Source organism: Flavobacterium sp. (assembly GCF_027484205.1).
Taxonomy (GTDB): Bacteria; Bacteroidota; Bacteroidia; order Flavobacteriales; family Flavobacteriaceae; genus Flavobacterium.
Genome location: NZ_JAIXUB010000013.1, coordinates 115,344 through 173,014 on the forward strand (window position 1 = coordinate 115,344; position 57,671 = coordinate 173,014).

A 57,671-nucleotide genomic window follows, 5' to 3' on the forward strand; every position below is an offset into this window, starting at 1 on the left:
CGCAGGTCATAGGCTTTCTACAGCCGAAATGGAAGAAATTGTATCTTCACATCATTCGGTTGCTGAATGTGCTGTTATTGGAATTAATGACGAATTAAAAGGTCAAGTTCCACTGGCTTTAGTTGTCAATAAATCAGGTGAGGATATTGAGCACTTCCAATTGCAACATGAAGTAGTTCAGTTGGTTCGTGAACAAATTGGAGCAGTTGCTTCATTACGAGATGTTGTTATTGTCCAACGATTACCAAAAACACGTTCGGGTAAAATCTTACGAAAATTACTGAGAAGTATTGCCGATGGAGAAAACTTCCAAATTCCATCAACCATTGATGATGAAGCTATTATTGATGAAGTTAGAGAGGATTTTGCAAAAGCGAAAATAGGTTCGTTTAGGTAAAAACAAGTTAAAAAAGCCAATAAGTATTTTTATTGGCTTTTTTAATGTAAATTTATTAGAGTATGTACTCATTAACTAATTTAGATTATTGTTTATACCACTTCTAAAAAGACATCAATAAAATTGCTTATAAAATGAAAAAAACACTTGCCATAATAATCGGTTTATCCCTTTTTTCGTGTGGAAAAAGTGAGGAAATACAACCTACAAGTCAAGATATTAAAGAATTGGTTTTTGCTTCAGGTCAATTGGAATGGGACGATTCTTATAATCTTACAGCACAAACTGATGGTATTTTGCAAAATGCCTCTTTTGAGGTAGGAAACACAATTGCAAAAGGAAAAACAATTGCTACATTAGACAATGAAATCAATAAAATTAATGCAGAAACTTCGCAAGAACAATTAAAAATTTCTAATGAAAATGTGACTTCAAATGCTCCAGCTTTGGCGCAATTAGAACAAAATATTCAGTTTGCCGAAAGCAAATATTTACAAGATAAAAAGCAAGCCGAACGATACGAACGATTGAATCAGCAAAATATTGGTTCAAAAGTAGAATATGAAAACGCTCAATTAGCGGCTAAAAATTCACTATCCAATTTAAATTCTTTAAAAAAACAATATCGAGTTATTTTGCAACAAGCGAAACAACAACAAATTACAACCAAAGGTCAATTAAAAAGTAATCAAGTTGTTAAAAATTACAATTCGATTATCGTGACAGAAAGCGGAACGGTTATCAAAAAACTAAAAAACAACGGTGATTACGTCAAAAAAGGCGAAGTCATTGCGACTATTGCTAATCAAACGAAAGTGGAAGCTGTTTTAAACGTTGACGAAAATAGCATCGGAAAAGTAAAATTGGGACAAATCGTTTTTATAAAACTTAATACCAATAAAAATAGTGTTTTAAACGGAAAAATTTCTGAAATTCTTTCGGCATTTGACCAACAAACACAATCCTTCATTTGTAAAGTAACCTTCGATAAACCTATAAAAAACTCGCTTTTCGGAACACAACTGGAAGCTAATATTTTGGTTGGAGAAAAGAAAAATGCGTTACTAATTCCAAGAAATTACGTTGGATATGGAAACAAAGTAAACGTAAAAGGCAAAGACGAAAACGTAATCATAAAACCAGGGATCATCTCCACAGAATACGTTGAAGTAGTTGAAGGCTTGACCAAAGACGACATTCTTTTACCTTTAAAACCTAATTAGTTATAAGTTGTAAGTGTTGAGTTTTTGGTTGCAACTAAAACAAATAACACTAAAAATTTAAAACGTAACACAAAAAACTAAAAAAGTGAACATCAATACAGCCATAGCGAAAACTTATGTAGTTTCAAATAAAAAACTCACGGCTGTTGCAGTTATGGGAGTTGTTTTAGGTATGTCGATTTATATTTTTATGAATTGTATGTTAGTAGGTTTTGACAAAAGTGCTAATTCTTCTATCTTTAAATCAACTTCTCATATTCGAGTTTATAAAGACGACGAAATTAGTAAACCATTGATTGAAGATAATAATGCTAAACCCATTATAATCAATCCGAAAACCGTTCCAGTAAACAATACGATTATCAATCCAAATTTGGTTATCGAAACCATTTTAAAACAGAAAGAAGTAATTGTTGTTACACCTCAAGTAAATTCTAGCGTATTTTATAACAATGGAAAATCACAAATTTCGGGATTATCAGTAGGTATTAAACCTGATGAAGCCAACTTGATGTTTGATATAAAATCGTTTATGGTAGAAGGAAATTTTGATTTACTAAAATCCAATCAAAATGGAATTATTATTGGTAGTGGAATTGCCGAAAAAATGAATTTAGCTGTCAATGACAATCTCAATCTGACTTCTTCCAAAGGAATCAATCGCAGTTTTAAGGTTATTGGTGTTTTTAAAACAAATAATTCTAGTGTTGACAAAACAAAATCGTACATCAATATTGCAACAGCACAACAAATTTTAAAAGAAGGAAGCAACTACGTAACTGATATAAATGTTAATGTAATCGATCCAGAAAATGCGGAAACTGTTGCCAGTAAAATAGAGGCGATAACTGGCTATAAAGCTGAAGGTTGGAAAGAAGCGAATGCAACTTATGTTGCTGGAAATAGGATGCGTAAAATAGTCATCACTTTTGTTTCTTTTACAATTCTATTAGTGGCAGGTTTCGGAATTTACAACATCTTAAATATGACGGTTTCTCAAAAAATAAATGATATTGCTATTCTAAAAGCTATGGGATTTAAAGGAAAAGACGTCATTAGAATATTTGTAACTCAAGCGGTTTCAATTGGAATTATGGGTGTTATTGGTGGAATCATTATGGCAATCATATTAATAACAATTTTGAAAAATATATACGTTGGTGGAGATATAGGTTATTTTCCAATTGATTACGAATTCAAAAAATTTGTACAAGGTGTTGCCATTGGTTTAGTAATTACCTTTTTTGCAGGTTATATTCCTGCTAAGAAAGCAGCAAATGTTGATCCTGTTGAAATATTAAGAAAATAGAGATGAACATACTTCAAACCAAAAATATAAATAAGTCTTTCCACGAACCAACTGAATTTCAAGTTCTAAAAGAAATTTCATTTGATGTAAAAAAAGGTGAATTTCTTTCTATAGTAGGAAAATCGGGTAGTGGTAAATCGACACTTTTATATATACTTTCCACCATGGATACCGATTATAAAGGCGAATTATATATAGATAACAATTTGATGACAGGTTTATCAACCGATCAATTGGCCGAAATCAGAAACGAAAAAATCGGATTTGTGTTCCAATTTCATTATCTACTTCCTGAATTTTCATGTTTGAGAAACGTCATGATTCCAGCTTTGAAACTTGGCAAATTACCCGAAAAAGAAATCGAAGCACGAGCGTATCAAAAATTGGAAATATTAGGTTTGCAAGATCAAGCGTTGAAACCAGCTAGCAAACTTTCGGGCGGACAACAACAACGTGTAGCCATCGCCAGAGCTTTGATTAATGATCCGTTAATAATTATGGGTGACGAACCAACAGGAAATTTGGACAGTAAAAACACCAACATTGTTTTTGATATTTTTCAAGAATTGACTCGGAATTTTGGACAAACAATCATTGCCGTAACACATGATGAGGATTTTGCTCACAAAAGCGATAGAATTATTGAAATGAAAGACGGTAGAATTATCAGTTAATGCTTCCGATTTTTACATTATGTATACTAATTTAGCAAGAAAATTCTTTTCTACATTTATTTTATAGTTACATTTACATTAACAAACGAATAAAAAATAGAATAATAATGAGTTACTATACAATTGACAATTTAGAGCATTACTTTAAAATGTATAAAAAATCAGTGCGTGAACCAAGAAAATTTTGGGACCGAATAGCTGATGAAAACTTTACTTGGTACCAAAAATGGGAAAAAGTAATGGAATTTGATATGCAAGAAGCCCATTTCAAATGGTTTGTAGATGCTAAAGTGAACATCACTAAAAACTGTATCGACCGTCATTTGGCAAAACGAGGCGAAAAAACGGCTATCATTTTCGAACCAAATGATCCAAGCGAAGAAGCACAACATATTTCCTATAACGAATTGTACGCAAGAGTTTCAAGAATGGCGAATGTACTTCGGGAACAAGGCGTTAAAAAAGGCGACCGCGTTTGTATTTATCTTCCAATGATTCCTGAATTAGCAGTTTCTATTTTGGCTTGCGCCCGAATTGGAGCCATACATTCGGTAGTTTTTGCAGGATTTTCTTCTTCAGCAGTTTCGGCTCGTATCAATGATTCTGAATGTAAAATGGTCATCACTTCAGACGGAAGTTACCGCGGAAACAAAGCCATCGACCTAAAAGGAATTGTAGATGAAGCTCTAGAAAAATCACCTTGTGTTGAAAAAGTTTTGGTAGTAAAAAGAACCAATACAGAAGTAAACATGAAAGAAGGTCGTGACCAATGGTTGCAACCTTTAATGGACGCAGCGATTCCAAATTGCGTAGCCGAAATTATGGATTCAGAAGATCCATTATTCATTCTTTATACTTCTGGTTCTACTGGAAAACCTAAAGGAATGGTTCATACAACTGCAGGTTACATGGTTTACACTGCTTATACTTTTAAAAATATATTCAAATACGAAGAAAACGACGTTTATTGGTGTACTGCTGATATCGGTTGGATTACAGGACATTCTTATATTCTTTACGGACCACTTTTAAATGGCGCAACAACTGTGATTTTTGAAGGCGTTCCATCATATCCAGATTTCAGTCGTTTTTGGGAAGTTATCGAAAAACATCAAGTAAATCAATTCTATACAGCGCCAACTGCCATTCGTGCTTTGGCAAAAGAAAGTTTAGATTACGTACAACGTTTTCCGCTGAGTTCATTGAAAGTTATTGGTTCTGTTGGTGAACCAATTAACGAAGAAGCTTGGCATTGGTATAACGATCACGTAGGAGGAAAGCGTTGTCCACTAGTAGATACTTGGTGGCAAACCGAAACCGGAGGAATTATGATTTCGCCAGTTCCATTTGTAACGCCAACAAAACCAACGTACGCTTCGTTACCATTACCTGGAATTCAACCGGTTTTAATGGACGAATTGCGAAATGAAATTGAAGGCAATCAAGTAACAGGAAGTTTGTGTATCAAATTTCCATGGCCATCAATGGCGAGAACAATTTGGGGTGACCATCAACGTTTTAAAGAAACCTATTTCACTGCTTTTCCTGGAAAATATTTTACAGGTGACGGTGCTTTGCGTGATGAAGTAGGTTACTACAGAATTACGGGTAGAGTAGATGATGTTATTATTGTTTCTGGACATAATTTAGGTACAGCTCCAATTGAAGATGCCATCAACGAACATCCAGCTGTGGCAGAAAGTGCTATCGTTGGTTTCCCACATAATATTAAAGGAAATGCACTTTACGGATTTGTAATTTTGAAAGAAAGAGGCGAAGGTCGTGATAGAGATAATCTTTCTAAAGAAATTAACCAATTGATTTCTGACCAAATTGGACCAATTGCTAAGTTAGATAAAATTCAGTTTGTGAGTGGTTTACCAAAAACACGTTCCGGAAAAATCATGCGTAGAATTTTAAGAAAAATAGCAGAAGGTGACTTCTCAAACTTTGGAGATATTTCAACTTTATTGAATCCTGAAATTGTGGATGAAATCAAAGAAGGAAAATTATAGTTTATTTTAGTTTATTTAGTTAAAAGACTGCTTTGGAAACAGAGCAGTTTTTTTTGTTTATTATACTTATTTTACTTAAGTTTGAATTCAATAGTAACCTTAATTGAAATGAAAAAAATCAGCTTATTTTCTTTATTGTTTTTGTCTTTGTTCTTTGTTCAATGTAGTAGTGATGACAGTAGTTCGTCGTCATCAGGAACTTTATTTGTAAATGATGTTCTCTTCAAAATAGGTACAAATGCATTACCTAATACTATTTACAATCTTACAATGTTTTATGGCGATGATGATCCTGAATTTTTTAATACTCGAACTTTTAATATTCTTGATCCTGATTCTTCTACAGAAACAAATTATAAAAATATAACAATAGTCGTTGCTTATCCCGGATTAACATCTATTAACGGAACATATTCTTTATTACAAGAAGACAATCTTGATGGAATTCCTTTTGCTTCGGTAACATTTGAAACGGCATCAGATAGTTATGGTGGCGATGTTGATACTTCAACAGGAAGTTTAAAAGTTACTGATATGGGTTCGAATAAATTTAAATTAGAATTTATCGATGTAACTGTTGAAAATGAATCAGGTGATGTTAAAACAATTACTGGTTATTGCACTCCAACGTTTACTAGCTTAAATTAAGTAACCCAATAATTAATAATAAACTGCTCTAGAAATGGAGCAGTTTTTTTTGGAATACATTTTGATATTAGTATTTAAACTTTCGTTTATGAAACATTTTCTCTTAATTTTTGTTGTTGCAATCTGCTTATTCTCTTGTAAAAATAACGACTCTGAAATGAAAGTCTTACAAGATAAATTAGATAGTATTGACAAAAAATTAGAAGAATTAAAAAAAGAATCAAAGGAAAAAGATACTACTATTATTCCTAAAGATTCCCTTTCAAAGAAGCCTCAAATAAAAAAATTGGAGGAAAAAGCTAAAGAGGAAAAACCAATACAAAGTAATACCAAAACTTCAAAACCAAATACTTCAAAGGAAAAGATTCCAACAGTTATTAAACCTTCAAATGACACTACGTATTATTATTTTTCAGATGGAAAACTTTCAGTAAAAGTTGCACCAAGATCAGATAGGCAAAAAATTTGGATTTATTTCCCAAATGGTAAAGTTAGCTATGAACTTGAAAATATCAGAATGAGCTATACTTGCTTTAATGATTTATTTTTTAGAAAAAATGGTGCTGTTGAAAAAATAGAATCAAGTTTAAATCCTGGAGCAAGTATGTATATGTACAGTTCTGTAATTTATTTTGATGAAAATAATTTGCCGAGCTATAAGATTGATGAAAAAACGCCATCTACTTTAGAAGATCACATGAATAATAAATCCGTTTGGGACAGCAAAAACAAACGATGGATTAAACAAGAGGACCGAACACCGAAAATAAAAGAGTAACCACTTCAAAAACGGAACAGTTTTTTATTATTCTTCAACTTTTACCATAATACTTCCGCAAATAATATCGTGTAAAGTTCTACTTTTTGGGTTTACAAAAACGGTAATAAAAGAAAACCAACCCAATAGTAATTTGAAAAAATATCTAATTAGAGCTTGAAAAATAGTAATTCTTTCGTTTTCATTTGAAACTTTTCGGACTCTAATGTTCATTTTATGATTTCCTAAAGTAGTTCCAAATGCGGTACAAATTGGCTCATATAGTAGTAATGAAGCAAATAATGTTGCTCTAACCCAATTAGGAACGTTTTGATATGAGTTGAGAATATCAGAGAAAAAATACATACAAACAATGAGTATTAAAGTATCAATGGTTGTTGATTTTATTCTATCTAATACGGAAGGATAATTTTCTTTCATAATGATTTGGCAGCTTAAATGTAAACCACTATTTCTTTGATTTATTGATAAAATGTTTTGCCAAAATAAAAACCGAAGCTGCAAATGTTACAAAGTAAATAGCCGAAAGTGCCTTTTTCTCCACTGTAAAGTTTTGGAAATCTATTTGTTTGTACAAAGCCGAACCAACAATAATGGCTACAATGCTTAAGAAAAATACTGGTGCGTTATTTTTTTCCATGGTTATTGTTTTTTGAGTTTTTTTCCAAAACTATATAAAAAATAAATTATTCCTATAAAAATTGAATATCCTATTAAAGTACCCATCAAATAACCAAATGCATAACTATTATCTTCTTTAGAAAATACTATAAAAATATCTTTCAATGATTGTAACAAAACAGTAAGCATTAAAAATGCCAAAACATAAGAAATCCAAACTAAAATAGATCCAATGATTGGTTTATATTTCATAGTTGTTTATTATAATAAAATACAAAACTAACTTTAAAAAATAATAAAAACCATTTTTGTGTATAGCTTTTATTTTAAGTTTAGAATTCTTTTTCCATTGATTATTAAAACACTTATTAATGAACTTATTAGAATAACTTTAAGGTCTTTAAATCCTGAAAAAAGCATTTCTAATTTTGTTGGAATTTCATCATTTCCAATAGATGCTATTTGTGTGTAATCCATTTGATTAAAATAGGAGGAATAAAATACTTCATAAACGCTATAAACTCCAACAAATAAAATAAAAATGAAAGTTAAAATTATGAATGAAATTATTTTACGCTTTGACATTTTTGTTTTTTAAACCGCTATTTGTAGTTGTACTTTATTCTTCAGTTATACTTTTCAAAAGCCATTCTGCAAGTTTCCAATCTATATCATCATCTATTCTGTATTCAAATTGAAACGGATAATTTTCTTCTTCAACGATTTTATTTAGAAACTCATTAGTTAGTTCGGGTTCAAAAACTCTCCAAATTAATTCTCTAGTTTTATTCCAAGTAATTCTTCCCAAAAATAATGCATTTGGTTTTTCTTTATTTTTACCTTTTATATTTTCATCTAAATAATCTTCAAACTTTTCTGCTTTTAAAACATCTTCATTTGACGGCATTCCATTTTCAATAAAGTTTTCAAAGTCAATCATTATTGAGCAATGCCAGGAGAAAACATCTTTCGGTTCAAATTTTACCAAACTTAAATTTATAACACCAATTCCAGGAAAATCTTCTTGTTTAAATTCTATAATTTGATATTCTTCTTTTGGAATAATTACTCTAAATTCTCTTTCTTCGCTCATTTTTCTGAGTATTACTACTAACGTTTCGAAGCTGCAAGAAGTTGCGAACTTCATTCACTGACAATTACAAATATAGACAAAGCTTTGATTCAACAATAACCATTACGGATAAATAATAAGCCTAGCAATTTCGTTAAACGGTTCTTGATAGCAGTTTTAATTTAGATATTTCCTTATCTCAAACTTAAATAATTCTGATTGATTTTCTAAATAGTTATTAAACTCTTTTTTTGCATTAAGGTTACCATTTTTGTCAAGATAAAGATTTTTCATTTCTCCATCTTCATTTATTTGTTTTATTAAGTTTATGCTTAAACCAAACCTAACTAAATCTATTAATTTTTTTTCAGTGGTTCCATAAATATATAATAAATAATATTCCTCAGATATTATATCAAAATCATATAAGAAAATGATTAACTTATTTAATTTAAAACTCACAAAATCTTCTTCTATTTTTAATTTTACAATTGCTAAATTTATTAATTCTTTATCTTTTTTATTTGAAAGGTTTATATAAACTTCTCTATTATATTTGTTGTTTTTATATTTTTCAGAAATTCTAATCTCGTCACCATAAGTTTCTCCAATAAATAAAAAGGGATCATTAGAATTCGCTTTTTCTTTAAAATATTTGAAAGTTGAATTTATGCGTTCATTCAAAGCTTGCTTTTGTGTTATTTCTAAAAAATAGTTATAATAATTTGTTGCTTTATCGTTTTTTAGACGTTCAACTTCAAAATCTCTAATATTCTCTACATTGTTCTTGATGAGTATATTATTTATAATATCTACTACTTTAATTGAAAATTCAAACTTAAAAACATCAATATTTTTAATAATATTTTCACAGGCAACTTCTAAATCATAGAAAAAGTCATCTATTGAGTTTTCAATAAAGTACTTTTTTAAAAAGTCTTTCCTATTTGATGGTTTAATTAAAATAAATTCAGAAGATGAAATAATAATTGTATCTTCTTTTTCATGTTTTTCTTTTCTCGCTTCACTTAATTTTAGTTTTTCAATTTCATAATTTTCAATTAATGGGTTTTCAATTTTATCTTCAAAGCTTTGATTTCTTAATAATTCAATTGTTTTTCTAATATCTCTAGCTCCTTGAAATGGTTCACTATTTAAGAAATGAATTTTTGAAATTAGTTGATTTAAATTATTGCTGTTAAAAACATAATTCAATCTGTTAACTCTACCAATGAGATTTATCAATTCTTTTCCTTTCATTTCATTTGCCCTTGAAGATGTAATGAAAATGGTTTCAATAGGTAAGTTAATGCCTTCAAGTATTACTTGATTTGCAATAATATATTTAATTTCAGCAATTGTTTTAAATTGAAATTCTAAATACTCTTTTATAATATTTGGAATTTTAGCATGAATATAAACTATTCCTTTTTCTAACAATTCAACTGCATAAAATGAATTATGAACTTCTTTTCTTAGTGTATTAATTACATTTAATATCTTTTCATTTTTTATTGGTTTTTCATTCTTGAATAAACCCAAAGATAATTCTTGAATTTTTTTTGGTTTATGATGATAAATGAAATTCTTGCTCTTTGAATTTTTGATTATATAGTCATAAAAATTAGTTTTAATATTTAAGTCAATATATTTATGTGTAAATTTATCATAAAGAAAGCTTTTAAATTTATGATATAAGTAAACTTCAGAAGCCTTTAAATCATAATTTATTTTTCTTGTATAGACAGTTGTTTCATCAATAGTTTTAATCTTTAAATTATCAGTTTCATCTATTAATGGAGATAAATAAATAATTTTTTGTTTTTGATTTTTGAAAAAATTTAATTGAATTAATCTGGAGAGTATATAACTTCTTGAATCTCTTTCAAGTATTTTATGTGCTTCATCAATAAATATAATATCAAAGAAAGCTTTTTCATTATTATTTAAGATTCTTGTAGCTCTTTCCTGAGTTAATATACCAATAAATTTTGTTTCACCTTGATACATCTCATCATGAAGAATTAATTTATATGATAAATTTAATTTTTTTATATCATTATAAGTTTGAAGTAACAGTGATTTTGTTGGAACAATTATTCCGATTCTTGAATACTCAAATTTTTTGATGTAATCTTTAATTAGTGAACTTTTACCATAAGATGTAGGAGCAATATATGCAATGTTTTTTGAGTAATTATTCTGTAATATTGATTTTACTGATTTGTTTTGTTCAAGGGATTCAATGTAGTTTTCGGATGATTTATAATTATTATCTATTATTTTATTTAAATATAAGTCTGCAAAATTGTTTTCTTCAAATTCAATTAATTTATTTTTTAAAATGTAACTTGATATTGGGTAAAATCCAATTTGCAAACAAATATCATATAATGGTTTATAATCATTAAATAAAATTGAATATTTTAAAATTATATAATAACCAAGCTTAAAATAAGTTTTATATCGTTTGTCATTTTCATAAAATTTAAAAAGTATAATTGCACAAGAAAGTAAGTACTCTTTTTCGGAATCATCAAAATCCTTGTTTTCAAGATTTAGTTTTTGAAATGTCGCTTGAAAAAATTTATCTTTTTTTAGATTTGATAACTGGAGTTTTTCTCGATTTTGATCTTTTCTATTCATTTATAAATTTTAAAAAATCTTCAATACTTTTTTTATTAATACAAATGACATTAATTTTTCTTGCATTGTATTTCTTGACTAATAATTCAATTTTTTTTTTTAAATCATCTACATCAATTAATTCCCATTTATCATACATATATATTGTAGAACTTGGAATAATATTAAAATTCGAAATATTGTGATATACTTTATTTACATAATCTTTAGAATATGATTTTATGTTCTCAACTAAACTCTTGTTGCGATTAATAGAATAATTATTTGCATGAATAATTGCATTTTTCCATGGATTGTTCGTAGTGTTTTCTCCTTCAATTTTTTTCTTTACATCATTGTAAGATAAACTAATATTTTCATTGTGATTTGACAAAGTATTTGGCAAAGTTGATTTACTCTCATAAATCCAAAATTCATTTTCATTTAGATAAAGTCCATCAAAACCTTTTTTTGGACCTTTTTCTTCTAAATTCCTAAATAAAAAATGTTGTTCATGATTTTTATTTCTTAAGTAAAGATGACAAATAAATTCTGAAACAAATCCGTAAATCAATCTATCATCTTTTTTATTTTTAAACCAATCTTGTAATTCAATTTTAACAGTTGGAAAATCATCTTCTTCATTATCTCCATTCCAAATTTTACAAATATCTTTTTTGATTACTTTCAAAACATCCTCTGAATAATACTCAATATTGATAAAATTTAATGTCGTTTTTTTATCCAATTCTATTACTGTCTCATTAAACATTCAAATGTAGTTTATTAGATTATTATTGAGAATCTTGAATTTTAGCACGGTTTTCAAAAAATTGCTACAAACGTTCCGGCGCTTGGCGAGGTTGCGAACTTTGGAACCGATTATTTTCTATCAAAGATAAAATTTCTCGCGAGAAATAAACTTGTATTTACTACAAAATTCAAAATCTTGCAAAACGACTGTTAATTTAATTTAACAATTTTTCAAGAAATCCATTAGAAAAACTGACATACATCTCAATTTTTTTAATTCAACATCTGAAATTTTATCAGGATGAAAATGCATAACTCCATTTCTTATTTTTCTAATTTCTTCTAATTCATTTACGAAATCTGATTTTACAAAAGGTAAGCCTAATAAAGTCCACATTTCGTTATTTTCAATAACACGTAAATATTCGCCAAATGTCATATCACTAATTGAATCAATTTTTCTTGTCGAATCTTGAACAGTTAATAGTTTCAAAATATCATCGTGAATAATTTTGTCGTTTAGTATTAAACGAATAAAATTTTCAATCTGTTCTAATAATATGTATGGTTCAATTTGTTCAAGAAACTCTTCGTTTAAATCAAATGGTGTAACAGGACCAAGTATTTTTTTGTCTTTACTTAAAACAAAAATCATTTCGGTTTTAATGACTTCTTTTATTGCATCAAATAATGGAGTGTCTTCTGGTAAAACTTTATAATCATTTGTCATAAAGTCTTTTACTAAATTAGATTTTTTTTTAGCAATTAAACCTTTTGCTATGGATTGCCAACTAATTATTCCTAAAATTGCTCTTTCATCATTCATAACTGGTAATTGTGAATAATCATTTTTCCACATTAAATGATATGCCTTTTCTAAATTACTTTCTTTTGTAATAGATAATGGAGTTTGAGCAGCTGCTTTTAGAACAGATAGTCGATTAATTGGATCAAATTTTTCTTCTTCATTTTCGTCAGCTACCTTTCCATTTTTAATTTTGGCTTTATCCATTTCTTTTAATTCAATCATTTCATCTATCCAACCATTTTGATAATTAGGAACTACCATCATTTTCTCATTATGAAGAAAATTATTTATGCGCCAAACATTTCCACTTGTTCTTTTTTCGTAACAATCAAATAACCAAATAAAATTTCTTATAGTCATAGTTTCTGACTTTCCTTGTTTTTTTATTTGATTTATTAATTCTATAAATTGTGGTCTAGGCATTTTTCAAGTTTTTTTTAGGTAAAATTACTGGTAACAATTGTATATCTACGATTCATCATACAGAGTCACCAAAAAACAAAACTTCATGTAAAATAAATCTTTCCAAATGTAACCAATTCCTACAAACAAAAACTACGTAGAAATACTGATTTTTTTCTTCGCTTTCACAAAATAAATGACCGCTAAAACCAAAAACGGTAAAGTAGAAAAAATGATTTTAAAATTTGAACTAAGAATGCCAACGATAGCAAAGAACAATACTAAAAACCCTAAAAGCAGTACAGCTAAAGTATTGAGTTTTCTGTTTATTTTTGGTAGAAGAGCTCCAAAAAGTAATATCATTTGGGTTGCTAATCCTAATAAAATAATAGGATGTGTGAAGTTGCTTATCCAATTTTCGGTTTTGGTAAAAATTTCTTTTTCTGCTTCAAAAACATACATCGAATGGTTAGGCCATTCTAAGTAACAAAATTGGAATGCGATTAACAATCCTAAATTGAGTAAGCGTTTCATTTTTAATCTTTCAAAAAGGGTAGAAGTAGTGCTTCCATTTTTTTATAACCTGCTACATTAGGATGTACGCCATCTTCGCCATATTTTTTTTGCAAACCTTTGTTGTCGTCCACCATGGAAGCATAATAATCAACGTAGGCAATGTTGTGTTTTTTGGCATACGTTTCAATCATTTCGTTCAGTTCAATGACTTTGTACGCAGGTTGTAATTTTGGATTCCAATAAAAAGCATTCGCAGGAAGTACAGAGCAAAGAATGACCTTAATTTTATGAGTTTGTGCTAATTCGGTCATGGAAATAATATTGTCCATAATTTGCTGAATCGTAATTGGTCCAGTGTTTTCGGCAATGTCATTAATTCCGGCTAAAATAACCACTTTTGAAGGTTTCAAATCAATGACATCTTGACGAAATCGCAACAACATTTGAGGCGTTGTTTGTCCGCTAATTCCTCTGTTTATAAATTCGTTAGCACTAAAAAAAGTACTGTCGTTTGATTTCCAAAATTCCGTAATGGAATCACCCATAAAAACAACTCTTTTTGAAGAAGGAGTAAGGCTTTGGTTTTCTTTTTCATACTTTTTTAAGTTGGCCCAATCTGTATTCATAGCATTTTGCGAAAAAGAAGTTGTTGAAATAGTTACTATTAATAATTTCAGTAATTTTAATTTTAAACGCATAGATACATAGTTTTTTTTTTAATTAATTTAGAACATAATAGAAATTTATTTTTTCACATAGACTACGAAACCTATATAAAGCAAATCACTTTTAATGTTGTATTTTTTCTATGTTTCCATATGTTTAAATAGTATTTAAACAGAATTTTCAATTTTATATAAATTATTATTTTATACCTAAACGACTTTTTAGTTTTAGAAACAACAAGGCAATGGTAAAAGCATCGTCAGTAGTGGAAATACGCTCGGTTTTTGTAATTTTAAAAAGCGAACTCAACTCATCAAGTGAAAAGTTTTTATCGTTAATATCGTGCAATTTTTTATACATAACTTCGACATCAAGCGCTTCGTTTTTTAATCGTCCGCAAGATAACTTATCCAAAACTTCATTAATCATTTCTACATCAAAATGAATGCGATGTCCAACCAAAGTTGCGTTTCCAATATAATTGATAAAACTTTCAATAGCAGCAGGTTCGGCAAGTTTTGGCATACTACTTTCCAACAAAAAGTCATTAGTAATTCCGTTATCGTGCAAATATTTATATTGCGGAATGGCTACTTCAAAAGTATCACCAATAATGATATTATCGTTTACAACAGCAATTGCACCAAAAGATAAAATAACATCTTTACTTGGATTCAATCCAGAAGTTTCTACACTTAAAGCCACGAATCTATTGGATTTTTTATCAAATTTTGCTTGATAATTCTTCCAAAATTCAGGCGATTCTTTAGTTATGTTTTTCAGCCAATCGAGCATAATTATGAAAATTGTGTAAGTTGAAAACGATCTTTTATTAATTCTTCAAGTTCACGCATAGGCGCAAAGGCATTTTTTAGTTTTTCCTTATCGACTTTGTTGATTTCATCAAGATTTATAAATTGTCCAGAATTATCGTTTTTTAAACCTTCTAATGTTCTGAACTTAGAAAGCGTTAAAAAAGCTTCTGCACAATTCAAATACACTTCAGAAAACTTAGGATCAATCATTGCTAATTGTTTGTATCTTAAATAAGTACTGTTTATTCCTTTAATTCCATTACTTAAAATCAGCAATCGTGCGCCATCAATTAAAGGCATTAAAGCACGGGTTTTTATATCAAACTTTCCTTTGTTTTCGCCTTCTTCCTCAAGATTGAATTTTTTGAAAAAGTTGAGTGGAGTAGGTTTCTTCAAAGCATCATTACCTAAATAATCGTAAAATAATACGTTGTTTTTAGCATTTTTAAAAATGACTTCCGTAATAGCATCTTCTATTTTTTGGTCACCAAAAGCCATTTCATAATCGAAAAACACACTACTAATTTCACTAGTATTTTCACCTGGAGTATTCATCCAACTGCTGTATTGTTTTGACCAATCAGTCAATGACTTACACCAAAGCATATTACTTGAAACGTGACCTTGTGGACATAAAGGATAACCTACTTTTTCTAAAGTCGCCGTAGTCTTTTTAGACAACTTAATAAAGTAATCTTTTACATCACGATATTTCTCGGCTGCAACATCTTCAAAAACTAAAATACTATCTTGATCAGAGTATAAAAGTTGTTCTTTTCTACCTTGACTTCCAATGCACAAATAAGCAAATCGGGCTGGAGGTGAACCTAAATCTAATATTGATAATTCGACAGCACGTTTTATTATTGAAAGTGTGATTTCACCAGCAATACTATTTACATGCGTTAACGGAATGTTCTTATTTAGAGACGATTGAATAATATCGGTCAATTTATCTCTAACGGTTTTTAATTCTTTAGAAGTTTGAGAACGTTTGATTTCTTTTAATAAAACTCCAGGATTATTGGCTTGAGCCACAACCAAATCGTGTTCAGAAATAATTCCTTTAACTTCCGATTTGTCTGTTCCGTCATGAGTAACACAAAGGTGCGTGACACCATATTTCAACATCACCAATTGTGCTTCTGCAACCGAAATATTTTCAGTAACCGAAATCACAGGCGAAGCCATAATTTTATCAATAGTATGCGACATTGGAACGCGACCAGAAGCTACTTTTGAGCGAAAATCTTTGTCGGTTACAATACCAATAGGGTAATTTTGATCGGTAATGATAGCGCTATCAACATAGTTTTCTGTCACTAAATTAGCAGCATCTTTGATAATGGTTTCTACAGCAATTTTTAAAGGAAATTTATTGTAATTCAGTGATTGGAAATACAACATATCTGATTGATTATCAGTAAATCCAACATTATCTGAAACCAAGCCATGGTTTTGATTTTCGGAAGAATTTTTTGTATTTGCAGCAAAACTTTCCAATAAAAAATTTAAAACTTCTTGATTTTGGGCTACAAACGGTTTGAAAGTTTCAATAGGAATGGCGTAAACAATACTTTCTTCACGAGCTTTTGCAGTCATTTGGTAGTTATTTTTGGCAAAAAACGGACGTAAACCAAAAATATCACCAGCATAACATTTATTTAATAACGTTTCTTCAGCATCAGAAATTACGGTTAAATGAATAATTCCCGAAGCAACTAGATAAAAACTATCGTGTAGCTTGTCATTGATTTGAAACAACGATTTATGTTTTTCTAAATTAATAACACGAATGGTATTAGCAATAGTAATCAAATCTTCATAAGGAAGAAAACTAAATGGTTCGTATTCTTTTAAAAAATCTGCGACACGTTGTGAAATGGCATTACTCATAGAAAGTTATTTTTATAAAAATAGAAAAAAGAATTCAGATACAAATGTAATAAAGATATAGATTGTATTGTAAACGTTTTTTGTAGTTTTAAAACTATATTTAAAAGGATTATTACAAAACGGTGTAGTGCTTTTGAAAAACTATATTTTACATAATATAAATTATAGTGCAAATAGATAAATTTATCAATATGTGATAAATTCAGTGTTTTAAAGCTCTGACATGACTTTTATACGGAATAATCGTCCAATTGCAATGGTGAGTTTTTGTGTATAATCTTCTATCAACCAACTGCGATAATTTTTAGTAACGTTTCCTAAACAAATACAATATTGTTTTATTCGATATTCAATATCGTCGTTTAATTCTTTAGAAAGTTTTCTGGCATCAATTAATTCTTCCGTATTTTCGACACACATTGTTGCATGTTGTTCCAAAGATTTTTCAATAATCGTTTTAGCTTTCAAATTATTTTTAACCGTGAATTTGAATTCTTCGTGAATATCCATAGAAATATCAATTGATTTTGAAAATTTCTTACGCAATTCTTCAGGCATTACATATTTAAAATTACTTTCAATTTCGGCATCGTCGCGCAAACTTTCTAAATAATATTCTGGCGATTTAAAAATATGCTGCCAATCTACTGGATTATTCCATAAACCAAAACGTAATGCATTGTTTCCTAAATCAATAACATTAAAACTATCTTTATTTGGCAAACGTCTTGAACCACGTCCAATCATCTGAAAATAAAGCGTTAACGATTTTGTTGCCCGATTTAAAATAATGGTTTCAACTGTTGGTTCATCAAATCCTGTGGTTAAAATTCCAACAGAAGTTAAAATAGCATCTGGAGTTTTCTTAAACCAATGTAAAATGTCTTTTCTGTCTTCGGCTGTTGTAGTATTGTCAAGATGTCTGATATTATATCCGGCATGTCTAAAACTTTCATACACATGTAATGAAGTATTGATTCCGTTGTTGAATATCAAGGTTTTCTTTCCGAGTGCTTTTTCTGTATAAGCATGCAATAATTTTTCTTGCATGACCATATTACTGTACAAATCATCAGAAGATTTCACTGTATAATCGCCATTAATTCCAACTTTTAGAGATGTTAATCCAACATCATAACTGTAAGTAGTTGCTTTTGCTAAGAATCCTTTGTCTATAAGGTTTTGAATGGTATCTCCAACAATCAATTCGCTATAATTTTCATACATAGGAAGTTTGATGTTTGAACTCAATGGCGTTGCGGTTACTCCAAGAATAAAAGCATTTTCAAAAGCGCTAAATAACTTCCTAAATGAGTTGAAGTGAGCTTCATCAATTATCACTAAACCAACATCTTGTATTTCTAATTTTTCATCATTAAGGCGATTTTTCAACGTCTCAATCATGGCTACAAAACATGAATATTCTTCTTGATCTGGTAGCTCTTTTATGGCACTATTGATTATTTTATTTTTGACATCAAACGTTTTTAGCATTTTTGATGTTTGCTTACAAAGTTCTATACGATGCGTAAGAACAACAACTTTCTTTTTGTGTTGTTCCAAGTAACGTCGTGTAATTTCAGAAAATATTACTGTTTTTCCGCCACCTGTAGGCAATTGATAAAGTAAATGATAATTGTGTGGCGCGTTATCTAATCGCTCAAAAATTTTGTCAATATCGCCTTTCTGGTAACCATACAGTTCCTTTTTGTCTTCAATTTCGGCAAGAATATCTTTTTTTGGCATAGCGATTTTTACAATTTTGCAAAAATACATCTAAAAAAGAGTTTGATCGCTATGTTTTTTGAAATATCTAAAAAAAATATAATTTTAATAGATTTAACGATGTAGAAACTTAGATTATATAGTTTTGAAAAAAAAAGTTGCTTCGCTTTGAGATAGATTAAAAAGAAAATCGGTGAATCTGTGGCAAATAAATTTAATAATCAAATCGTTCAACAATGGCATTGAATTCATATTTATTCATCCAATTTTGCTTGATACTTTCTTCTTTGATAGCCACTACTCTACTTTTAAACTCGTCTAAAATTCCTTTCTCAATCATAAAACTTATGGCTTGTTCAAAGGAATTGAGCATACTTTTATAAAAAGCTTCTTGATTAATTTGTCTTTCAGATGATAATGTTTGTGCAATTTCAATATTATAAAGCATAACATCCACAATTATAAAAGGATCTACACCAAGTGAAATAAAATGCTTGATGAATTTTTGTGCTGTAGAACGACGCATTTTTGGTTTTTTACCTCGAATAGGATAATATTCGTTAGAGATTTTGAGTTTGGCATCTTTAACCAAATTTCTCTCATTTGGATTAAATACGAAGTCATAATAGACCTTTACGTCTTTAAATTTGTCGTAAAGTGCTATCAATTGCTCTTCCAATTGCTCTTTATTCAAATCGGATAAGTACTTTTTTAAATCGCGTTTGCTCATATTAAATGCTAAATTATTGCAAAAGTAACTTAGTTTGTAGGTTTTTAAATAATGATATGCTTAATTTTGTAAACCAAATTAAAAATCGATGTTGAAATTTTTTAAAAAACTAGCCCTAATAGAAGGAATATCTGCACTTCTTCTTTTTTTCTTTGCCATGCCAATGAAATATATTTTTGGAGATCCGATTTATGTAAAACATATTGGAATGGCTCATGGTGTATTGTTTACTTTATATATTATTGTTGCCACATATCTTAAATTCTCTGAAAAATGGGAAGCCAGAAAATATATTGAGATTTGTTTGGCGTCTATACCTCCATTTGGTACTTTTTATATTGAAAAAAAGTATTTAAAAAATGCATAATACTCTAGAGAAAATATTTGGTTGGTTGTATCATTTGCTCCGTAAAATGAGTTTTGGAGATACTGTTGCTTCCTATTTAAGCTTGACTTTAAACATAATTATTTTATGCGTTTTAGCCTACTTAATTTATGTTGTTTTTCGTTTAGTGTTAGTAACAGTAATGGTTTTGGTTGCAAAAAAAACTAAAACACATTTTGACGACTTATTGGTTTCTAATCAAACTGCCAAATATATTGCTCATCTCATTCCTTTTTTGTTCATATACAAATCGGTTCCTGTAATTCTTGAGGATTATGTTTATTGGGAAACCGTTTTCGGAAAATTAGTTGGAATTTACATTATTTTATTATCACTTTGGATTGTACGAAGTGTTTTAAAAGCCATTCGTGACTATTTAAAAGATCAACCAAAATATAGCGATAAACCAATTGATAGTTACATTCAAGTAATTATGATAATCCTTTGGATTGTTGGTGTTGGAGTAATTATTTCAAGGATTTTTGATATTACAACAAGTGCTTTGTTAGGAACTTTAGGAGCAATTTCTGCAATTATCATCTTAATTTTTAGAGATACAATTTTAGGATTTGTAGCTAGTGTTCAGGTGTCTTTAAATGATATGGTTCGCATTGGCGATTGGATTACATTTGATAAATATGGTGCTGATGGTGATGTTATTGAAATCAATTTGGCAACTGTAAAAGTTCGGAATTTTGACAATACAACAACGACAATTCCTACTTATAGTTTGATTTCTGATTCTTTTAGAAATTGGAGAGGAATGTTAGATTCTGATGGAAGACGAATCAAAAGACACATTTTGGTAAAAGCGAAAAGTATTCGTTTTTTAACCGATGAAGATTTGGAAAAAATGAGAAGAATTCAATTGGTTTCAAGTTATATTGATTCGCGTCAAGAGGAAATCAATAAATACAATAAAACCTATAATGTAGATAAATCATTGTCTATCAATGGTAGAAACATGACTAATTTTGGATTATTTCGAAAATACATTACCACTTATTTAGAATATTATCCAGGAATCAATAAGAATATGATTCTGCTTTGTCGTCAGTTGCAGCCTACACCACATGGAATGCCTTTAGAGATTTATGTTTTTTCTAAAGATCAAAGATTTGTAGAATATGAATACATCATGGCTGATATTTTCGATCATATCATTGCATCAATTGCGTATTTTGATTTAGAAATTTACGAAATGCCAACCGACAGAATGACTTTAGAAGAATAATTATTTTTTCAGTCGATCTTCTACAAATTCAATTTTAGTTTTACCATGAGCTTGAGGTTTTCCATCTAAACCAACGCTAACCATGGTTATGGTATCAATTGTAATAATGGTTTCTTTAGTCATCATATTTCTCACTTCGCACATTAATGTTAATGAAGTGGTTCCAAATTTTACTACATCAATACCTATTTCAACAATATCACCTTGTTTCGCCGAACTTCTAAAGTTGATTTCCGACATGTGTTTGGTAACAATTCTAGGGCTTTCCAATTGAACTATCGCGTATAAAGCTATTTCTTCATCAATCCAAGCCAATAATCTACCTCCAAATAAAGTACTGTTTGGATTTAAGTCTTCTGGTTTTACCCATTTTCTAGTATGAAATCTCATTTATGAATAATTTTGAAATACAAATTTAAGGATTTCAATACAGTTAATTAAATTTTACAACTTTAAATAGCCAATATTTTAAAAGTAATATTATTACTACATAGTGCATTTTGTCGATAAAAATATTGGTAATTTAGTGCAAATCACTATATTTGCAAGCTGTTTATAAGATAAATTTATTATAAAAAATATGAAAAATATTACATTATTATCTGTTCTTTTATTTTCTGTCATTTCTACTAATGCACAAAAGAGTACAGATTTTAACAAATGGACAATAGAAGCTACAGTAGGTCAAGCTAAAGGAATTACACCTTATTATAAAGGTTATTTTTCTGGAAAACCAAATGGCTCTTTTGTTAATTTTATTCCAAATAGTATTACTTTAGGTGCACGATATATGGTGAGTCCTACTTTTGGATTCAAAGCAGCAATTAATTATGATCAAATTGAAAATGTCAAAGGTACTGAGAGTTTACCTTTTCAAATGAATCAAATTGGTTTATCGGTTCAAGGATATGTTAATGGTAGCAAACTGTTAGGTATGCAAGATTATATCAAACGTTTTGGATTGTTATTTCATGGTGGAATCAAAATAGATCAGATGACTTCTAAAACTAAAAATATAGTTGAGAACGATCATAACTATGGAAAAACGGAATATAACGGTGGAGTTGTAATTGGAGTGACACCTCAATACAGAATTGGTAAAAAACTTTCAGTTATGTTAGATGTATCTTTTCAAACCAGTTACAGACAACATTTTAATTGGGATGGAACTTACTCAGATGATAGCAATAATTTAAATGGAAAATTGTCCTCTTTAAATTTAGGTTTATCATATTCTTTTGGGAAAAACGATATTCATGGAGATTGGGTTGTTGTTGATAAAGCAAGTGAAGATTTGAGAGAAGAGATTGATTCATTACAAAAAAGAATTGGTGATGTAGAAACTTTAATGAATGATACTGATAAAGACGGAATTGCTGATTATTTAGATCAAGAAAATAATTCAGTTGCAGGAGTTGCAGTAGATTCTAGAGGTAAAATGGTTGATCAAAATAGAAATGGTGTTCCAGATGAATTAGAAAGATATGTAAACACAACGTCAAAAGAAACTTCAGAAAAATCTAATGCTGATGCAGTAAAACGTTTAGTAAATGAAGGTTACGTATCAACTTATTTTGATACAGGAAAATCTCAACCTACAAATGTTTCAACTGAAGGAATTGACTTTATTAGAACTTACTTAAGAAATAATCCAAAAGCAACTGTAGAAGTTTATGGTCATGCTGACGAAATAGGTTCGACAGAAAAAAACAAAGCTCTTGCTAAAGCACGTGCAGAAGCAGTTAAAACAATTTTAGTAAAATCGGGAATTGAAGCAAATAGAATAAATGTTGTTCCTGTTGGTGAAGATACTTCAGTTGATAAAGAATCTGATGGTGCTAGAAAATTAGTTAGAAGAGTTACTTTTAAAGTAAAAGAATAATTAACAATTGATTCTTAATAAATATATTAAACCTCTGTTTTTCAACAGAGGTTTTTTTATAACTTTAAATAAAAAATGGAACCAAGAGATATTTTATTATTAGAATTGCGTGGTAACACAATTGGTACTGTCAATGAGCAATCGTCTGCCGAAGAATTATTTCAAAATAAAACCCTTCGCCCTATTTTGAAACTTCAAAATGATTTGTTTATAGAAGTTTTTACTAATCACGCCATAAAACAAAAAGGTGTTTTCTTTACGCTTTCACCTGAAAAAAAATTAGTTTATATTGAAAATACCATTCAACGTGATATTAAATTTAGAAACTCATTGAAAGGAATGGTTATTGGGTTGTTTACCGTTCAAGAATATACAGACTACACAAAAAATTCTTCCAATCTTAATAAAAGAATGATGAATATGTTGATTGAACGTTTAAAAAGTCAAGTTTTATTATTTGAAGTTACAACATCTTAAATCAAACTTGTTTTAAAAATTTATATATTTCTTTCCAACTCGTTGTTTGTAAAGAAATATATTTATCTAATTCTTCTCTTTTAGAATTGATTTCGGTTGCTCCTAATGCTTCGTCATTGTTGATGAAAATTCCTTTTGCTCCAAGATTTTTAGCAAATTCCATATCCGTCAATCGATCACCAATCATGAAAGAATTTTTCAAATCGTAATTTGGATTATTAACATATTCCGTTACCATTCCAATTCCTGGTTTTCGGGTATCTTTTTTATCTTCTGGATAAGAATCATCAATAAATACTTTACTAAAAACTATACCTTCATTTTCAAAAGCTTTCATAATTTTGTTATGAATGTTCCAAAAAACTTCTGTTGGTAACGCTTTAGTTCCTAATCCATCTTGATTAGTAACCATGATAATTTCGTAATTTAATTTACGAACAATTTTTCCTAAATAACGAAATACTTCGGGATAAAATTCTAATTCCTCAAAGGTATCTAAAACATAATCGGGTGCTTTTGCTTCATTTACAATTGTTCCGTCACGATCTATGAAAAGGATTTTTTTCATTTTATAAAATTTGATTCAAAGCTAAATAAAAAACCGCTTTATCACGACTAATAAAGCGGTTTTTAAAGAAAAACAATCAAATTAATCAATCATTGTCGCCTTCTTCAGCTCCTTGAGTATTTGCATTTTCACCATTTGTCGTTGCAGGAGTATTTGCTCTAATTTCTGTATGGCGAACTTCTCCACCAGATGTTCCTGTTTGTTTTCCTAGAAAAATTCCAACAGCAGCAATGGTTAATGCTAAAAATGAAACTAATTTGGCTTGAGCATGGTTTTTAATATTAGTATATAATCCAGCAATTGAAGCCAAACCTAAAATGTAAAGAACAATAGCTAATTTTTCGGCCATTTCTTCGTGTTCATGAATAATTTGTTTTCCAACAGAAGGCATGTCTTCTACCATTTCCTCTGCTCCTTCTCCTGTAGCCATGCTCGCAAAAGCAAATATTGCTCCAACAATAAACAAACAATAAGCTGTATTTTTAACCGAATTGTTTTTAAAAAACATTCCTGCAATCAATACCCCAAAACCAAGAATTATCCCAATAATCGGAAAGTGGTTTACTACCATGTGCAAATGTGCGTCGTTCATAATTTAAAATTTTTAATGTTTATATTTATTTTTATTGGTTAGATTAAAGATAGTCTTTTTGAAAAGTGCAATGTTATAAAACAGTATATATAAATTACATAATTATTTTTTTTATATACTAAAATTTATACTCTAACTCCAAAGATATATCCTACTAAAGCAGATAAAACCATTGCAATTGTTCCCCAAATTGTTATTCGCAAAATCGCTTTTTTTATACTTGAACCACCAGTTTTAGCCGCAATACTTCCTAATACAATTAGGAAAACAATTGTGAAGGCATACAACCAATATTCCATATTTTTTATTGGAGCAAAAAGAATAACAAATAACGGTAAAATGCCTCCAACAGTAAATGCAGCACCAGATGAAATGGCAGCTTGTATTGGATTTGCTTGGCTTATTTCATTTATTCCTAATTCATCTCTAATATGAGCTGCTAAAGCATCTTTTTCTGTTAATTCGATAGCTACTTGCATTGCGGTTTCTTTTTTCAGACCTCTTTTTTCATATATTTTAGCTAATATTTTCAACTCTTCTTCAGGCATTTCTGCTAGTTCTTTTATTTCTCTTTCAATATCTGCTTTTTCAGTATCTGTTTGTGAACTAACCGATACATATTCGCCTGCAGCCATTGACAATGCTCCAGCGACAAGTCCGGCAACAGTTGCTAAAACAATTGGCTCTCTTGTTGCACTCGCAGCGGCAACTCCAATGGCAAGACTAGAAATGGATATTATTCCATCGTTTGCTCCCAAAACAGCAGCGCGCAACCAATTACTTCTATGAATATAATGACTGTCCAGATAATTATCTATGGTTATATTGGTTTCTTTTTTAGATTTCATCATTTTTTTTAAAACTAAGTTGTTGAATAACTGACTTTAATAGATTATAAAGATAGCTAAACTGAGAGTTTATTTGTTTTTTATAGAAGGTAAAACTATTTATAAAATAATGTTTTACTTTCACTTAACAAATCTATTATATTGAAGGAAAATTTTGCTTAAGATGTACTTAACAATAGTTTAAGTAATGCTTAAAATAATTGTTGTTCCAATATTTTCTTGGCTTGAAATTTGGATTTCGATATTCAATAAATCGCATAATCTTTTTACTATGGATAAGCCCAAACCAGTTCCTTTAATTTCGGGATTTTTAGAATTATCTGATCTGTAAAAAGAATTAAATATCTTACTTAAGTTGTTTTCTGGAATTCCAATTCCATTATCTGAAATTGTTAAATGGGTAGCATTTTTATTACTATCTAAATCAATAATTATTTGACCTCCATTTTTTGAATATTTGACCGAATTTGAAATTAGATTACTTATAATAATTGAAACCAAATAGTAATCTGATTGAACATAAAAATCTTTATTAAAATTAGTTGAAACTACAATGTCGTTCTTTTTGATTTTATCAGAATACCTCGATAAACTTTCTAAAATTAATTCGTTCAAATAAACATTTTCAATTTTATTATTTTGTTTTTGATTTTCAAATCGTGCCAATAAAAGTAGTTCATCGACGAGTGAATTTAAACGATCAACTTCTGAAACACAAAAGTTAATTTTATCTTCATATTCTTGTTTTTCACGTGGTTTACGAATCAACACTTCAAGAGTTCCTTTAATAACTGCTAATGGTGTTCGTAATTCATGAGATGCATCAGATGTAAACTGTTTTTCTCTTTCAATGGCATCTTCAATTCTATCTAATAAATCGTTAATAGTTTTAGAAAGAGTATATAGTTCATCTTTATTATTAGGAAGAAGTATTCTTGATTTAAGATTATCTTTTGTTATTTTACTCGAAGTTTCAATAATTGAAGTTACGGGTTTGATGCTTCTACCTGCAAAAAAACGAGCGATGAAAAATAGGATAATTAAGATAATAGGATACGTTAAAAAAAGTATATTTTTAAGTATATCAATTATTTCAAAATCATCAAGTGACATTGCCAAAACTACATAACCAACGACTTTATTATTATTTAAAATAGGAGTTTGGATTTGCCTAATTGGAATATCATTTAAATAAGAATTTATATAATCATTATTAAAAGAATCATCAGACAGAATTAGATTGGAACTTTTTAGATTAGGCGATTTATCAATTAACTTTTTGTTATTATCATAAAATTGAACAAAAACTGGGTTTACATTAATTGAATTATGTTCCCTTGCGCGCCATTGATCAACTTGAATTAGATAAGTATCATTGTTATCAATTTTAACATCATCTAAATGTTTATCTAATTCTACCTTAATTTCATCATCAATATGAATGGAAACGCTATAAAAAACAACTTGATAAATAACAAGAAAAACTATTGCAACTAATAATGCTGTACTGATTATATAGTTGAAAGCAATTCTGTTTTTGAAAGAAAAGTTCAGCATTATTTAACAAAAATTAATTAGCAATATACCCAACGCCACGAATTGTTTTGATACATTCATCTTCTTTAGAAAGATTAAGTTTTTTTCTGATGGCATTCATAAAAACATCAATTACACCTGTATCATATTCAAAATGAATATCCCAAACATCTTCAATGATTTGGTTTCGGGTACAAACTTTACCTTTGTTTTTTATCAAATATACTAATAATTCAAACTCTCTTTGTGTAAAAGATACTTCTTTAGCATCCTTAAATATTTGATGTTTTGTTAAATTAATTTCGATATCTGATAAAGTTAATATTTCATTATCAGTAGTTTCTCTAAAATGAATTTTTATTCTTTCAAGAAGTTCTTCAAAAGAAAATGGTTTTTTGATATAATCATTAGCACCAGATTTTAAACCTTCAATAGTTTCTTGAACAGTATCTTTTGCAGTTAAAAAAAGAATTGGAATAGATTTATTTTTTTCACGAATAGCTTTGCAAACTTCAATTCCTGTAAGTTTTGGCAACATCCAATCTAAAAGAATTAAGTCGAAATTGTTAGTTTGTGCTAGCAATAATCCATCATTCCCGTTGAAGGCAAGTGCAATTTCATAACCTTCTTCTTCCAAACCTTGTTTTAGAAAGTTAGAAATTCCTACTTCGTCTTCAATAATTAAGATTTTCATTTTTATTGCATTACAAATTTCAATCCAACAGTTACAATATTTGCGCTTAAACCATCACTTCTATCATAATGATTGAATCTAAAATCAACATTTTTGATTCCAAATTTCCATATTTTTGAACCCATAAAAATATCTGTATAAGTAACGCCTAAACCATATTGATGTGCGTCAAATGTTGATAAATCATAGTCAGAAGTATAGTATTTTTCTGTTGACAAATGAGTTTCGTATGGTGCAAAATATTTTGATTGCGTTTGCGTGTAATAACGATATAACGGAGTTACAGTGAATCTTTCAGATACTTTTATTGGAAGTTCTAAACTAGCTGTATGCGATTGAATATCCCAATTATCAGAATAAAAACGGTAATATGTTCTAATTTTTAAATATTCATTTACATAATAATTTAACCTTGCTCCTATTGGTAATTTGAATCTTGTATTTGGTAAACGTTCAATATCGTCTGCAAGTTTATATACACCAACGTTGCTTTGACTTTCATAGTTATTTATATATTCTGGCTGACCAATATAATAGTTTGCTTTATCTGCAAAATAAATTCTATGATAAGGCGTTGATAACAAACCATCTTGTTGAAGTAAATCAAAAAACAAAGAAAATTGCATTCTTTTATTTACCACTTGTGAATATCCAAAAGAAGCTGAATAAGAATTTCTATTAACCGATTTTACAGATTCAAATGCTGACGGTAAATAACTTGTACTTGCGTTTCCTGATTGATCTAAAACCGTAATTCCACTAAAATAACCTTGATTTAAAAAATTAGTACCATATCTATCATATTCGTGTAACTCTGTTGGATAAATTGGTCGCCATTGATCTAAATAAGCATTAGCTTTTAAACTGAATTCCGTGTTTTTATCGTTAATTAATTTCACAATTCCACCACCAAAACCAATGGAAGTATAATCATACTCATTTGAGAATGAAACATCAGCATTCCAAATAAAATTTCGGTCATCACTGCTATGACTATAATTAACTAATACAGAAGCTAAAACGTCTTGTGCAGAAGCTCCAGATGATGCTTGCCATGGAGTTCCATAAGGTGAAGTTGCTGCTGCTCTGTCATCGTCATCATCATCATCACCGCCACCAGATGCACCACTTGCGTTAAATGGATTTATATTACTGGAAGATGCTGATGTGTAAGCCGATAAACCAAAATCAACTGTCAAAACATCGTCATCATTCATTGGCATTGCAATGGTAATATTTGAAGCTGCGTCAGTTAAATTCTCAGAACCCATTCCGCCTGAAACAGACGAATGAATTCCATCTTGCTTATAATAACTTGCTAAAAAATCTACTTCAGTGCTTTCTAAAACTCTTTTTTTAAATACAACTGTAGTATCTTTTTCCTGAGAAAAAGCTAAATTAGTTAATATTAAAAACAATAAAATTATTCTGTATCGCATTTTTAATTGTATAACGTATTTTATAATATATTTTTTTAATCCTTCAAATTAATTACAACCACAACCTCCACCAGATTTTCCGCCGTTTGCTCCAGCTGCAGCTTCTCTATATACTTGAAAAGTTGTTTCGTATCTTTCTGCTGTTCTTGCAGATAATTTCATATCAGGATCATTAATTTTTGATTTCTCATATTCTTTTACAGAAGTACAAGATTGTAAAATTAAAACTGAAATCATTGCAAATATTAGTTTCTTATTCATTTTTTTGTGGTATTATATTTTTTAATATCTATTCCTTTTGATGTGTGTATTTTTCCTTTGTCATCTACAATAATACACTGTATTCCTTTCATTTGATTGACTAAATCTATTCCAACTTCGATTCCTAAAACAAAAATACCTGTTGCTAAAGCATCTGCGATTTCAGTTTGTTTTGCAAAAACAGAAACACTTACAATTCCTGTTGCAGGATAACCAGTTCGTGGATCGATAATGTGTGAATATCGTATTCCATTAAATGTTACGTATTTTTCATAACTTCCTGAAGTTTCCACAGCACTATCTTCGAGAGGAAAAGTGGCAAAAACTTTATTTTTATTCATTGGATTTACAATTCCAACAGTCCATAATTTTCCGTCAGGTTGTTTTCCCCAAGTATTAATATCGCCCGAAACGTTAACTAATCCAGACTTGCATCCTTTACTTTGTAAAAGAGCTTTTACTTTATCTGCAATATAGCCTTGACCAATACCACCAAGACCAAGTTTCATTCCTTGTAGTTTTAGAAAAACTGTTTTTTCCTTTTCATCAAAAATGATGTTTTTATACCCAATTTTCTCAACAGATTTTTTTATTGATTCGTCCGTTGGCATTTCTTTCATACTACCATCAAACTTCCATATTTTATCCATTGAGGCATACGAAATATCAAAAGCTCCATTGGTTAGTTTTGAAATTTTTACAGAACGTTGTAATAAATCAAAAACTTCCTCATCAACTTTTACTTCTTTTATTCCTGCATTTTTATTTATTTCAGAAACTTGAGTTGTTGGAATCCAATCAGAAATTAAATTTTCAATTCTTTTTACTTCGTTAACAGCTAAATCAATGTATTCATTTCCTTGAACAGTATCTTTTGCAACCACAGTAATTTCAAATGGACTTCCAAGCATTGCTAATTTTCGCTTGTGAATGATTTGTCCAAAAGAAGCTATGGAAAACAATAACAATAAAATAGATACAACTTGCTTCATTATTTTTCTAAAGTAGCTAACAATTTGATATATTCTTCAGCAGAAATGTTTTTAAAACCTGTCATTCCTTGCACTTTTCCGTTTTTATCTAACATGACAACTAAAGGAAAATTTCCTTCTTTATTGTACTTTTCTGCTAACTTATTATTACTTTCAGTTAATTCTGCAGATAATTGATTAGCTTTCTTTTTTGGATAGTCTGCTTTAATTAAAACATATTTTTCCTCGGCTACTTTTTTAAACGCATCCGATTTCCAAACATTTTTTTCAAGTTTCATACAAGGCGCACACCAATCTGAACCTGAAAAAACTAAAAGTATTTTTTTATTTTCTTTATTTGCTTCTTGTTTTGCTTCTTCAAAAGATGTTTTCCAATTTTGTGAAAAACCAACTGAACTAATCAATAAAAATAGTAAAACTCCAATTTTTTTCATAAGTATTTATTTAATTTTAGATAAAAACAATTTAGTTCGAATTTACCCTAATTAATTTTCAGGTAAAAGTATTACTTAATTTAAAAACTACAACATTCTTAATTTATTTTAAGTCATTCTTAATTTAAGTAATTCTTAAGTTAGGTTTAAGTCAATCTTAAATTAATTTTAAACCAATTTAGTTTAATTTGTAAATAAAAAAGATAATGCCATTATTTAATAAAAAATCACCCTTCATTTTATTGCTACTATTTTCACTACTAATCAATTTTATATTGAGAATAGTATTAATGCTTCACCCAATAACGCAAAGTCATTTTAGTTTATTTGAGAGTTTTAAAATATTTTCTTTTGGATTTCTCTCAGACGTATTCATTTTCATAATTGGCAGTTTATTTCTATTTTTATACTTGATTTTTCTTTCCGATTCAAAATATTTAAAACCATACGGTTACATAATTTTTGGTTTGTATCTCTTCCTTTTTCTCTACATTTTATCGGGAAAATCAATTCTTACCGAATATGGTGGATCATTACCCCAAGTAGGATTAATTTTTATTGGAATTAAAACATTTCTATTTGGATTACTTTTATTTATACCAAAATACAGAAGTAAAATTCGATACATCTTGTTTGTTATAACCATTTTTATTTATGTTTTAGTAATCATACAAAATGCCGTTAGTGAGTTCTTTTTTTGGAATGAATTTGGTGTAAGATATAACTTCATAGCCGTTGATTATTTAATTTATACCAATACTGTTATTGGAAATATTATGGAATCTTATCCTGTAATTCCTTTGTTTTCTGTGATAGGTTTAATAAGTATTGTTTCAACATTTTACATTGCAAAAAATACAAAAAACTATCTTCAAAATTTACCAAACTTTGTAGTTAAAATCAAAAATCTTGCCGTTTACTCAGTAGCATTTACAATCTCATTAATTGCAATTCCATTTTTAGCAAAACAACAAAACTCTGAAAATGTTTTTGCTAACGAGCTTCAAGCTAATGGAATTCATAAATTTTATTTGGCGTTTATGAATAGTGAATTAGAATATGACAAATTCTACAAATCATTATCTGATGAAGAGGCATTTGCAATATTAAAGAATCAAATTCCGAATATAAATACCAATTCTATTTTAAGAACCATTAAAAATGATAGTACAGAAATTCATAAAAATGTTGTTTTAATTACTGTTGAAAGTTTAAGTGCTGAATTTTTAGAGGAATACGGAAATGAAAAAAAATTAACTCCTTTTCTTGATTCATTGGCACATAAGAGTTTACAGTTTACAAATTTATATGCTGTAGGAAATAGAACAGTTCGTGGATTAGAATCTGTAACACTTTGTTTGCCTCCAATGGCTGGTGAAAGCGTAGTTAAAAGAAAAGACAATAAAAATAAATTTACAACAGGAAGTCTTTTCAAAAACAGAAACTATAGTGTCAAATTTCTTTATGGTGGCGATGCATATTTTGATAATATGCAAGATTTTTTTGGAGGTAATGACTATGAAATTTTTGATAAGAAATTATTCAAACCATCAGAAGTAAGCTTTTCAAATATTTGGGGTGTTTGTGATGAAGATATGTATAAAAAAGCCATAACACTCATGAATGAAGAATCTAAATTAGGAAAGCCATTTTTCAATCATATAATGTCTGTAAGTAACCATCGTCCTTTTACTTATCCTGAAGGGAAAATTGATATTCCTAGTAATAGTAAATCAAGAAAAGGTGGTGTAAAATATACCGATTATGCATTAAAACAATTTTTTAAAATGGCAGAAAAACAATCTTGGTTTAAAAATACTGTTTTTGTAATTCTTGCTGATCATTGCGCATCGAGTTCTGGAAAAACAGAATTGCCTATTAATAAATATAGAATTCCATGTATGATTTATTCTCCTGAATTTATAAAACCATCAGAATGCAACACTTTGATGTCACAAATTGATGTAATGCCTACTCTTTTTGGATTATTAAATTTTAGCTATGAAAGTAAGTTTTATGGTCAAGATGTTTTTCAATCAGATTATAAACCTCGAGCATTGATAGCAACCTATCAAGATTTAGGATTGATTAAAGACAATGTGCTTACCGTTCTATCTCCAGGAAAAAAAGCAAAACAGTTTCAGATGATTTTGAAGCCAAAAGGAAAACAAGATCAGAATTTTCAAGTAATGTATGATGAAAAATTGATGCAGAATCAAAGAGCTGATTTAATCAATGAGACAATTTCCTACTATCAAACAACTGCAAAACTTTTAAAGGATAAAAAGCTAGATAAATAGTTACAATAAACCGTTGTATTTTCGAATGAACCATTCTGCGGCAAGAGAAAGTGCAATCAAAACGAGTAACCAAACCCAATCAATGAAAGGAGTTTTTTTAACAATATCCTTTTGAATGGCTTTGTAATCTTCATTTTCAAGTAATATTTTAATCAAATTATCTACTTGATTTGGAACAAAAACAGCTCCTTTTGTTTGCAAAGCTAATTGCTTTAACTTAGCCATATCAGGATTAACAAACTGTTTTTCAATATCAAAATCTATTATTTCAAAAGTACTTGAATAACTAGCATTTGAATTTAACTCTTTCACTGTAAAGGAATATTGTCCTGCAGGCAAGCCATCAAGATTAACTTTAAAACTATTGTTTGTTTTTAACAAATCGTAACGTTTCACTTGTTTTGTTTTAGAATTTGTAACTGCAATTGTCAAACGTGCTTTCTCGTCAAACTCATAGTTCTTGTTGAAATATTGTGCCGTTATTTCTAGAGCATCACCCGAATTATAAAAACGTTCATGATTTACAATTAATGATTTTCTGGAATCATTTGAAGCCAAAAATTGTATTATTTTATCTAAAAAAACATCAAATTCATCAAATGATTTTTTCTCAACAAAACTATGAGCTCGCCATTTCCAGATGTTTTCTCCAAATAAATAGGCATTTCGCTTTCCTTGATTATCTCCAAAAGACAACAGTGGTTGACCGGTTTCAACATTTCTAATTCGAGAAGACAACAATACCGAATTACTAGACAATGCTTCAATAGAACCAAATGAATTTTCTAATGGTGGGAAATTTTCAAAACCAATATTATCAATGGCAAAAAGATTAAAATCAGCATTAAAATCAGACAAATAATCTTCTTTTTGATTACTCATTTTGAAACCAAAGTTGTTTTGTTGCTGGGCTAAATAATTAAAATCAGTATTATTTCCAGTTATGGTCCAAGAATTTATATTCAATTTTTTATTAGCTTCAAAAACTTGTTTGAACTCCGCTGTTGGTTGATAATAAACCAAAACATTGTACTTATTTAAGTCGCTGATTTGATTTGGTTTAAGAATATTTACTTTACGTTGTGCATTAGTTTCAATTCCGCGTTTTAAAGCACCAATATCGGGATGATTTAAAGATGAGATTATAGCAATTTCTGTTTTTTGATCTATAATTTCTACGGCAAATTTCTTAGCATTATTATAGGTGTTTTTTTCAGATTCATTTGAAGAAATTCGGGCATTAAAAATCTGCAAACCTGTTTTATCTGCTGGTAATAAAATATTTAAAACCGCCGATTTATTGGAAGGTGAAAATGAAACACTTTGCTTATTCAAAACATTATTTCCTTGAGAAATAGCAAAATTTGCAGTTACGGATTTCGTTCCAGCATATTGAAGAAATACTTCCACAGGAAATTTATTCTTATGAAAAGCATACTTATTGACATTTATTTGACTGATTTTTAAATCTAAATAAGTGGTTGTATCACCAACAGCCAAAGGATAAACTTTATTGTTTGCATCAAAACTAAAAACATAATCCGAACCTGAAGTTTGATTTCCATCCGATAGTAAAATCGTTGGAAAAGACATATTTTTATTGATGCTTTTAATATTTTTTGCTACTTCATCAATATTGGTTTGACTTCCTTTAAAATTCAACTCATCAGAAGATTCAATAGGTTGAAATTCAGAGTCAAAACTATAGGTCTGAACATCAAATTTATCCTTCAGTTTAGAATTGGAATTTAACTTTTCAAAAAGATCTTTAGTAACTTGATTCGCTTTCAAATCTACAATCGAACTCGAATTATCAACTACGATTGGTAAAGGAGTTTTTACAGTTTCAAAAGTTTTTCTACTAACAATTGGATTTATCAATAATAGCAATAATCCAAAAACAGACATAAAACGCAAAAAAGCCAAAAGTTTCGTCGTATTAGACTTACTCTTAGCTTTATAAAAATATTGAAAATACGACAAACCACCAGCTATGATAACTGACAAAATTATTAATACTAAAGTGGATTTGTTCATTTTATTTAGTGTTCAGTACTCAGTATTCAGTATTCAGTTATCTGCAAACTGAACACTGAATACTGCAAACTATTTTTAAGTTAACATTCCTCCATCAACATTAAGAACTTGTCCAGAAACGTAAGCACTCATGTCGGATGCGAAGAAAAGACAAGCATTGGCAACATCTTCTGGAGTTCCACCACGTTTTAAAGGAATAGAATCTCTCCAACCTTGCACTACATCTTCGTTTAGTTTTGCTGTCATTTCGGTTTCAATAAATCCTGGAGCAATTGCATTACAACGAATATTTCTTGAACCTAATTCTAAAGCAATAGATTTTGTAAAACCAATCATTCCTGCTTTTGAAGCGGCATAATTTGCTTGACCAGCATTTCCTTTCACTCCTACTACACTACTCATGTTAACAATAGAACCTTTTCTGTTTTTCAACATTACTTTTTGAACTGCTTTAGTCATATTGAAAACAGATTTTAAGTTGATTTCGATTACTTTATCAAAATCTTCTTCACTCATTCTCATCAACAGATTATCTTTTGTAATTCCAGCATTATTGATTAGAACATCAATGTTTCCAAATTCTGCCATTACATCGTCAACTAATTTTTGAGCTTCATTAAAATCGGCTGCATTTGATTTATATCCTTTTGCTTTAATTCCTAAAGCTGATAATTCATTTTCTAATGCCAAAGCTGATTCGGCAGATGAACTGTATGTAAAAGCTACGTTTGCTCCGTGTTTTGCAAATACTTTTGCAATTCCGCTACCAATTCCACGGCTTGCACCAGTAATAATAGCTACTTTTCCTTCAAGTAATTTCATAATAGTTAGGTATTTTTTGTTCTATTAAATAAAAGCCAAATATAAGACTAATTTACAATTTCTAAAATATTAGTGTACATTTAAACCTTTTTAACAAGTTCAAGTCTTAAAGTGATACTTTAAAATAATGAAGAGCAACCACAGCGATTTTATTGCCATTTACAATCAATATAAAATATTGGTTTATAATGTTGCGTTGCATTACCTTCAAAATGTGGAAGATGCAGAAGAAATCACTCAAGATGTTTTTGTTCAAATACATAATTCACTGGCATCTTTTAATGAAAAATCATCACTTAAAACTTGGATTTACAGAATCACAATTAACAAAAGTTTAGATTTTATCAAACATAAAAATAGTGTTAAGCGCTTTTTTATTTTTGGCAAAAAATCAGAAAATGAATTGGAATTAAATAACATTTCCAACTTTGAACATCCGGGAATAGAATTAGAAAATAAAGAAAATGCCGCAATACTTTTTAGTGTAATTAATGAATTGACAGAAAATCAAAAAACAGCTTTCATCCTGTCTAAAATAGATGGATTAAGTAATCCAGAAATTGCTGAAATTATGAACGTTAGCATTTCATCTGTAGAATCATTGGTTTTTAGAGCAAAAACAATATTAAAAGAAAAATTGAGTAAAAAATTTGAAAATTACCGCAAGAAATAAATAAAAGTTACGTCTAATGTAAATGAGGAACAAATTGAAAAATTTGGAACTAAATTTTAAATAAAATGGAAAAAGAAGATTTTATAAATAATATTTTAAATAGTGTCGATGGAATTACATCTGTAACTCCAAGTGACATTGTTTTACAAAAAATTGAGCAACGAATAAAAGAATCCCAAATTTCAACTAGAACTTTATGGTTAGTTGCAGCATCAATTATAATTTTAGTTTCCTTAAATATCATTTTAATTAATGATAAATCAGGTTCAAATGAATCTGAAATTGCAAGTTTAGAGCAATCAATTAATAAGAGTAATCAATTATATAAGTAGTTATGAACAAGACTAAAGTATTAGTATTTGCAGTAATTGCATTAGTAGCATTAAATTTTGGAATTCTTAGTTTTCTATTTTTATCGAAAGGTAACGATGGTCCAAGAGGAAGAAAAATGCCAAGAGAAGTTGTAATAGAAAAACTTCATTTTGATAAAAATCAAATAGTTGCTTACGAAAAAACTATTCTTGTTCATCAAAAAAACATCAGAAATTTGGATGATTCTATAAGAGCTACAAAAAATGAATTGTATCAATTGTTAAACCATGAAAATATAGATAATAATAAAAAAGATAGTTTATTTTTAAAATTAGCAGATTATCAAAAACAAATTGAAACTACGCATTTTAATCATTTTCTAGAAATAAAAAAACTTTGTAAAAAAGAGCAATTATCTGATTACAAAAATTTAACGGAAGAATTGAGCAAAATCTTTTCACATCCAAGAAGACCAAAACATGAATAAAACTCTTTTTTATTTCATTTTAAGTTTCCTTTTCTTTTTTAATGCATTTGCTCAAAAAGAAAAGGATTCTTTATTTTTTGATATTCAATTCAAATGGAAATCAGAACATTTAGAGTTAAATAAAAACTATGTCTCTGATAAGGACACACTGCAAATAAACGTAGTTAAATTTTATATTTCGGGAGTTGAAATAAATTATAACGACGGAACTATTTTTAGAGAAAAAGATAGTTATCATTTGATAAATGTTGAACATTTTAACTCTTTTCCAATTACCAAAAAAGAAAATAAAGAAATTTCTAAAATAAGTTTTAATATAGGAATTGATAGTACAGCGAGTGTTTCTGGAGCTTTGTCAGGCGATTTAGATTTACAAAACGGAATGTATTGGGCTTGGCAAAGCGGTTATATTAATATGAAAATAGAAGGAAAAAGTGGCAGTTGCAAAACAAGAAAAAATGCTTTTCAGTTTCATATTGGTGGTTATTTGAAGCCAAATTATGCTTTGAGAAAAATCACTATAAATTGTGATAAACAAAATCAAATTGATTTAGTAATGGATTTATCAAAATTATTTGAACAAATAAATCTTTCAGAGCTCAATACAATAATGATTCCTTGTGAAAAAGCAATGAATTTTGCTGATTTAACGACTAAAATATTTTTTGTTGAATGAGAAAAATTGAAATTATATTAATTTTAGGTGTTATATTTTTTACTGCTTTAGGATTTTCGAATTTGGACTTCACTCCTATTTATTTTGAAATTCCAAAAGGATTTCCAAAACCGACCTATGATTTTAAAATCAACCCACTAACTGAAGAAGGTTTTCAATTAGGAAGGAAATTATTTTACGATCCTATAGTTTCAAAAGATTCTACCATTTCGTGCGCTAGTTGTCATTTGCAACAAACTGGTTTTACACATGTTGACCATGATTTGAGTCATGGTATTGAAGGAAAAATTGGAACCCGAAATTCATTGACTTTACAAAATTTAGCTTGGAGCAAAACGTTTATGTGGGATGGCGGTGTAAATCATTTAGACATTCAATATATTGCTCCTATTACTAGTGAAGTAGAAATGGATGAAACGTTAGAAAATGTTGTAACAAAATTAAATAATAATAAAGAATATCAAGAATTATTTCAAAAAGCATTTGGTACAAAAAAAATCACAGGACAATTGACTTTAAAAGCAATTTCGCAATTTGTAGTTTCTTTAACAACATCAAATTCTAAATATGATAAGGTTTTAAGAAAAGAAGAAAAATTTACCGAAATGGAGCAAAAAGGATATAGTTTGTTTAGAAAACATTGTGCATCATGCCATACAGAACCTTTATTTTCATCGAATGAATTTAAAAACAATGGATTGCCGATAGATGAAACATTAAATGATTTTGGCAGAATGAAAATTACAAAAAATCCAAAAGATTCACTTAAGTTTAAAGTGCCAACATTAAGAAATATTGAATTTACTTTTCCATACATGCATGATGGAAGATTTAAAACATTGAATGAAGTAATTAAACATTATAATTCTGGGATAAAAAAAAGTAAAACTTTATCTAAAGAATTGTATGAACCATTTGATATAACAAATAATCAAAAAGTTGAATTAATTTCGTTTTTAAAAACTTTAACCGATAAAGAGTTTTTATTTAATCGTAGATACAGCTTCCCGAAAAAAAATTAAAAAAGTATCGCAAGAATTAATTAATTGTTTCGTCTAAAAGTAATAAACAAATATCCACATGAAAAAAAGCCTTATTCTTCTATTATTTATTCAACAATTATTGTATTCGCAAACTAATCCTGCGATTACAAAATGGTTGCAAAATGTAACCATAACAGGTAATTATTATCAAACTGGTAATTCAACACCAATTTCAAATGGTATTCTAGTAAATTGCCAACAAGTTAGATACTCAACAAACTGGGTTTATGTTAACGCAACCGGAATTCCTGCATATCCAGTTGGAGTTTTTACAGGTGATGGTAATACAAATCAAGCTGGAAATCAAAATGCAATTTATAAATTTCCATTAAATCCTACTCAAAATACCGGAACATCAACAGCAACGACAGGCGGAAACATTGGTGTTTTTATAAATGGTGTCTCATTATTTGATTATAGAGATGGTGTTGCTTGGAATAATTCTACAAATGCATTATGTGGAGGTCCAGGAAATCCTAATTGTCCTGGTGGTCCAATGGCAACTCAAGCATGGAATAGAGATGCAATTCCTGCTGAAAAATTAGGATTTGACTGCGCTAAAGGACATCCTGCAGGAACAAATTATCATCATCATCAAAATCCGAGTGCTTTCAAATATGATTTGAATTTAATTTCAACTATTTGTAACACATATGATTCTGAAGGATTGTATACAATAAATACAAGTCAACATTCACCACTAATTGGTTTTGCCTATGATGGATTTCCAATATATGGTGCATATGCCTATACAAATACAAATGGAACTGGTGGAATAAGTAGAATGAAATCTAGTTATCAATTAAAAAGTCAAACCACTAGAGCAAATGGTCCAGCTGTAAATTCAACTTACTTTAATGGATATTTTAAAGAAGATTATGAATATATTGCTCATCCATCAGATCCAACTTATTTAGATTCACACAACGGAAGATTTTGTATAACTCCAGAATATCCTAGCGGAATTTATTGCTATTTTGCCACTGTAGATGCTAATCATAACTCAGCTTATCCCTATGTAGTTGGACCAACATATTATGGGAATGTTACGGGTGGAAAAGTTACAACAGTTTCTGAATCAACTACTACTTATTTAAGTAACGATAGTTTTTCTTTAAATAAAACGAACATTAAAGTTTATCCAAATCCATCAACAAATTTTATAACTATTCAAACAGATTTTGCAGAAAATAATTTAAAAGTTGAAATTATAAATGAAATTGGTCAAATTGTTGCAAAAGGTACTATTTTTCAAGGAACAACAATGTGTTCGATAGAGACTGATGCTTTATATAATGGAGTATATTTTGTCAAAGTTTCAAATAATTCTGATAGCTTTAGCAGTAAAATTATTATCAATAATTAGTACCAATTTCAAATAATATAAACCAAAAATTAATAAATATGCTAAAAAAAATCTCATCGTTACTAATAATCACATTATCATTTTCTTGTGGAAGTGATAATGATAGCGAATATGTTCCTGTTGAAACTTATCCAAATGTTACTGCTGCTTTTGGAGACAACATTAACCTATCAAATCTAGCCAATTATGCTAATCAAACTGTACCTGCATATGTTACAAAAAACAATACCGGTTCTAATTTAATAACGGATAAAGGAGCTACTTTAGGAAGGGTTTTATTTTATGATAAAAAATTATCTTCCAATAATACTATTTCTTGTGCTAGCTGTCACCATCAAGCAAATGGTTTTAGTGATATTGCTATTTCAAGTCAAGGTGTAAACGGAACTACAGGAAGACATTCAATGCGATTAATAAATAATCGATTTGCAAATGAAACAAAATTCTTTTGGGATGAAAGAGCCATTAATTTAGAAACTCAAACCACAATGCCTATTAAAGATCATGGAGAAATGGGTTATAGTGGTACAAATGGTGATGAAGCATTTTCTGGATTAATTACTAAACTATCAGCGATTGGTTATTATAAAGAACTATTCAAATTTGTTTATGGTTCAGAGGAAATTACTGAAAACAAAATGCAACTTGCGTTAGCTCAATTTATCAAAAGTATCCAATCTTTTGATTCAAAGTATGATGCAGGAAGAGCTTTAGCAACTAACGAAGGTCAACCTTTTACTAATTTTACTACACAGGAAAATCAAGGAAAAAATTTATTTTTAACGCCACCTGTTTTTGATGCGACTGGAAATAGAACTTCTGGAGGATTAGGTTGTGCAGGTTGTCATGCAGCACCAGAATTTGATATTGACCCAAACTCATTAAGCAATGGAATTGGTGGTTCAATAGCTGGAGGTGCAGATTTTACTAATACTCGAGCTCCATCTTTAAGAGATATTGCAAAACCGGATGGAACACCAAATGGACCAATGATGCATACAGGTGTCATAACAACACTTCAAGCAGCAATAGGACATTATGGTAATTTAACAACGGCTGCAATAAATAATACAAATTTAGATCCAAGACTAAAACCAAATGGATTTGGACAACAATTACATTTGACAGCACCAGAAGTTAATGCCGTTATTGCTTTTCTAAAAACACTTTCAGGAACAAATGTTTATACGGATAGTAAGTGGTCTAATCCATTCTTAAATTAAATTTAGATTTTATTAAAAAAAAAGAGCTTTCAATATTGAAAGCTCTTTTTTTGTTTATATAAAAGGATTTTAATTATCCCATTACTTCTTTTACTTTTTTACCAATTTCAGCTGGAGAATCTACAACATGAATTCCGTTTTCTCTCATGATACGTTTTTTAGCTTCTGCTGTATCATCAGCACCACCAACAATAGCGCCAGCATGTCCCATTGTTCTTCCTTTTGGAGCAGTTTCACCAGCAATGAATCCAACAACTGGTTTACGGTTTCCATCAGCTTTAATCCATTTAGCAGCATCAGCTTCTAATTGACCACCAATTTCACCAATCATAACAATACAGTGAGTTTCAGGATCATTCATTAATAATTCAACAGCTTCTTTTGTTGTTGTTCCAATAATTGGATCTCCACCAATTCCGATTGCTGTAGTAATTCCCATTCCTTGCTTTACAACTTGGTCAGCAGCTTCATAAGTTAAAGTTCCTGATTTAGAAACAATTCCAACATTACCTTTTTTGAAAACAAAACCTGGCATAATTCCAACTTTAGCTTCTTCTGGTGTAATTACTCCTGGACAGTTTGGACCTATTAATCTACAGTCTCTATCTTTTATGTATGAATACGCTTTAATCATATCTGCTACTGGAATTCCCTCAGTAATACAAATTATAACTTTAATACCCGCATCTGCAGCTTCCATGATAGCATCAGCAGCAAAAGCTGGTGGAACGAAAATAATTGTTGTATCTGCACCTGCTTGTTCAACAGCATCTTTAACTGTATTGAAAACTGGTCTTTCTAAATGTGTTGAACCACCTTTTCCTGGTGTAACTCCACCTACAACATTTGTTCCGTATTCAATCATTTGTGAAGCGTGAAAAGTACCTTCACTTCCTGTAAATCCTTGAACTATTATTTTCGAATTCTTATTAACTAAAACGCTCATAGTATATTTTTTATTTAGTTTTATTGTTTGTGATGCAAAAGTATTAAAAAGTGTTCAGTATTCCGTATTCAGTATTCAGTTTTTTTACTACTATTTTGCAAATTTTCTATATATATAATTTTACGAGAATTGACTCATTTGATAACCTCGATATAGCTTTTCATCTTTTATTTCCCAAATAACAAAAAAATGAGCTAATAACATTTCTTCTCTAGGGTTTTCAATAGTTTTTACAAAATGAGAATAACGAACTGAAACCATATTTCCTTCTTCAATAATATGGGTAATTCTCATTTTAGATCGAATATAAGCAGTACTTAATTCATCCGAAAGATTTAAAACATCTTCCTTTTTCATTTGAACAAACCCTTTACTACTGTTCCATTCAATAATTAAATCTTCATGAAGCAATTGAGCCACTTCAGAACGATGCAAAAGGACATCGTTTTTATACAAATCTAATACTAACTCTTTTGCTTTCATTATTTTAGATTTTTTAAAATTTCAGGAATACGCTTAATATTTGCTAATTGTTTCAGTTTTTCTCGTGATTCTTCTATTGGTGTTCCAAAATAAGATTTTCCGCCTTCAATAGACTTTGTAACTCCAGTTTGACCAAGAACTACTGACTTTGCTCCTATCGTTATTCCACTTGTAGTTCCAACTTGTCCCCAAAGTGTAACTTCATCTTCAATAATTACACAACCTGCAATTCCAGTTTGAGCTGCGATTAAACATTTTTTGCCGATAACTGTATCATGACCAACATGAACTTGGTTGTCAATTTTTGTTCCTTCTCCAATAGTTGTATCTCCTGTAACACCTTTATCAATTGTACAAAGAGCACCTATTCCTACATTGTTTTCTATAACAACTCTTCCGCCTGAAAGTAATTGATCAAATCCTTCCGGACGTTTTTTATAGTAAAACGCATCGGCTCCAAGAATTGTTCCAGCTTGAATGATCACATTATCTCCAATGACACAATTATCATAAATTGAAACATTAGAATGAATGATGCAATTTTTTCCAATTAGAACATTATGACCTATAAAACAGTTGGGTTGGATTACTGTTCCTTCACCTATAGTCGCTGAATTAGAAATGGAAACACTAGCAAAATTGAAAGGTCTAAAATGATTGGTTAATTTATTAAAATCTCTGAAAGGATCATCTGAAATTAATAACGCTTTTCCTTTTGGACATTCAACTTCCTTATTGATAAGAACAATAGTTGCGGCAGATTGTAAAGCTTTATCATAATATTTAGGATGATCAACAAATACAATATCGCCTGAGGTAACCACATGAATCTCGTTCATGCCATAAACAGGAAAATCATCGGCTCCAACATATTGGCAACCAATGATTTCTGCAATTTCTTTAAGAGTATATTCTTTTGAAAACTTCATATTTCTTTTTGTTTCAGGTTTAAAGTTTCAAGTTTGAAGTTATATAAAACCTTAAACGTGAAACTTGAAACAAATTTATTCCTTAACACGTTCCATGTAAGAACCTGTAGCGGTATCTATTTTGATTTTATCTCCTTCATTAATAAATAAAGGAACGTTTACTGAAGCTCCAGTTTCTACTTTCGCAGGTTTTGTTGCGTTAGTTGCTGTATTTCCTTTTACTCCAGGTTCAGCATAAGTAACTTCTAAAACAATAGAAGCTGGCATATCTACAGAAAGTGGCATATCAGTTTCAGTATTTATTTGAACCATCACGTTTGTTCCTTCTTTTAATAAATCTGGAGCATCTAAGATTTTTTTATCCAAAGTAATTTGTTCATATGATTCTGTATTCATGAAGTGAAATTGATCTCCTTCTGAATATAAATATTGAAACGTTTGAGTTTCAACACGAATATCTTCAATTTTGTGACCTGCAGAAAAAGTATTATCTAAAACTTTCCCATTAGTTAAGCTTTTCAATTTAGTTCTAACAAAAGCAGGACCTTTTCCTGGTTTTACGTGAAGAAATTCGATAATTTTATAAATATCGTGATTGAATTTAATGCATAATCCGTTTCTAATATCTGATGTAGATGCCATTTTTTATTATTTTTTAATTTTTATTTTGAAATTTTAATTAATATGAACCTGAGTAACCTTTCATAATTCCTCTTGATGAATTTTTAATAAAATCTAATATTTCATCACGCTCTGGAGAAGCTTCCATTTCGGCTTCAATAATTCCAACTGCTTGAGATGTATTGTAATTTTTTTGATATAAAATTCTATAAATGTCTTGAATTTCTCTAATTTTTTCGGTTGTAAAACCTCTTCTTCTCAATCCAACTGAATTGATTCCAACATAGGACAAAGGTTCTTTTGCAGCTTTTGTATATGGAGGAACATCTTTTCTAACTAATGAACCACCAGAAATCATTGCATGATCACCAATATGAATGAATTGATGAATGGCTGCTAAACCTCCTATAATTGCATAATTACCAACAATAACGTGACCTGCAAGTGCAACACCGTTAACAATTATAGCATTATCGCCAATATGACAATCGTGTGCAATGTGTGCCGTTGCCATAATTAAGCAATTATTTCCAATTCTGGTCTGCCCTGAAGCTACAGTTCCTCTATTAATTGTAACACACTCTCTTACAGTTGTATTATCACCAATTATTGCAAGTGATTCTTCACCTCCAAATTTTAAGTCTTGTGGAACTGCTGAAATAACCGCACCTGGAAAAATATTACAATTTTTACCAATTCGAGCGCCTTCCATAATAGTTACGTTAGAACCTATCCAAGTTCCTTCACCAATTTCAACATTATTATGAATAGTAGTGAAAGGATCAATTACAACATTTCTTGCAATTTTTGCTCCTGGATGTACGTATGCTAGTGGTTGATTCATATTTAATTTGCTTATGGTTTGTTGTTAATTGTTTATTGTTTTACAACGACAAACTAAAAACTATAAACTTTTGTTATTGCTTTTTTGCTATTTGTGCCATTAATTCTGCTTCTGCAACTAGTTTTCCATTAGCATAGGCATTGGCTTGCATGTGACAAATTCCTCTTCTAATTGGAGATATTAAATCACATTTGAAAATTAAAGTATCACCTGGCAAAACTTTATGTTTGAATTTTACATTATCAATTTTCATAAAGTAAGTCAAATAATTTTCTGGATCTGGAACTGTACTTAATACTAAAATTCCACCTGTTTGAGCCATTGCCTCAACTATCAATACGCCTGGCATTACTGGTGCATCTGGAAAATGTCCTACAAAAAAGTTTTCATTCATAGTTACATTTTTCATTCCTACCACATGTGTATCAGACATTTCAATAATTCTATCAATCAATAAAAACGGCGGACGATGAGGTAACGTATTCATTATTTGATGAATATCCATCAATGGTGGCAAATTCAAATCATAAGTAGGAACATGATTTTTTTGTTCAATTTTAATGATTTTAGATAGTTTTTTTGCAAACTGAGTATTTACAAAATGTCCTGGCTTATTAGCAATTACTTTTCCTTTAATTCTAACTCCAATAAGTGATAAATCTCCAACAACGTCAAGCAATTTATGACGTGCTGCTTCATTTGGATAATGTAACGTTAAATTGTCTAAAATTCCGTTTTCTTTTACAGAAATAGAATCTTTTCCAAATGCTTTCTTGAGGTTTTCCATTGTATTTGGAGAAATTTCTTTGTCCACATATACAATTGCATTGTTTAAATCGCCTCCTTTTATCAAACCATTATCTAAAAGACTTTCAAGCTCATGAAGAAAACTAAAGGTTCTACTATTTGCAATTTCAGTTTTAAATTCTGAAATACTTTTCATTGTAGCATTTTGAGTACCAAGAACTTTGGTTCCAAAGTCAACCATTGTTGTAATTGAATAATCATCATTTGGCATTACAAGAATTTCACTTCCAGTAGCTTCATCTGTAAATGATATAACTTCTTTAACCACATAAAATTGACGATCAGCATCTTGCTCTTCAATACCTACTTTTTCAATTGCTTCAACAAAATATTTAGAAGAACCATCCATAATTGGTAATTCTGAAGCATTCAATTCAATAATTACATTATCTAAATCACAACCTACTAAAGCTGCTAAGACATGTTCTGGTGTTTGAATTTTTACACCTAATTTTTCTAAGTTTGTTCCTCTTTGTGTATTAACAACATAATTAGCATCTGCTTCAATAATTGGATTCCCTTCTAAATCAATTCTTACAAAAGTAAATCCATTGTTTATTGGCGCAGGTTTAAAAGTCATTGTAACCTCTTTACCTGTATGTAATCCAACTCCATTAAGTGAAATCTCTGTTTTGATGGTTTTTTGCTTAACCATAATATAATCGTAATTTAGTTTGTTTATTTTTAAAGCTTTTTCTTTAATTCGTCAATATCTGAAACAATTTTAGGGAAATTTCTAAAATGAACGAATGACTTACTAAAATCTCCATAATTAAATGCTGGAGAACCTTGAACTGTTTCGCCTTCTTTTAATGATTTTCCTATTCCTGATTGTGCTTGAATTCTAACTCCGTCACCAATTGTAATATGACCTACAATTCCAACTTGTCCGCCAATCATACAATTCTTTCCAATTTTAGTAGAACCTGCAATACCAGTTTGTGATGCTATTACAGTATTTTCTCCAATATCTACATTATGAGCAATTTGAATTTGATTGTCTAGCTTCACTCCTTTTCTAATAAAGGTTGAACCTAAAGTTGCTCTATCAATTGTGGTACATGAACCAACTTCTACATTGTCTTCTAAAATAACATTTCCAATTTGCGGAATTTTACTGAAAGTTCCATCTTCTAAAGGTGCAAATCCAAAACCATCTGAACCAATAATTGTTCCGGAATGAATCGTACAATTGTTACCTATAACTGTCTCAGAATAAATTCTTACACCAGCAAAAAATAAACAATCATCACCAATTGTAACATTGTCGCCTATAAATGAATTTGGATAAATTTTTACATTTTTCCCTATTGTAACATTTTTTCCAATGTAACAAAAGCTTCCTAAATATAAATTCTCACCATAGATAACATTTTCAGAAATTACTGAAGGTTGCTCAATTCCTGACTTCATCAACTTTACTTGATTGTAATATTCTAGTAATTTAGAAAATGACTTATAAGCGTCTTCAACTTTAATCAAAGTTGTAGTGATAGGTTGTTCAGGCTCAAAGCTATTATTAACAATAGTTATTGTCGCTTGAGTTGAATAGATATAATTTTGATATTTTGGATTAGATAGAAAAGTTAAAGAACCTTCAATTCCTTCTTCAATTTTAGCTAATTTATAGACTTCAGCACTAGGATTTCCTACTACTTCGCCTTCAAGAATACCTGCTATTTGTTCTGCTGTGAATTTCATTTTATAAAAAAAATATTTTCCAAAGGAATAAAATGGAACTCGCAAATATACTTAAAAATAAAATTTACAAATTTAAAGGCTTGTTTCATTTGTGCAAAAATATAAAATTTAATTGAAACCTACGCTTCAAGAAGCACTTTTGGATAACATATAAAATATTTAGTAACTGCTTTTGATAAAGCTTTTACCTGCAATTGGTCTGTTGAATCAACAATGTTTTCAACTGTTTTGTCCTTTTTTAAAATACTTATAGGTTCACTTTCTTTGTTATAGGCTTGATTTTTTAATTTTCCTTTAAAAACAAAATAGGCAGCTTCTTTATCAGAAAGATGGTAAAGTGTTGTAATTTTATCCTTTAACTCATCTAATTTTTCACTGTTTGGTTTTTCATCCAGCATGGTAATTTTAAGCAAATCTCTATTGATTATCATTTTACTCAACGAACTTAATACAAAATCATCATTAAATTGCCATGATTTTATTGCTCCCATTACATCATAGTCATCTAATAAAGCAAATGTTTTTAAAGCAATGGCATCAAAATCATCTGTAGAAATCTTGTTGTTTAAAAAATAAGAAAGTGGTTCACTGCAAGGCAATTGTATTCCTTTTTGGGTTAACTCTTTTGCTCGTTTAAGAATTTTAGTCAAAGTCAACTCTGCAACTACTGATGTTTTATGTAAATAGGCTTGCCAATACATCAATCTACGAGCTACAAGAAATTTTTCTACAGAAAAAATCCCTTTTTCTTCAATTACTAAAATATCATCTTGAACGTTCATCATTTGTATCAATCGATCACTATTGATATTACCCTCAGCAACACCACTGTAAAAACTATCTCTTTTTAGATAATCCATTCGATCCATATCTAACTGACTTGATATCAATTGCAACATAAATTTACGATGGTATTCGCCTTTAAATATTTGAATTGCCAAACTCAATTTTCCGTTAAATTCAGTATTTAGAGCATTCATAAAAAGTAAAGAAATTGCTTCATGATGAATATCCTCTACAATACTGTGTTCCATTGCATGTGAAAAAGGTCCATGTCCAATATCGTGCAACAAAATAGCAATATATAACGCATTTTCCTCCTCATCTGAAATTAAAACTCCTTTAAAACGAAGTGTTTGAACTGCTTTTTGCATGATGTGCATACAACCTAAAGCATGATGAAAACGAGTGTGATGTGCACCAGGATAAACCAAATAGGACAAACCCATTTGAGAAATTCGTCGTAATCTTTGAAAATAAGGATGCTGAATTAAGTCGTAAATTAAGCCGTTTGGTATAGTAATAAATCCGTAAATCGGATCATTAAATATTTTAAGTTTATTGGTAGAGTTCACTAATACTGAATTTATTAGACAAATGTAATGAAATTTAGACATAAAAAAACTACAACTTGTAAGGTTGTAGTTTTTAATTTTATTGTCACACTGAGCTTGTCGAAGTGCTTTTATTTACCAAATCTCAACTCTCAATGAATCTGGTTGATACATTGGGCTTCCTGGTTTAATATTAAATGTTTTATGAAACTGAGGGAAATTAGCTAATGGTCCATTAATTCTAAATTGTGCTGGCGAGTGAACATCTGTCATAATTTGATTTAATAACGCCTCTTTATTCGTATTAACCATCCAAGCATATCCATAAGCCAAAAAGTAACGTTGGTCTGGTGTCAATCCGCTTATTTTTTCTTGGTTTTTATACTGTTTGGTTTTTTTGAATGCTTCATATCCCATAACAACACCGCCTAAATCGGCTATATTTTCACCTTGAGTAGCATCACCATTTACAAACTTATCGCCTACTTTAAACTTACTGTATTGGTTCACAATTAAAGCTGTTTTTTGTTTGAATTTCTTCAAATCCTCAGCAGTCCACCAGTTATTTAAATTCCCTTTATCATCATACTGACTTCCTTGATCATCAAATCCATGTGTGATTTCATGTCCAAAAGTCGAACCTCCAATAATCCCATATAAAATAGCATCATCTGGCATTCTACCTTCATAACCTGGCACTAAAATATTACAAGCTGGAACACAAATTTCATTGTTACTTGGATTGTAATAAGCGTTATAAGTTTGTGGATACATTCCCCATTCTGTTCTATCAACTGGTTTTCCATATTTTTTAATCATCTCATTAAAATCCCATTTATTAACAGCCATCACATTTTTACAATAAGAATTTCTATCAACTGAAATTGAACTCAAATCCTTCCATTTATCAGGATAACCCACTTTCATTACAATTTTACTTAGTTTATGCAATGCTTTCGCTTTTGTTGGTTCGCTCATCCAATCTAGTTTTTTGATACGCTCTGCATAAACTGTTCTGATGTTATTTCCAATTTCTAATAATTTTTCTTTTGAACCTTTAGGTAAATATTCCTCAACATAAACCTGTCCAATCAACTCGCCCAATGAACTGTTTGTTTGCTCAACTACATTTTTCCATCTTGGTTTTTGCTCTTTTACCCCAGTCATAACTGTAGCATAAAACTTGAAATTTTGATTTTCAAAATCTTTACTTAAATAAGACGCATAATTATTTAATAAACTCCATTTTAAATACGCTTTCCAATCTTCAATAGTATAGCTTTTTAACATGCCATTCAAAGCTTTATAGAATTCTGGTTGGCCAACTAAAACGGTATCTGCTTTTGCAATTCCGAAATCTTTTAATGTAGTATTCCAATCAATGTTTGGTGTAATCGCATTGAATTGAACCACTGACATTTTGTTATAATTTTTAATTGGATCACGCAAATCTTCCATTTTTCGTGATGCTTTCGCCAAATCAGTTTCTAACTTCATAATTGAAGAGGCACTTTTAGTTGCAATATCACTTTTTTGACCAGCTAATTCCATCATTTTTTGAAGATGTTTTATATATTCATTTCTGATGACAGTCGTTTCTTTATCAGTATTAAAATAGTAATCTCTTTCGCCTAAACCTAAACCACCTTGCATAAATTGTAATGCATTTTTAGCACTATTTTTATCGTCTTGATACACATAAAAAGTAAAAGCAGTACTTGAACCTATAGAATGTAAATAAGCAATCGTTTTCATTAAACTAGGAATATCTTTCACTGAATCAATTTTGGCAAAATCATTTTTTAAAGGCGAAATACCTAATTTATTTATGGTAACAGAATCCATTCCTGAAGCATAAAAATCGCCAATTTTTTGTTTGTTACTTCCTTTTTCCGCATTTGCTTCAGCCGATTTTTCGCAAATAGATTTCACTTGATTATTGATGGTATCTTGAATCATTCTGAAGATTCCATTACTTCTTTCAGAAGATGGAATAGGATGTTTTTTAAACCAACCTCCATTGGCATAGTTGAAAAAATCAACTGAAGGATCAACTAAAGTATCTCTGTTGGTTAATAATGGATCGACAAAATCTGATTCTTTTTTATTGCAACTCACTATTGTTAATGTTGCAATTGACAGCAAAGTAATTTTTTGAAGTAGTTTCATTATGATGTTTTTAATTGATGATTAGTATGAGTTTTGATTGAATTGTTACGAAAGTAATTATATTTATAATAAATAACAAAATGTTAAATATAATATTTATTCATTGTTAATTTTGTTAAAAAATAACTACAAATTAATATTTAAAATTGTTATATGTATTATTTTTTTAATTAAATTCACAAAGTATTAACAGTATTTATAATACATATATAATCATTTTATAATTGAACCATAAACATTTAAACATATGAGAAAAAAACTTTTACTTCTGTTAGTGTTACTAAACACAATGCTTTACGCTCAAAAAACTACTGAATTCAATGATGACTTTCTTAACAATATATTTGACAATTATGGAAACAGATATTCTTTACAAGATTTACAATTAAAAAAAGACCGTAATCAACAAAACGAATCTAGATTTATAGATAATACCTGTGATTCTGGAATATTCAGACTTCATTTTGATACAGGTTCAGGAATGATAGATGGCGAGCATGTTGCTGCAGCTGCAAGAAGAGCTGTTGTATGTCAAGTTTTTCATGACATAAGCGAGTTTTTGAATACTCCTCTAAAAACAAACGGATTAAATAATAGAGTTGAAATTTGGGTGAGAAATTCTAGTGCTTTAGTTGGAACTAATATTTTAGGTCAGGCATCAGGATTTTATAGTGTTCCTCTCAATCCAACTGCTGCAAATGTTAATGGAGGAATAATTGACAATGAAATTTGGAAAACAATACAAACAGGTTTGGACTCTTACAGAAATATTGCTTCTAGTTTTTCAATGTTAAACTTTGGAGAAGTTACTAATTCAGGTTCATACTTTCATGGAATGTTATTAATTAATCCATCTATAAATTGGAATTTAGATTTATCAGCTAATCCACCGCCATTAACTAAAGATTTATATACAGTCGTTTTACATGAAGTAACACATGCATTAGGTATTGTTAGTTTGATTGACGCAAATGGAAATTCAACATTAGGTAATGGAAGTTTTAATTATTATACAAGATATGATACTTTTCTTAGAGATTCAAATGGAATCAATTTAATTACAAATAATACAACATGTGAAATGTATAATTATACTTTTACTAATAATGTAAATATTTTGCATCCTAATTGTAGTAATCCTTCGGGATTACAATCTCCTAACATTATTGCTGATGAAACTGATGACTGTAATACGACAATCCGCTTCAACAATTTACCCGTTTATAGACCAACTTGTTTTGAAAATGGTAGTAGTTTGAGTCATTTTGAAGATGAATGTTTTACAAATTCAATTGGACTTCCAAATGGCGATAACAATTACTTTGTCATGAGTAATGCATTAGCAAATAATGCAAAAAGATTTTTAACACCCGAAGAACGTAATGTTCTATGTCAGTTAGGTTACACTACAAATCAAACCTACTCTATAAACGGGAATGAAGTCTTTGATTATGGAAATGGTTGCCAAGGAATTAGAATAGCAGGTGTTAATGATGGATTAGATTTGTCAACCGGAAATTATCTTTATAGACCTATACAAGGTCAAGATTTTATATTCCCAATAGCCACAAATAATATTTTAAATAATGACATTTCTTCATCATCTAATATTGGCTTTACATGCTTAGAGGATGTGTATGATATAAATGCTTATATACCAACTACTTCAGGAAATGCAACAACAACAGTAATTTTTAATAGTAGTCAAATAGGATTGCATTTGTTACGATACATTCCAATTGATCTGAACACTAACGAGTTAGGCAATATTACCTACATATATCTATTTGTTGAAACACCGAATGTTCACAATGGAGGAGTTTGTGATATACCACCATCTGTTTGTAACTTAGTTAGAAATGGTGATTTTGAATTTTTTGAAGGATTGTCTGCACCCAATCTTATTGTTAGCCCAACTGGTTCAGTATGTTTTTGGAACAGAGCTAATAATGGAACACCTGATTATTTTAGACCTAATCATCCATATATAAACAACAGAATCCCTTGTAATTCTCTTGGTGATCAAGAAGTTAACAGTGGTAATTCTTATATAGGAATAGGATTAGGAAACAATGCAAATGAAAATATTTCAACTCTATTAAATGAAACATTATTACCTAATACAGAATACACATTAACCTTCAATGTTTCTCTTGCTGATGGTTTAAGAAGAATATCAAGACCAATACAAGTTTATCTCCGCAATGGAATTCAAACTTATCCTGGAATGGCTGATATTCCTTTAATAAACAATACTAATGAACTTTTGATAAACACTTCTGCTATCAATGACTTTTCAGGATGGACAACAATTACATTAACATTTAATACTGGAAATAGAGCTAATTTAAATGCTTTGTATATTGGAGGATTTAATACATTAAGCATCCCTAATACAATTAATCCAATAAACTCTATAACTACAAACTGCACTTTTACTACTTATAACAATCCTAGTGGCACATATTATTATTTAGACAATGTTAGATTAGTAAGAAAAGAAGATAGCAATCTAAATTTACCAGTTAATATTTGTTTAAATGAAACATTAAATAATCTAAATCAATTTATTGAATTAGCTAATCTAAACGGTACTTTTACAGGAAATGGTGTCACAGGAAATACTTTTGATGCTACAACGGCTGGTATTGGAATTCATACAATTACATATACATATCAAAACAATCTTGGTTGTGAAATGGTAATAACTGATACAATTGAAGTTCTTCCTGGTAACAATGCTGGAACATTATCAGGAAACCAAAACATCTTTACAAATCAAACGACAACAATTACATCAACTGAAACTGGCGGAACTTGGTCTTCAAGCGATACTTCGATTGCAACTGTTGATGCAAATGGTGTTGTAACTCCAATAACTGCAAGTGTTGTATCTATTTTATATACTGATAGTAATTCACCTAATTGTCCTCCAGACGTTGAGAGTATTATAATAACAATTCAAGACTTATGTCAAAATGCAACATCTTGGAACGGTACATCATGGAGTAATGGTACTCCTAGCATAACAACATATGTTGAGATTACTGGTGATTATGATATGAGTTTAAACACAAGCCTTCTAAGTTTTGATGCTTGTCGAGTTCGAGTAGTTAGCCCAGCGAGAGTGGTTGTTGCGGCTTCTAAGTATGTAAATATTAATTATGAACTTGTAGTGGAATCTGGAGCTACATTTGAAGTTAATGATGATGCTTCATTAGTACAAATAAATAATCAAAATAATAATCAAGGTAATATTATTTATCATAGAGATGTAATGGTTAACCAGTTTGATTACGTTTACTGGTCATCACCAATTAGTAATTTTAATATAAATAATCTTTCTCCTGCGACATCTCCATCACTTATTTTTAGATGGAATCCTAATGCTACAAATCCAAATGGTAGCTCGGGATATTGGATAAATGCTAATAATTCCATTATGGAAGCAGGAAAAGGATATATCATTAGAGTTCCAATGAGTTATGCACCTTCACCAGATCAAAACTTTACAGCTACTTTTTCAAATGGTATACCAAATAATGGAATTATTCATAAAGCTGTAGGTAGAGGAGATTATGTAGGTGCTGATATTCCTATTAGTAATAGTAGTCCAATTACCTCAATTTCAGATAATTTTAATTTAATTGGAAATCCATATCCTAGTGCAATCGATCCAGAATTATTTTTAGATGACCCAGATAATATTAATGTTATTGACGGATGCCTTTATTTGTGGAAACATGGCATAGGACTTAGTGCAACAGAAGTAAGTCCTTTCTACGCATCTTATCAACAAAATTATTCTGTAAATGATTATGACACATACAACAGTACGGGTACACAAAGTGGACCAGGTGTATTAAAAGTTGCTGGAGGACAAGGGTTCTTTGTTATTATGAAAGATGAGGCATCTACAGTTCTTGAATCTGGTAATACTCATTTTGTTACTTTTAGAAATGAAATGAGGGATAAAACATTTAATAACAATAATTTTTATAGAAATTCAAACGTAAACTCAACAACTAATCCAGTAGAGAAACACAGAATATGGTTAGATTTAGCTAATTCTAATAATGAATCGATTAGAACTTTAATTGGATATGTAACTGGTGCGACAATGCTAAGAGATCGTTCTTATGATGCTCCAACGCAAGTTTCAAATTTGTTTTCATTTTACTCTTTAATAGGAAATGAAAAATTAAACATACAAGGTAGATCGCTCCCATTCGATAATAATGATATAGTTCCTATAGGCATGAATATAACTGCAAACGGAAATTATACCTTTGCAATTTATACAACAGATGGAATTTTTAATCAAAATCAAAATATTTATATTTATGATTCTGTTTTAGATAGTTATCATAACATAAAGGTTGCACCATACACTTTCTATGCAACAGTTGGTAGATATGATGACCGTTTTAAGGTAGTATATAAACTTCCAACGCCAACATTTGATGAAATTTCACCTGTATGTAATGGAACAACAATAAACGCCTTACCAACAATTTCTAATAATGGCATATTAGGTTCATGGTCACCAGCTATAAATAATACACAAACAACTACTTACACTTTTACACCAAATGAAGATGTAAACAATACCACAACATTAACAATAAATATTTTACAAGGAACAACATATTATCAAGATAGCGATAATGATGGTTATGGAAATCCGAATGTAAATCTGCAATCTTGTGAAGGTGCTCCAAGTGGTTATGTAACTTTAGGAACTGATTGCGATGATACTAATAACTTAATTCATCCAAATGCTGTTGATGTTTGTTATGACGGTATTGATAATGATTGTAACGGAATTATTGATAATTCATGTGTTCCAATTACTGGTTCATTACCTACATCAATTTGTGGAACAACACTTTCAGGTTGGTATTCAACAATAACTGCAAATTGGACAAATTTTGCACAAGGATATCGTTTTAAAATCACAAAAGTTGATATGGTTACTAATGAGCCATTAGCACCAGCTGTCATTGTCGATAGACCTGTAAATAACATTTCATTAGCTAACGTTCCGGGAACTACATATAACTCAAGATATATGATTGAAATAGCTGTTAAATATAATAATGTTTGGCAACCATTTTATGGTCCAGCTTGTTTTGTAAACACTCCTAATCCTGTTGCAACAATAGGAACACATTGTGGCAGTACATTAACAGCAATGAATCAATGGATTTATACTTCACCAGTTTCTAACGTTACAGCTTATAAATTTAGAGTTACTAGAATAATTGACGGAGTTCCAACAGGTATTTCTCAAGAAACAACTCAACCTACAAATAGATTTAACATGACACAATTATCAGGAATTTTATATAATTGTACTTATAAAGTTGAAGTTTCGCTAAGAAATACTGACGGAACATTTTTACCATATAATGTACCATGCAACGTAACTACGCCAAATATTCCTATTCCTCAAATTGAATGTGTATCAACTAATTTGGCCGCAACTAATTCTTATATAAATGCTTATTATTTATCAAGCGCAATGTATTATCGTTTTGTAGTAGAAAATTTGAGTACAAATCAAATAGGAATTTATGATAGCACTACACGTCAATTAAGACTAACTGGTATTACAAATTATTCACCAGTGCTTTCTACACCATTTGTAACCTATAATACGTCATATAAAGTTAAAGTTGCCATACTTCCTTCTGCTAATGAAGTAGGTGAATTTAGTTCAGAATGTATCTTTACTACACCACCATTTCCTGTAACGCAACTTCAAACAAGTCAATGTAATTATACAGCAAATAGTAATACTGAATATATCTATGCTAATATTGTTAGTGGTGTTTCTCAATACAAATTTAGACTGACAAATACTTCACTTGGATATTCTCA

General features: G+C 29.6%; 55 protein-coding genes (2 of these 55 cut by a window edge). 21 read left to right on the forward strand and 34 right to left on the reverse strand.

The genetic code is table 11. The features are described from left to right. The 7 genes from Q0049_RS04690 to Q0049_RS04720 form a co-directional block, all read left to right on the forward strand. Positions 1–397, forward strand: the end of a protein-coding gene (locus Q0049_RS04690) for an acetate--CoA ligase (RefSeq protein ID WP_298117100.1). The gene continues 1,499 nt to the left of window position 1, outside the view; the window shows 397 of its 1,896 coding nt (coding positions 1,500–1,896); the start codon falls outside the window, past its left edge; it ends in the stop codon at positions 395–397. Between the two features lie 134 nt (positions 398–531). Next, a complete protein-coding gene (locus Q0049_RS04695) occupies positions 532–1,620 on the forward strand; it encodes an HlyD family efflux transporter periplasmic adaptor subunit (RefSeq protein WP_298117102.1) in 1,089 nt (362 codons plus the stop codon). Between the two features lie 85 nt (positions 1,621–1,705). Continuing rightward, the gene (locus Q0049_RS04700; protein ID WP_298117104.1) at positions 1,706–2,929 is read left to right on the forward strand and encodes an ABC transporter permease; all 1,224 of its coding nucleotides are present in this window, start codon (positions 1,706–1,708) and stop codon (positions 2,927–2,929) included. A gap of 2 nt (positions 2,930–2,931) precedes the next feature. Next, positions 2,932–3,603, forward strand: coding sequence for an ABC transporter ATP-binding protein (locus tag Q0049_RS04705; RefSeq protein WP_298117106.1), 672 nt, complete (start codon positions 2,932–2,934; stop codon positions 3,601–3,603). 107 nt (positions 3,604–3,710) lie between these two features. Further along, positions 3,711–5,618, forward strand: a complete 1,908-nt coding sequence (gene acs, locus Q0049_RS04710) for an acetate--CoA ligase (RefSeq protein ID WP_298117108.1) — start codon at positions 3,711–3,713, stop codon at positions 5,616–5,618. Between the two features lie 108 nt (positions 5,619–5,726). Beyond that, positions 5,727–6,266 (forward strand): hypothetical protein, encoded by a 540-nt coding sequence (locus Q0049_RS04715; protein WP_298117109.1) that lies wholly within the window; start codon positions 5,727–5,729, stop codon positions 6,264–6,266. An 88-nt stretch (positions 6,267–6,354) separates the two neighbouring features. Beyond that, a complete protein-coding gene (locus Q0049_RS04720; protein WP_298117111.1) occupies positions 6,355–7,044 on the forward strand; it encodes a hypothetical protein in 690 nt (229 codons plus the stop codon). Positions 7,045–7,071: 27 nt separating this feature from the next. Here Q0049_RS04720 and Q0049_RS04725 read toward each other — a convergent pair whose 3' ends face one another. From Q0049_RS04725 to Q0049_RS04760, 8 genes are all read right to left on the reverse strand, one after another. Then, positions 7,072–7,464 (reverse strand): RDD family protein, encoded by a 393-nt coding sequence (locus Q0049_RS04725; RefSeq protein WP_298117113.1) that lies wholly within the window; start codon positions 7,462–7,464, stop codon positions 7,072–7,074. Between the two features lie 28 nt (positions 7,465–7,492). Beyond that, positions 7,493–7,684 carry a hypothetical protein gene (locus tag Q0049_RS04730; protein WP_298117115.1) on the reverse strand — a complete coding sequence of 64 codons (192 nt, stop codon included), beginning with the start codon at positions 7,682–7,684 and terminating at the stop codon, positions 7,493–7,495. A gap of 2 nt (positions 7,685–7,686) precedes the next feature. Continuing rightward, positions 7,687–7,917 carry a hypothetical protein gene (locus tag Q0049_RS04735; RefSeq protein ID WP_298117117.1) on the reverse strand — a complete coding sequence of 77 codons (231 nt, stop codon included), beginning with the start codon at positions 7,915–7,917 and terminating at the stop codon, positions 7,687–7,689. A 69-nt stretch (positions 7,918–7,986) separates the two neighbouring features. Beyond that, positions 7,987–8,250: a hypothetical protein gene (locus Q0049_RS04740; RefSeq protein ID WP_298117119.1), complete on the reverse strand. Its 264-nt coding sequence runs from the start codon at positions 8,248–8,250 to the stop codon at positions 7,987–7,989. Between the two features lie 34 nt (positions 8,251–8,284). Continuing rightward, on the reverse strand, positions 8,285–8,758 hold the full coding sequence (locus tag Q0049_RS04745) for a DUF695 domain-containing protein (RefSeq protein ID WP_298117121.1): 474 nt from the start codon (positions 8,756–8,758) through the stop codon (positions 8,285–8,287). A 156-nt stretch (positions 8,759–8,914) separates the two neighbouring features. Continuing rightward, positions 8,915–11,383, reverse strand: coding sequence for a DEAD/DEAH box helicase (locus Q0049_RS04750; protein ID WP_298117124.1), 2,469 nt, complete (start codon positions 11,381–11,383; stop codon positions 8,915–8,917). Then, positions 11,376–12,134: a hypothetical protein gene (locus tag Q0049_RS04755; protein WP_298117126.1), complete on the reverse strand. Its 759-nt coding sequence runs from the start codon at positions 12,132–12,134 to the stop codon at positions 11,376–11,378. Before Q0049_RS04755 ends, Q0049_RS04750 begins: the two co-directional genes overlap by 8 nt. Before the next feature lie 201 nt (positions 12,135–12,335). After that, positions 12,336–13,346, reverse strand: a complete 1,011-nt coding sequence (locus Q0049_RS04760; protein ID WP_298117128.1) for a CBS domain-containing protein — start codon at positions 13,344–13,346, stop codon at positions 12,336–12,338. A 175-nt stretch (positions 13,347–13,521) separates the two neighbouring features. Between Q0049_RS04760 and Q0049_RS04765 the strand changes: the two genes are divergently transcribed. Further along, a complete protein-coding gene (locus tag Q0049_RS04765) occupies positions 13,522–13,812 on the forward strand; it encodes a hypothetical protein (RefSeq protein ID WP_298117130.1) in 291 nt (96 codons plus the stop codon). Between the two features lie 49 nt (positions 13,813–13,861). On the opposite strand, the gene Q0049_RS04770 is transcribed toward Q0049_RS04765, so the two are convergent. The 5 genes from Q0049_RS04770 to Q0049_RS04790 form a co-directional block, all read right to left on the reverse strand. Then, a complete protein-coding gene (locus tag Q0049_RS04770; RefSeq protein WP_298117132.1) occupies positions 13,862–14,539 on the reverse strand; it encodes an SGNH/GDSL hydrolase family protein in 678 nt (225 codons plus the stop codon). 166 nt (positions 14,540–14,705) lie between these two features. Beyond that, the gene (locus Q0049_RS04775; protein ID WP_298117134.1) at positions 14,706–15,302 is read right to left on the reverse strand and encodes a PolC-type DNA polymerase III; all 597 of its coding nucleotides are present in this window, start codon (positions 15,300–15,302) and stop codon (positions 14,706–14,708) included. 2 nt (positions 15,303–15,304) lie between these two features. Further along, positions 15,305–17,218, reverse strand: coding sequence for a DUF294 nucleotidyltransferase-like domain-containing protein (locus tag Q0049_RS04780; protein ID WP_298117136.1), 1,914 nt, complete (start codon positions 17,216–17,218; stop codon positions 15,305–15,307). A 210-nt stretch (positions 17,219–17,428) separates the two neighbouring features. Further along, positions 17,429–18,964, reverse strand: a complete 1,536-nt coding sequence (locus Q0049_RS04785) for a DEAD/DEAH box helicase family protein (RefSeq protein ID WP_298117138.1) — start codon at positions 18,962–18,964, stop codon at positions 17,429–17,431. A gap of 193 nt (positions 18,965–19,157) precedes the next feature. Further along, entirely contained in the window at positions 19,158–19,673 is a 516-nt protein-coding gene (locus tag Q0049_RS04790; protein ID WP_298117140.1) for a DUF6155 family protein, read from the reverse strand. A gap of 88 nt (positions 19,674–19,761) precedes the next feature. On the opposite strand from Q0049_RS04790, the gene Q0049_RS04795 reads away from it, so the two are divergent. Further along, positions 19,762–20,040 (forward strand): DUF3817 domain-containing protein, encoded by a 279-nt coding sequence (locus Q0049_RS04795; RefSeq protein ID WP_298117142.1) that lies wholly within the window; start codon positions 19,762–19,764, stop codon positions 20,038–20,040. Beyond that, positions 20,033–21,292 carry a mechanosensitive ion channel domain-containing protein gene (locus tag Q0049_RS04800; RefSeq protein ID WP_298117144.1) on the forward strand — a complete coding sequence of 420 codons (1,260 nt, stop codon included), beginning with the start codon at positions 20,033–20,035 and terminating at the stop codon, positions 21,290–21,292. The genes Q0049_RS04795 and Q0049_RS04800 overlap by 8 nt, the downstream gene beginning before the upstream one ends. Here the strand turns inward: Q0049_RS04800 and Q0049_RS04805 are convergent, their stop codons facing one another. After that, positions 21,293–21,682 (reverse strand): hotdog domain-containing protein, encoded by a 390-nt coding sequence (locus tag Q0049_RS04805; RefSeq protein WP_298117146.1) that lies wholly within the window; start codon positions 21,680–21,682, stop codon positions 21,293–21,295. Between the two features lie 190 nt (positions 21,683–21,872). Here Q0049_RS04805 and Q0049_RS04810 point away from each other — a divergent pair, with 190 nt between their 5' ends. Together Q0049_RS04810 and Q0049_RS04815 are read left to right on the forward strand one after the other, a co-directional pair. Continuing rightward, positions 21,873–23,174, forward strand: coding sequence for an OmpA family protein (locus Q0049_RS04810; RefSeq protein ID WP_298117148.1), 1,302 nt, complete (start codon positions 21,873–21,875; stop codon positions 23,172–23,174). Between the two features lie 75 nt (positions 23,175–23,249). Continuing rightward, on the forward strand, positions 23,250–23,651 hold the full coding sequence (locus Q0049_RS04815; RefSeq protein WP_298117151.1) for a glyoxalase: 402 nt from the start codon (positions 23,250–23,252) through the stop codon (positions 23,649–23,651). A gap of 1 nt (position 23,652) precedes the next feature. Here the strand turns inward: Q0049_RS04815 and hisB are convergent, their stop codons facing one another. The 9 genes from hisB to Q0049_RS04860 form a co-directional block, all read right to left on the reverse strand. Continuing rightward, complete coding sequence (hisB, locus tag Q0049_RS04820) at positions 23,653–24,219, reverse strand: histidinol-phosphatase (RefSeq protein WP_298117153.1); 567 nt, start codon at positions 24,217–24,219, stop codon at positions 23,653–23,655. Between the two features lie 85 nt (positions 24,220–24,304). Next, positions 24,305–24,811 carry a DUF2231 domain-containing protein gene (locus Q0049_RS04825; RefSeq protein WP_298117155.1) on the reverse strand — a complete coding sequence of 169 codons (507 nt, stop codon included), beginning with the start codon at positions 24,809–24,811 and terminating at the stop codon, positions 24,305–24,307. A 125-nt stretch (positions 24,812–24,936) separates the two neighbouring features. Continuing rightward, positions 24,937–25,659: a VIT family protein gene (locus Q0049_RS04830; RefSeq protein WP_298117607.1), complete on the reverse strand. Its 723-nt coding sequence runs from the start codon at positions 25,657–25,659 to the stop codon at positions 24,937–24,939. Between the two features lie 180 nt (positions 25,660–25,839). Beyond that, on the reverse strand, positions 25,840–27,216 hold the full coding sequence (locus Q0049_RS04835) for a HAMP domain-containing sensor histidine kinase (RefSeq protein ID WP_298117156.1): 1,377 nt from the start codon (positions 27,214–27,216) through the stop codon (positions 25,840–25,842). 13 nt (positions 27,217–27,229) lie between these two features. After that, positions 27,230–27,889, reverse strand: coding sequence for a response regulator transcription factor (locus Q0049_RS04840; protein ID WP_298117158.1), 660 nt, complete (start codon positions 27,887–27,889; stop codon positions 27,230–27,232). 2 nt (positions 27,890–27,891) lie between these two features. Continuing rightward, entirely contained in the window at positions 27,892–29,328 is a 1,437-nt protein-coding gene (locus Q0049_RS04845) for a DUF3570 domain-containing protein (RefSeq protein WP_298117160.1), read from the reverse strand. Positions 29,329–29,376: 48 nt separating this feature from the next. Beyond that, positions 29,377–29,589 carry a DUF4266 domain-containing protein gene (locus Q0049_RS04850; RefSeq protein WP_298117162.1) on the reverse strand — a complete coding sequence of 71 codons (213 nt, stop codon included), beginning with the start codon at positions 29,587–29,589 and terminating at the stop codon, positions 29,377–29,379. Continuing rightward, positions 29,586–30,581 (reverse strand): FAD:protein FMN transferase, encoded by a 996-nt coding sequence (locus tag Q0049_RS04855; protein WP_298117165.1) that lies wholly within the window; start codon positions 30,579–30,581, stop codon positions 29,586–29,588. The genes Q0049_RS04850 and Q0049_RS04855 overlap by 4 nt, the downstream gene beginning before the upstream one ends. Next, a complete protein-coding gene (locus Q0049_RS04860) occupies positions 30,581–31,015 on the reverse strand; it encodes a thioredoxin family protein (protein ID WP_298117167.1) in 435 nt (144 codons plus the stop codon). The genes Q0049_RS04855 and Q0049_RS04860 overlap by 1 nt, the downstream gene beginning before the upstream one ends. Positions 31,016–31,221: 206 nt before the next feature. Between Q0049_RS04860 and Q0049_RS04865 the strand changes: the two genes are divergently transcribed. Continuing rightward, positions 31,222–33,315 (forward strand): LTA synthase family protein, encoded by a 2,094-nt coding sequence (locus Q0049_RS04865; RefSeq protein ID WP_298117168.1) that lies wholly within the window; start codon positions 31,222–31,224, stop codon positions 33,313–33,315. On the opposite strand, the gene Q0049_RS04870 is transcribed toward Q0049_RS04865, so the two are convergent. Further along, positions 33,316–35,352, reverse strand: a complete 2,037-nt coding sequence (locus Q0049_RS04870; RefSeq protein WP_298117170.1) for a hypothetical protein — start codon at positions 35,350–35,352, stop codon at positions 33,316–33,318. A 75-nt stretch (positions 35,353–35,427) separates the two neighbouring features. Further along, positions 35,428–36,174, reverse strand: a complete 747-nt coding sequence (fabG, locus tag Q0049_RS04875; protein WP_298117172.1) for a 3-oxoacyl-[acyl-carrier-protein] reductase — start codon at positions 36,172–36,174, stop codon at positions 35,428–35,430. 127 nt (positions 36,175–36,301) lie between these two features. On the opposite strand from fabG, the gene Q0049_RS04880 reads away from it, so the two are divergent. The 7 genes from Q0049_RS04880 to Q0049_RS04910 all read left to right on the forward strand — a co-directional run bounded on the left by Q0049_RS04880 (position 36,302) and on the right by Q0049_RS04910 (position 41,954). Further along, positions 36,302–36,847, forward strand: coding sequence for an RNA polymerase sigma factor (locus Q0049_RS04880; RefSeq protein ID WP_298117174.1), 546 nt, complete (start codon positions 36,302–36,304; stop codon positions 36,845–36,847). 65 nt (positions 36,848–36,912) lie between these two features. Then, entirely contained in the window at positions 36,913–37,179 is a 267-nt protein-coding gene (locus Q0049_RS04885; protein ID WP_298117176.1) for a hypothetical protein, read from the forward strand. Between the two features lie 2 nt (positions 37,180–37,181). After that, positions 37,182–37,646, forward strand: coding sequence for a hypothetical protein (locus tag Q0049_RS04890; RefSeq protein ID WP_298117178.1), 465 nt, complete (start codon positions 37,182–37,184; stop codon positions 37,644–37,646). Continuing rightward, on the forward strand, positions 37,639–38,322 hold the full coding sequence (locus tag Q0049_RS04895) for an MbnP family protein (protein WP_298117196.1): 684 nt from the start codon (positions 37,639–37,641) through the stop codon (positions 38,320–38,322). The genes Q0049_RS04890 and Q0049_RS04895 overlap by 8 nt, the downstream gene beginning before the upstream one ends. Continuing rightward, on the forward strand, positions 38,319–39,344 hold the full coding sequence (locus Q0049_RS04900) for a cytochrome c peroxidase (protein WP_298117198.1): 1,026 nt from the start codon (positions 38,319–38,321) through the stop codon (positions 39,342–39,344). The genes Q0049_RS04895 and Q0049_RS04900 overlap by 4 nt, the downstream gene beginning before the upstream one ends. A 58-nt stretch (positions 39,345–39,402) precedes the next feature. Further along, positions 39,403–40,731, forward strand: a complete 1,329-nt coding sequence (locus Q0049_RS04905; protein WP_298117200.1) for a YHYH protein — start codon at positions 39,403–39,405, stop codon at positions 40,729–40,731. Positions 40,732–40,769: 38 nt separating this feature from the next. Beyond that, positions 40,770–41,954, forward strand: a complete 1,185-nt coding sequence (locus tag Q0049_RS04910; RefSeq protein WP_298117202.1) for a cytochrome c peroxidase — start codon at positions 40,770–40,772, stop codon at positions 41,952–41,954. A 73-nt stretch (positions 41,955–42,027) separates the two neighbouring features. Here Q0049_RS04910 and sucD read toward each other — a convergent pair whose 3' ends face one another. From sucD to Q0049_RS04955, 9 genes are all read right to left on the reverse strand, one after another. Continuing rightward, positions 42,028–42,900, reverse strand: a complete 873-nt coding sequence (gene sucD / locus Q0049_RS04915; protein WP_298117203.1) for a succinate--CoA ligase subunit alpha — start codon at positions 42,898–42,900, stop codon at positions 42,028–42,030. Between the two features lie 120 nt (positions 42,901–43,020). Then, positions 43,021–43,383 carry a nuclear transport factor 2 family protein gene (locus Q0049_RS04920; protein ID WP_298117205.1) on the reverse strand — a complete coding sequence of 121 codons (363 nt, stop codon included), beginning with the start codon at positions 43,381–43,383 and terminating at the stop codon, positions 43,021–43,023. After that, complete coding sequence (locus Q0049_RS04925) at positions 43,383–44,312, reverse strand: UDP-3-O-(3-hydroxymyristoyl)glucosamine N-acyltransferase (protein WP_298117207.1); 930 nt, start codon at positions 44,310–44,312, stop codon at positions 43,383–43,385. The genes Q0049_RS04920 and Q0049_RS04925 overlap by 1 nt, the downstream gene beginning before the upstream one ends. 75 nt (positions 44,313–44,387) lie before the next feature. Next, positions 44,388–44,954 (reverse strand): elongation factor P, encoded by a 567-nt coding sequence (efp, locus tag Q0049_RS04930; RefSeq protein ID WP_298117209.1) that lies wholly within the window; start codon positions 44,952–44,954, stop codon positions 44,388–44,390. Between the two features lie 37 nt (positions 44,955–44,991). After that, entirely contained in the window at positions 44,992–45,777 is a 786-nt protein-coding gene (gene lpxA / locus Q0049_RS04935; protein ID WP_298117211.1) for an acyl-ACP--UDP-N-acetylglucosamine O-acyltransferase, read from the reverse strand. A 73-nt stretch (positions 45,778–45,850) separates the two neighbouring features. Further along, positions 45,851–47,239, reverse strand: a complete 1,389-nt coding sequence (locus tag Q0049_RS04940) for a bifunctional UDP-3-O-[3-hydroxymyristoyl] N-acetylglucosamine deacetylase/3-hydroxyacyl-ACP dehydratase (RefSeq protein ID WP_298117213.1) — start codon at positions 47,237–47,239, stop codon at positions 45,851–45,853. Positions 47,240–47,268: 29 nt separating this feature from the next. Then, positions 47,269–48,285, reverse strand: a complete 1,017-nt coding sequence (gene lpxD, locus Q0049_RS04945) for a UDP-3-O-(3-hydroxymyristoyl)glucosamine N-acyltransferase (RefSeq protein ID WP_298117215.1) — start codon at positions 48,283–48,285, stop codon at positions 47,269–47,271. A 119-nt stretch (positions 48,286–48,404) separates the two neighbouring features. Beyond that, on the reverse strand, positions 48,405–49,640 hold the full coding sequence (locus tag Q0049_RS04950) for an HD domain-containing protein (protein WP_298117217.1): 1,236 nt from the start codon (positions 49,638–49,640) through the stop codon (positions 48,405–48,407). Positions 49,641–49,754: 114 nt separating this feature from the next. After that, positions 49,755–51,788 (reverse strand): M13 family metallopeptidase, encoded by a 2,034-nt coding sequence (locus Q0049_RS04955; protein ID WP_298117219.1) that lies wholly within the window; start codon positions 51,786–51,788, stop codon positions 49,755–49,757. A gap of 247 nt (positions 51,789–52,035) precedes the next feature. On the opposite strand from Q0049_RS04955, the gene Q0049_RS04960 reads away from it, so the two are divergent. Continuing rightward, on the forward strand, positions 52,036–57,671 hold the 5' portion of the coding sequence (locus Q0049_RS04960; protein ID WP_298117220.1) for a T9SS type A sorting domain-containing protein. Its footprint extends 430 nt past the window's final position; only the first 5,636 of its 6,066 coding nucleotides appear in the window; the start codon lies at positions 52,036–52,038; its stop codon lies beyond the right edge, outside the window.

Coding starts and splice junctions, on each gene's coding strand:
- Q0049_RS04775 (WP_298117134.1), bottom strand. CDS start 15,302: ATGCTCGATTGGCTGAAAAACATAACTAAAGAATCGCCTGAATTTTGG.
- Q0049_RS04720 (WP_298117111.1), top strand. CDS start 6,355: ATGAAACATTTTCTCTTAATTTTTGTTGTTGCAATCTGCTTATTCTCT.
- Q0049_RS04855 (WP_298117165.1), bottom strand. CDS start 30,581: ATGAAGCAAGTTGTATCTATTTTATTGTTATTGTTTTCCATAGCTTCT.
- Q0049_RS04885 (WP_298117176.1), top strand. CDS start 36,913: ATGGAAAAAGAAGATTTTATAAATAATATTTTAAATAGTGTCGATGGA.
- Q0049_RS04770 (WP_298117132.1), bottom strand. CDS start 14,539: ATGCGTTTAAAATTAAAATTACTGAAATTATTAATAGTAACTATTTCA.
- Q0049_RS04715 (WP_298117109.1), top strand. CDS start 5,727: ATGAAAAAAATCAGCTTATTTTCTTTATTGTTTTTGTCTTTGTTCTTT.
- Q0049_RS04940 (WP_298117213.1), bottom strand. CDS start 47,239: ATGGTTAAGCAAAAAACCATCAAAACAGAGATTTCACTTAATGGAGTT.
- Q0049_RS04840 (WP_298117158.1), bottom strand. CDS start 27,889: ATGAAAATCTTAATTATTGAAGACGAAGTAGGAATTTCTAACTTTCTA.
- Q0049_RS04815 (WP_298117151.1), top strand. CDS start 23,250: ATGGAACCAAGAGATATTTTATTATTAGAATTGCGTGGTAACACAATT.
- Q0049_RS04735 (WP_298117117.1), bottom strand. CDS start 7,917: ATGAAATATAAACCAATCATTGGATCTATTTTAGTTTGGATTTCTTAT.
- Q0049_RS04800 (WP_298117144.1), top strand. CDS start 20,033: ATGCATAATACTCTAGAGAAAATATTTGGTTGGTTGTATCATTTGCTC.
- Q0049_RS04825 (WP_298117155.1), bottom strand. CDS start 24,811: ATGAACGACGCACATTTGCACATGGTAGTAAACCACTTTCCGATTATT.
- Q0049_RS04725 (WP_298117113.1), bottom strand. CDS start 7,464: ATGAAAGAAAATTATCCTTCCGTATTAGATAGAATAAAATCAACAACC.
- hisB (WP_298117153.1), bottom strand. CDS start 24,219: ATGAAAAAAATCCTTTTCATAGATCGTGACGGAACAATTGTAAATGAA.
- Q0049_RS04865 (WP_298117168.1), top strand. CDS start 31,222: ATGCCATTATTTAATAAAAAATCACCCTTCATTTTATTGCTACTATTT.
- Q0049_RS04835 (WP_298117156.1), bottom strand. CDS start 27,216: ATGCTGAACTTTTCTTTCAAAAACAGAATTGCTTTCAACTATATAATC.
- Q0049_RS04695 (WP_298117102.1), top strand. CDS start 532: ATGAAAAAAACACTTGCCATAATAATCGGTTTATCCCTTTTTTCGTGT.
- Q0049_RS04845 (WP_298117160.1), bottom strand. CDS start 29,328: ATGCGATACAGAATAATTTTATTGTTTTTAATATTAACTAATTTAGCT.
- Q0049_RS04755 (WP_298117126.1), bottom strand. CDS start 12,134: ATGTTTAATGAGACAGTAATAGAATTGGATAAAAAAACGACATTAAAT.
- Q0049_RS04920 (WP_298117205.1), bottom strand. CDS start 43,383: ATGAAAGCAAAAGAGTTAGTATTAGATTTGTATAAAAACGATGTCCTT.
- Q0049_RS04705 (WP_298117106.1), top strand. CDS start 2,932: ATGAACATACTTCAAACCAAAAATATAAATAAGTCTTTCCACGAACCA.
- Q0049_RS04925 (WP_298117207.1), bottom strand. CDS start 44,312: ATGAAGTTTTCAAAAGAATATACTCTTAAAGAAATTGCAGAAATCATT.
- Q0049_RS04810 (WP_298117148.1), top strand. CDS start 21,873: ATGAAAAATATTACATTATTATCTGTTCTTTTATTTTCTGTCATTTCT.
- Q0049_RS04805 (WP_298117146.1), bottom strand. CDS start 21,682: ATGAGATTTCATACTAGAAAATGGGTAAAACCAGAAGACTTAAATCCA.
- sucD (WP_298117203.1), bottom strand. CDS start 42,900: ATGAGCGTTTTAGTTAATAAGAATTCGAAAATAATAGTTCAAGGATTT.
- Q0049_RS04905 (WP_298117200.1), top strand. CDS start 39,403: ATGAAAAAAAGCCTTATTCTTCTATTATTTATTCAACAATTATTGTAT.
- Q0049_RS04955 (WP_298117219.1), bottom strand. CDS start 51,788: ATGAAACTACTTCAAAAAATTACTTTGCTGTCAATTGCAACATTAACA.
- Q0049_RS04730 (WP_298117115.1), bottom strand. CDS start 7,684: ATGGAAAAAAATAACGCACCAGTATTTTTCTTAAGCATTGTAGCCATT.
- efp (WP_298117209.1), bottom strand. CDS start 44,954: ATGGCATCTACATCAGATATTAGAAACGGATTATGCATTAAATTCAAT.
- lpxA (WP_298117211.1), bottom strand. CDS start 45,777: ATGAATCAACCACTAGCATACGTACATCCAGGAGCAAAAATTGCAAGA.
- Q0049_RS04795 (WP_298117142.1), top strand. CDS start 19,762: ATGTTGAAATTTTTTAAAAAACTAGCCCTAATAGAAGGAATATCTGCA.
- Q0049_RS04760 (WP_298117128.1), bottom strand. CDS start 13,346: ATGCCTAGACCACAATTTATAGAATTAATAAATCAAATAAAAAAACAA.
- Q0049_RS04790 (WP_298117140.1), bottom strand. CDS start 19,673: ATGAGCAAACGCGATTTAAAAAAGTACTTATCCGATTTGAATAAAGAG.
- Q0049_RS04745 (WP_298117121.1), bottom strand. CDS start 8,758: ATGAGCGAAGAAAGAGAATTTAGAGTAATTATTCCAAAAGAAGAATAT.
- Q0049_RS04900 (WP_298117198.1), top strand. CDS start 38,319: ATGAGAAAAATTGAAATTATATTAATTTTAGGTGTTATATTTTTTACT.
- lpxD (WP_298117215.1), bottom strand. CDS start 48,285: ATGAAATTCACAGCAGAACAAATAGCAGGTATTCTTGAAGGCGAAGTA.
- acs (WP_298117108.1), top strand. CDS start 3,711: ATGAGTTACTATACAATTGACAATTTAGAGCATTACTTTAAAATGTAT.
- Q0049_RS04860 (WP_298117167.1), bottom strand. CDS start 31,015: ATGAAAAAAATTGGAGTTTTACTATTTTTATTGATTAGTTCAGTTGGT.
- Q0049_RS04910 (WP_298117202.1), top strand. CDS start 40,770: ATGCTAAAAAAAATCTCATCGTTACTAATAATCACATTATCATTTTCT.
- Q0049_RS04750 (WP_298117124.1), bottom strand. CDS start 11,383: ATGAATAGAAAAGATCAAAATCGAGAAAAACTCCAGTTATCAAATCTA.
- Q0049_RS04740 (WP_298117119.1), bottom strand. CDS start 8,250: ATGTCAAAGCGTAAAATAATTTCATTCATAATTTTAACTTTCATTTTT.
- Q0049_RS04895 (WP_298117196.1), top strand. CDS start 37,639: ATGAATAAAACTCTTTTTTATTTCATTTTAAGTTTCCTTTTCTTTTTT.
- Q0049_RS04785 (WP_298117138.1), bottom strand. CDS start 18,964: ATGCCAAAAAAAGATATTCTTGCCGAAATTGAAGACAAAAAGGAACTG.
- Q0049_RS04890 (WP_298117178.1), top strand. CDS start 37,182: ATGAACAAGACTAAAGTATTAGTATTTGCAGTAATTGCATTAGTAGCA.
- Q0049_RS04850 (WP_298117162.1), bottom strand. CDS start 29,589: ATGAATAAGAAACTAATATTTGCAATGATTTCAGTTTTAATTTTACAA.
- fabG (WP_298117172.1), bottom strand. CDS start 36,174: ATGAAATTACTTGAAGGAAAAGTAGCTATTATTACTGGTGCAAGCCGT.
- Q0049_RS04765 (WP_298117130.1), top strand. CDS start 13,522: ATGACCGCTAAAACCAAAAACGGTAAAGTAGAAAAAATGATTTTAAAA.
- Q0049_RS04830 (WP_298117607.1), bottom strand. CDS start 25,659: ATGAAATCTAAAAAAGAAACCAATATAACCATAGATAATTATCTGGAC.
- Q0049_RS04880 (WP_298117174.1), top strand. CDS start 36,302: ATGAAGAGCAACCACAGCGATTTTATTGCCATTTACAATCAATATAAA.
- Q0049_RS04870 (WP_298117170.1), bottom strand. CDS start 35,352: ATGAACAAATCCACTTTAGTATTAATAATTTTGTCAGTTATCATAGCT.
- Q0049_RS04780 (WP_298117136.1), bottom strand. CDS start 17,218: ATGAGTAATGCCATTTCACAACGTGTCGCAGATTTTTTAAAAGAATAC.